The organism is Acinetobacter rudis, assembly GCF_000829675.1.
Taxonomy (GTDB): domain Bacteria; phylum Pseudomonadota; class Gammaproteobacteria; order Pseudomonadales; family Moraxellaceae; genus Acinetobacter; species Acinetobacter rudis.
Genome location: NZ_BBRX01000028.1, coordinates 1 through 57,671 on the forward strand (window position 1 = coordinate 1; position 57,671 = coordinate 57,671).

At 40.9% G+C, this 57,671-nt stretch carries 53 protein-coding genes, 4 tRNA genes, 1 other RNA gene and 1 riboswitch (1 of these 59 running past the window's edge); of the genes, 31 read left to right on the top strand and 27 right to left on the bottom strand.

The genetic code is table 11. The features are described 5' to 3' along the window. The 7 genes from lpdA to sdhC form a co-directional block, all read right to left on the bottom strand. Positions 1 to 1,352: dihydrolipoyl dehydrogenase (lpdA, locus tag Aru01_RS08150; protein ID WP_042111274.1), on the bottom strand; the 1,352-nt coding region annotated here is incomplete at its 3' end. Between the two features lie 63 nt (positions 1,353 to 1,415). Further along, positions 1,416 to 2,609: a 2-oxoglutarate dehydrogenase complex dihydrolipoyllysine-residue succinyltransferase gene (gene odhB / locus Aru01_RS08155; protein WP_016655269.1), complete on the bottom strand. Its 1,194-nt coding sequence runs from the start codon at positions 2,607 to 2,609 to the stop codon at positions 1,416 to 1,418. Then, the gene (locus Aru01_RS08160) at positions 2,609 to 5,449 is read right to left on the bottom strand and encodes a 2-oxoglutarate dehydrogenase E1 component (RefSeq protein ID WP_040331075.1); all 2,841 of its coding nucleotides are present in this window, start codon (positions 5,447 to 5,449) and stop codon (positions 2,609 to 2,611) included. Before Aru01_RS08160 ends, odhB begins: the two co-directional genes overlap by 1 nt. A 561-nt stretch (positions 5,450 to 6,010) precedes the next feature. Continuing rightward, positions 6,011 to 6,721 (bottom strand): succinate dehydrogenase iron-sulfur subunit, encoded by a 711-nt coding sequence (locus tag Aru01_RS08165; RefSeq protein ID WP_016655267.1) that lies wholly within the window; start codon positions 6,719 to 6,721, stop codon positions 6,011 to 6,013. Positions 6,722 to 6,735: 14 nt separating this feature from the next. Further along, positions 6,736 to 8,571, bottom strand: a complete 1,836-nt coding sequence (gene sdhA, locus Aru01_RS08170) for a succinate dehydrogenase flavoprotein subunit (RefSeq protein WP_016655266.1) — start codon at positions 8,569 to 8,571, stop codon at positions 6,736 to 6,738. A gap of 12 nt (positions 8,572 to 8,583) precedes the next feature. Beyond that, positions 8,584 to 8,949: a succinate dehydrogenase, hydrophobic membrane anchor protein gene (gene sdhD, locus Aru01_RS08175; protein ID WP_016655265.1), complete on the bottom strand. Its 366-nt coding sequence runs from the start codon at positions 8,947 to 8,949 to the stop codon at positions 8,584 to 8,586. Next, complete coding sequence (gene sdhC, locus Aru01_RS08180; RefSeq protein ID WP_155757929.1) at positions 8,949 to 9,350, bottom strand: succinate dehydrogenase, cytochrome b556 subunit; 402 nt, start codon at positions 9,348 to 9,350, stop codon at positions 8,949 to 8,951. Before sdhC ends, sdhD begins: the two co-directional genes overlap by 1 nt. A gap of 969 nt (positions 9,351 to 10,319) precedes the next feature. Between sdhC and gltA the strand changes: the two genes are divergently transcribed. From gltA to Aru01_RS08195, 3 genes are all read left to right on the top strand, one after another. Then, a complete protein-coding gene (gene gltA, locus Aru01_RS08185; RefSeq protein ID WP_016655263.1) occupies positions 10,320 to 11,594 on the top strand; it encodes a citrate synthase in 1,275 nt (424 codons plus the stop codon). Positions 11,595 to 11,952: 358 nt separating this feature from the next. Beyond that, the gene (locus Aru01_RS08190; protein WP_016655262.1) at positions 11,953 to 12,456 is read left to right on the top strand and encodes a hypothetical protein; all 504 of its coding nucleotides are present in this window, start codon (positions 11,953 to 11,955) and stop codon (positions 12,454 to 12,456) included. Between the two features lie 373 nt (positions 12,457 to 12,829). Continuing rightward, positions 12,830 to 14,455, top strand: a complete 1,626-nt coding sequence (locus Aru01_RS08195) for an NAD+ synthase (RefSeq protein WP_016655261.1) — start codon at positions 12,830 to 12,832, stop codon at positions 14,453 to 14,455. Positions 14,456 to 14,575: 120 nt separating this feature from the next. On the opposite strand, the gene Aru01_RS08200 is transcribed toward Aru01_RS08195, so the two are convergent. The 5 genes from Aru01_RS08200 to coaD all read right to left on the bottom strand — a co-directional run bounded on the left by Aru01_RS08200 (position 14,576) and on the right by coaD (position 16,212). After that, positions 14,576 to 14,652 (bottom strand) — tRNA-Met (locus tag Aru01_RS08200). 271 nt (positions 14,653 to 14,923) lie between these two features. Beyond that, positions 14,924 to 15,000: transfer RNA gene (locus Aru01_RS08205), tRNA-Met, on the bottom strand. Positions 15,001 to 15,063: 63 nt separating this feature from the next. Then, positions 15,064 to 15,427, bottom strand: an RNA gene (gene rnpB, locus Aru01_RS08210) — RNase P RNA component class A. A gap of 25 nt (positions 15,428 to 15,452) precedes the next feature. Continuing rightward, positions 15,453 to 15,719 (bottom strand): YfhL family 4Fe-4S dicluster ferredoxin, encoded by a 267-nt coding sequence (locus tag Aru01_RS08215; RefSeq protein ID WP_040331052.1) that lies wholly within the window; start codon positions 15,717 to 15,719, stop codon positions 15,453 to 15,455. Position 15,720: 1 nt separating this feature from the next. Next, positions 15,721 to 16,212, bottom strand: coding sequence for a pantetheine-phosphate adenylyltransferase (coaD, locus tag Aru01_RS08220; RefSeq protein ID WP_016655259.1), 492 nt, complete (start codon positions 16,210 to 16,212; stop codon positions 15,721 to 15,723). Between the two features lie 139 nt (positions 16,213 to 16,351). Here coaD and smpB point away from each other — a divergent pair, with 139 nt between their 5' ends. After that, the gene (smpB, locus tag Aru01_RS08225) at positions 16,352 to 16,828 is read left to right on the top strand and encodes an SsrA-binding protein SmpB (protein WP_016655258.1); all 477 of its coding nucleotides are present in this window, start codon (positions 16,352 to 16,354) and stop codon (positions 16,826 to 16,828) included. 67 nt (positions 16,829 to 16,895) lie between these two features. On the opposite strand, the gene pgeF is transcribed toward smpB, so the two are convergent. Then, positions 16,896 to 17,636: a peptidoglycan editing factor PgeF gene (gene pgeF / locus Aru01_RS08230; protein ID WP_016655257.1), complete on the bottom strand. Its 741-nt coding sequence runs from the start codon at positions 17,634 to 17,636 to the stop codon at positions 16,896 to 16,898. A 38-nt stretch (positions 17,637 to 17,674) separates the two neighbouring features. Further along, positions 17,675 to 18,727 carry a 23S rRNA pseudouridine(1911/1915/1917) synthase RluD gene (gene rluD / locus Aru01_RS08235; RefSeq protein WP_016655256.1) on the bottom strand — a complete coding sequence of 351 codons (1,053 nt, stop codon included), beginning with the start codon at positions 18,725 to 18,727 and terminating at the stop codon, positions 17,675 to 17,677. A 71-nt stretch (positions 18,728 to 18,798) separates the two neighbouring features. Between rluD and Aru01_RS08240 the strand changes: the two genes are divergently transcribed. Then, complete coding sequence (locus Aru01_RS08240; RefSeq protein WP_016655255.1) at positions 18,799 to 19,776, top strand: outer membrane protein assembly factor BamD; 978 nt, start codon at positions 18,799 to 18,801, stop codon at positions 19,774 to 19,776. Between the two features lie 159 nt (positions 19,777 to 19,935). Then, on the top strand, positions 19,936 to 21,858 hold the full coding sequence (locus Aru01_RS08245; RefSeq protein ID WP_016655254.1) for a DNA primase: 1,923 nt from the start codon (positions 19,936 to 19,938) through the stop codon (positions 21,856 to 21,858). A gap of 7 nt (positions 21,859 to 21,865) precedes the next feature. Here Aru01_RS08245 and hemA read toward each other — a convergent pair whose 3' ends face one another. Then, on the bottom strand, positions 21,866 to 23,167 hold the full coding sequence (gene hemA, locus Aru01_RS08250) for a glutamyl-tRNA reductase (protein ID WP_016655253.1): 1,302 nt from the start codon (positions 23,165 to 23,167) through the stop codon (positions 21,866 to 21,868). 109 nt (positions 23,168 to 23,276) lie between these two features. On the opposite strand from hemA, the gene Aru01_RS08255 reads away from it, so the two are divergent. The 10 genes from Aru01_RS08255 (at position 23,277) to ribB (ending at position 30,305) form a co-directional block, all read left to right on the top strand. After that, positions 23,277 to 24,959: a tetratricopeptide repeat protein gene (locus Aru01_RS08255; RefSeq protein ID WP_016655252.1), complete on the top strand. Its 1,683-nt coding sequence runs from the start codon at positions 23,277 to 23,279 to the stop codon at positions 24,957 to 24,959. Positions 24,960 to 24,967: 8 nt separating this feature from the next. Next, entirely contained in the window at positions 24,968 to 25,558 is a 591-nt protein-coding gene (lolB, locus tag Aru01_RS08260) for a lipoprotein insertase outer membrane protein LolB (protein WP_040331074.1), read from the top strand. Between the two features lie 37 nt (positions 25,559 to 25,595). Further along, positions 25,596 to 26,432 carry a 4-(cytidine 5'-diphospho)-2-C-methyl-D-erythritol kinase gene (gene ispE / locus Aru01_RS08265; protein WP_016655250.1) on the top strand — a complete coding sequence of 279 codons (837 nt, stop codon included), beginning with the start codon at positions 25,596 to 25,598 and terminating at the stop codon, positions 26,430 to 26,432. Next, positions 26,431 to 26,505, top strand: a tRNA-Gln gene (locus Aru01_RS08270). The genes ispE and Aru01_RS08270 overlap by 2 nt, the downstream gene beginning before the upstream one ends. Before the next feature lie 89 nt (positions 26,506 to 26,594). Then, positions 26,595 to 26,669, top strand: a tRNA-Gln gene (locus Aru01_RS08275). Between the two features lie 35 nt (positions 26,670 to 26,704). After that, on the top strand, positions 26,705 to 27,658 hold the full coding sequence (locus tag Aru01_RS08280; RefSeq protein ID WP_016655249.1) for a ribose-phosphate pyrophosphokinase: 954 nt from the start codon (positions 26,705 to 26,707) through the stop codon (positions 27,656 to 27,658). 96 nt (positions 27,659 to 27,754) lie between these two features. Further along, on the top strand, positions 27,755 to 28,051 hold the full coding sequence (gene rplY, locus Aru01_RS08285; protein WP_016655248.1) for a 50S ribosomal protein L25: 297 nt from the start codon (positions 27,755 to 27,757) through the stop codon (positions 28,049 to 28,051). Positions 28,052 to 28,074: 23 nt separating this feature from the next. Further along, positions 28,075 to 28,653, top strand: a complete 579-nt coding sequence (pth, locus tag Aru01_RS08290; RefSeq protein WP_016655247.1) for an aminoacyl-tRNA hydrolase — start codon at positions 28,075 to 28,077, stop codon at positions 28,651 to 28,653. 152 nt (positions 28,654 to 28,805) lie between these two features. Continuing rightward, positions 28,806 to 29,186 carry an aspartate 1-decarboxylase gene (gene panD / locus Aru01_RS08295; RefSeq protein WP_016655246.1) on the top strand — a complete coding sequence of 127 codons (381 nt, stop codon included), beginning with the start codon at positions 28,806 to 28,808 and terminating at the stop codon, positions 29,184 to 29,186. 199 nt (positions 29,187 to 29,385) lie between these two features. Further along, positions 29,386 to 29,547, top strand: a riboswitch (FMN riboswitch). 98 nt (positions 29,548 to 29,645) lie between these two features. Then, entirely contained in the window at positions 29,646 to 30,305 is a 660-nt protein-coding gene (ribB, locus tag Aru01_RS08300; protein ID WP_016655245.1) for a 3,4-dihydroxy-2-butanone-4-phosphate synthase, read from the top strand. A 75-nt stretch (positions 30,306 to 30,380) separates the two neighbouring features. Here ribB and Aru01_RS08305 read toward each other — a convergent pair whose 3' ends face one another. Beyond that, the gene (locus Aru01_RS08305) at positions 30,381 to 30,884 is read right to left on the bottom strand and encodes an HPP family protein (RefSeq protein WP_040331073.1); all 504 of its coding nucleotides are present in this window, start codon (positions 30,882 to 30,884) and stop codon (positions 30,381 to 30,383) included. Positions 30,885 to 30,977: 93 nt separating this feature from the next. Here Aru01_RS08305 and Aru01_RS08310 point away from each other — a divergent pair, with 93 nt between their 5' ends. Next, positions 30,978 to 31,538 (top strand): TetR/AcrR family transcriptional regulator, encoded by a 561-nt coding sequence (locus Aru01_RS08310; protein ID WP_016655243.1) that lies wholly within the window; start codon positions 30,978 to 30,980, stop codon positions 31,536 to 31,538. Between the two features lie 122 nt (positions 31,539 to 31,660). Here the strand turns inward: Aru01_RS08310 and Aru01_RS08315 are convergent, their stop codons facing one another. After that, positions 31,661 to 32,278 carry a LysE family translocator gene (locus Aru01_RS08315; RefSeq protein ID WP_016655242.1) on the bottom strand — a complete coding sequence of 206 codons (618 nt, stop codon included), beginning with the start codon at positions 32,276 to 32,278 and terminating at the stop codon, positions 31,661 to 31,663. A gap of 41 nt (positions 32,279 to 32,319) precedes the next feature. After that, positions 32,320 to 32,811: a DUF1289 domain-containing protein gene (locus Aru01_RS08320; protein WP_016655241.1), complete on the bottom strand. Its 492-nt coding sequence runs from the start codon at positions 32,809 to 32,811 to the stop codon at positions 32,320 to 32,322. Between the two features lie 111 nt (positions 32,812 to 32,922). On the opposite strand from Aru01_RS08320, the gene trhO reads away from it, so the two are divergent. Further along, a complete protein-coding gene (trhO, locus tag Aru01_RS08325; RefSeq protein WP_016655240.1) occupies positions 32,923 to 33,855 on the top strand; it encodes an oxygen-dependent tRNA uridine(34) hydroxylase TrhO in 933 nt (310 codons plus the stop codon). 85 nt (positions 33,856 to 33,940) lie between these two features. On the opposite strand, the gene Aru01_RS08330 is transcribed toward trhO, so the two are convergent. Both Aru01_RS08330 and Aru01_RS08335 read right to left on the bottom strand, forming a co-directional pair. Further along, entirely contained in the window at positions 33,941 to 34,465 is a 525-nt protein-coding gene (locus Aru01_RS08330) for a YecA/YgfB family protein (protein ID WP_040331072.1), read from the bottom strand. A 203-nt stretch (positions 34,466 to 34,668) separates the two neighbouring features. Next, complete coding sequence (locus Aru01_RS08335; protein WP_016655238.1) at positions 34,669 to 34,866, bottom strand: PA3496 family putative envelope integrity protein; 198 nt, start codon at positions 34,864 to 34,866, stop codon at positions 34,669 to 34,671. A gap of 307 nt (positions 34,867 to 35,173) precedes the next feature. Here Aru01_RS08335 and rpoD point away from each other — a divergent pair, with 307 nt between their 5' ends. From rpoD to Aru01_RS08365, 6 genes are all read left to right on the top strand, one after another. Continuing rightward, a complete protein-coding gene (gene rpoD / locus Aru01_RS08340; protein WP_228128724.1) occupies positions 35,174 to 37,114 on the top strand; it encodes an RNA polymerase sigma factor RpoD in 1,941 nt (646 codons plus the stop codon). Positions 37,115 to 37,249: 135 nt separating this feature from the next. Continuing rightward, positions 37,250 to 37,537 carry a YbeD family protein gene (locus tag Aru01_RS08345; protein ID WP_016655236.1) on the top strand — a complete coding sequence of 96 codons (288 nt, stop codon included), beginning with the start codon at positions 37,250 to 37,252 and terminating at the stop codon, positions 37,535 to 37,537. A gap of 141 nt (positions 37,538 to 37,678) precedes the next feature. Further along, the gene (gene lipB, locus Aru01_RS08350) at positions 37,679 to 38,335 is read left to right on the top strand and encodes a lipoyl(octanoyl) transferase LipB (RefSeq protein ID WP_016655235.1); all 657 of its coding nucleotides are present in this window, start codon (positions 37,679 to 37,681) and stop codon (positions 38,333 to 38,335) included. A gap of 131 nt (positions 38,336 to 38,466) precedes the next feature. Next, the gene (locus Aru01_RS08355) at positions 38,467 to 38,946 is read left to right on the top strand and encodes a hypothetical protein (RefSeq protein ID WP_370736883.1); all 480 of its coding nucleotides are present in this window, start codon (positions 38,467 to 38,469) and stop codon (positions 38,944 to 38,946) included. 1 nt (position 38,947) lies between these two features. Beyond that, a complete protein-coding gene (locus Aru01_RS08360) occupies positions 38,948 to 40,132 on the top strand; it encodes an iron-containing alcohol dehydrogenase (protein WP_016655233.1) in 1,185 nt (394 codons plus the stop codon). A gap of 262 nt (positions 40,133 to 40,394) precedes the next feature. Beyond that, on the top strand, positions 40,395 to 41,780 hold the full coding sequence (locus Aru01_RS08365; protein WP_155757928.1) for an APC family permease: 1,386 nt from the start codon (positions 40,395 to 40,397) through the stop codon (positions 41,778 to 41,780). A gap of 90 nt (positions 41,781 to 41,870) precedes the next feature. On the opposite strand, the gene Aru01_RS08370 is transcribed toward Aru01_RS08365, so the two are convergent. Beyond that, positions 41,871 to 42,428 carry a flavodoxin family protein gene (locus tag Aru01_RS08370; RefSeq protein WP_016655231.1) on the bottom strand — a complete coding sequence of 186 codons (558 nt, stop codon included), beginning with the start codon at positions 42,426 to 42,428 and terminating at the stop codon, positions 41,871 to 41,873. Positions 42,429 to 42,552: 124 nt separating this feature from the next. Between Aru01_RS08370 and Aru01_RS08375 the strand changes: the two genes are divergently transcribed. Further along, positions 42,553 to 42,939 (top strand): winged helix-turn-helix transcriptional regulator, encoded by a 387-nt coding sequence (locus Aru01_RS08375; RefSeq protein WP_016655230.1) that lies wholly within the window; start codon positions 42,553 to 42,555, stop codon positions 42,937 to 42,939. 57 nt (positions 42,940 to 42,996) lie between these two features. Here Aru01_RS08375 and Aru01_RS08380 read toward each other — a convergent pair whose 3' ends face one another. The 6 genes from Aru01_RS08380 to rplU all read right to left on the bottom strand — a co-directional run bounded on the left by Aru01_RS08380 (position 42,997) and on the right by rplU (position 48,249). Next, positions 42,997 to 43,476 carry a tRNA (cytidine(34)-2'-O)-methyltransferase gene (locus Aru01_RS08380; RefSeq protein ID WP_016655229.1) on the bottom strand — a complete coding sequence of 160 codons (480 nt, stop codon included), beginning with the start codon at positions 43,474 to 43,476 and terminating at the stop codon, positions 42,997 to 42,999. A 20-nt stretch (positions 43,477 to 43,496) separates the two neighbouring features. Beyond that, complete coding sequence (cysG, locus tag Aru01_RS08385) at positions 43,497 to 44,885, bottom strand: siroheme synthase CysG (protein ID WP_016655228.1); 1,389 nt, start codon at positions 44,883 to 44,885, stop codon at positions 43,497 to 43,499. Between the two features lie 45 nt (positions 44,886 to 44,930). Continuing rightward, positions 44,931 to 46,202 carry a serine--tRNA ligase gene (gene serS, locus Aru01_RS08390; RefSeq protein ID WP_016655227.1) on the bottom strand — a complete coding sequence of 424 codons (1,272 nt, stop codon included), beginning with the start codon at positions 46,200 to 46,202 and terminating at the stop codon, positions 44,931 to 44,933. Positions 46,203 to 46,724: 522 nt separating this feature from the next. Further along, positions 46,725 to 47,423: an outer membrane lipoprotein periplasmic chaperone LolA gene (lolA, locus tag Aru01_RS08395; protein ID WP_016655226.1), complete on the bottom strand. Its 699-nt coding sequence runs from the start codon at positions 47,421 to 47,423 to the stop codon at positions 46,725 to 46,727. 238 nt (positions 47,424 to 47,661) lie between these two features. Beyond that, on the bottom strand, positions 47,662 to 47,919 hold the full coding sequence (rpmA, locus tag Aru01_RS08400) for a 50S ribosomal protein L27 (RefSeq protein ID WP_016655225.1): 258 nt from the start codon (positions 47,917 to 47,919) through the stop codon (positions 47,662 to 47,664). An 18-nt stretch (positions 47,920 to 47,937) separates the two neighbouring features. Continuing rightward, positions 47,938 to 48,249: a 50S ribosomal protein L21 gene (rplU, locus tag Aru01_RS08405; protein WP_016655224.1), complete on the bottom strand. Its 312-nt coding sequence runs from the start codon at positions 48,247 to 48,249 to the stop codon at positions 47,938 to 47,940. A 421-nt stretch (positions 48,250 to 48,670) separates the two neighbouring features. Between rplU and sdsA the strand changes: the two genes are divergently transcribed. From sdsA to adeK, 6 genes are all read left to right on the top strand, one after another. Next, a complete protein-coding gene (gene sdsA / locus Aru01_RS08410; protein ID WP_016655223.1) occupies positions 48,671 to 49,648 on the top strand; it encodes an All-trans-nonaprenyl-diphosphate synthase in 978 nt (325 codons plus the stop codon). Positions 49,649 to 49,669: 21 nt separating this feature from the next. Beyond that, positions 49,670 to 51,712 carry a site-specific recombinase gene (locus Aru01_RS08415; RefSeq protein WP_016655222.1) on the top strand — a complete coding sequence of 681 codons (2,043 nt, stop codon included), beginning with the start codon at positions 49,670 to 49,672 and terminating at the stop codon, positions 51,710 to 51,712. A gap of 226 nt (positions 51,713 to 51,938) precedes the next feature. Further along, entirely contained in the window at positions 51,939 to 52,505 is a 567-nt protein-coding gene (locus Aru01_RS08420; protein ID WP_228128723.1) for a phosphatase PAP2 family protein, read from the top strand. A 13-nt stretch (positions 52,506 to 52,518) separates the two neighbouring features. Next, positions 52,519 to 53,781, top strand: coding sequence for an efflux RND transporter periplasmic adaptor subunit (locus Aru01_RS08425; protein WP_016655220.1), 1,263 nt, complete (start codon positions 52,519 to 52,521; stop codon positions 53,779 to 53,781). Positions 53,782 to 53,793: 12 nt separating this feature from the next. Continuing rightward, positions 53,794 to 56,973, top strand: coding sequence for an efflux RND transporter permease subunit (locus tag Aru01_RS08430; RefSeq protein WP_016655219.1), 3,180 nt, complete (start codon positions 53,794 to 53,796; stop codon positions 56,971 to 56,973). Beyond that, positions 56,973 to 57,671, top strand: the 5' end (the start) of a protein-coding gene (gene adeK, locus Aru01_RS08435; RefSeq protein ID WP_016655218.1) for a multidrug efflux RND transporter AdeIJK outer membrane channel subunit AdeK. 759 nt of this gene lie beyond the right edge of the window; only the first 699 of its 1,458 coding nucleotides appear in the window; the start codon lies at positions 56,973 to 56,975; its stop codon lies off the right edge, out of view. Before Aru01_RS08430 ends, adeK begins: the two co-directional genes overlap by 1 nt.

Sequence of the window (57,671 nt, forward strand, 5' to 3'; positions counted from 1 at the left end):
GGGTGACCAAAAGTCATCAATTGAAGATCTTCAACAGAAGATACGAACTCAAGTGCGATCATACCTTGGTGTACGATATCAGACGCGCCTGGTCCAATAACGTGCATGCCCAAGAGACGGTCAGTTTTTGCATCAGCAACAAACTTCACGAAACCAGCAGCTTCACCAGCAGCAAGTGCACGGCCATTTACAGCAAACGGGAATTGACCTGTTTTAACTTCATGACCTTTCGCTTTCGCTTCTTCTTCGTTGAGACCAACCCAAGCAGCTTCAGGATGCGTATAGATCACAGAAATGATTGTGTCATAGTTCACTTGTGCAGCATGACCGTGAATACGTTCAACAGCCATTACACCTTCTTCCATTGCTTTATGAGCAAGCATTGGACCACGAACCAAGTCACCAATCGCATATACGCCATCAATTGATGTAGCGCATTGATCGTTTACTTCAACAAAACCGCGTTCAGTCAATTTAATGCCAGAATCTTCAGCCAATAGACCTTCTGCATAAGGCTTACGGCCTACACATACGATCAACTTGTCAAATGCTTGTTGTTTATCTTCACCAGCTTGGTTGAAAGATACAATGACTTCAGCACCTTGAACTTCAGCTTTAGCAACTTTAGCACCAATACGGATGTCTAAACCTTGCTTAGTCAGAATCTTTTGATATTCTTTCGCCAAAGCTTTGTCAGCCATAGGCAAGAAGCTATCAGTAGCTTCAAAAATAACAACTTCTGAACCTAAACGACGCCATACTGAACCGAGTTCAAGACCGATTACACCTGCACCAATCACACCTAAACGTTTAGGTACTTCAGCGAACTCAAGTGCACCCGTTGAATCAACAATAAAGTTTTCATCTACAGGAGCAACTGGGATGTTTACAGGAACAGAACCAGAAGCCAAGATTACATATTTAGGCTCAAGAACTTGAACTTCACCTTCAAACGGTGTGAATTCAACTTTTTTACCTGCAAGTAATTTACCTGAACCTTGTAACCACTCGATGCCATTACCTTTAAGTAATTGCGCAACACCGCCAGTAAGTTGATCTACAACTTTGTCTTTACGAGCAAGTAGTTTTTGCAAATCTAAAGATACGCTGTCAACAGCAATACCATGATCTTCTAGACCATGTTGAGTGTCTTCATAACGATGAGAAGAATCAAGTAATGCTTTAGAAGGGATACAACCTACGTTTAAGCACGTACCGCCTAAAGATGGTTTACCTTTATGGATACGTTTTTCGATACAAGCAACTTTAAAACCAAGTTGTGCAGCACGAATAGCAGCTTCATAACCGCCTGGACCACCGCCAATAACAACAAGATCAAACTGTTGTGACATTTTTATCTCCATGCACTCAGATGAAGGATCGCTTCACCTGAGTGTAGAATCAATTGGGAAGTATTAAAGATCAAGAATCAATTTAGCTGGCTCTTCTAACAATTCTTTGATTGTTACAAGGAAACCTACAGCTTCTTTACCATCGATCAAACGGTGATCATAAGAAAGCGCTAAATACATCATTGGTAAGATTTCAACTTGACCATTTACTGCCATAGGGCGTTCTTGGATTTTGTGCATACCCAAGATTGCAGTTTGAGGCGGGTTCAAAATTGGTGTAGAAAGCAATGAACCGAAAGTACCACCATTAGTAATAGTGAAAGTACCACCAGTCATTTCTTCGATAGACAATTTACCTTCACGTGCTTTAGCAGCATAAGCGCCAATGCCGTTTTCAACTTCAGCATAGTTCATGCGGTCTGTATCACGTAATACAGGAACAACTAGACCACGATCTGAAGATACAGCAACACCGATGTCATAGAAACCGTGATATACGATATCGTCGCCATCAATAGATGCGTTTACTGCTGGGTAGCGTTTAAGCGCTTCGGTACAAGCTTTAACAAAGAAAGACATGAAACCAAGACGAGCGCCATGGCGTTTTTCAAACATGTCTTTGTATTGCTTACGCATTTCCATAACAGGCTTCATGTTTACTTCGTTAAACGTTGTAAGCATAGCTGTAGTTTGAGAAGCAGCAAGTAGACGTTCAGCAACACGCTTACGTAAACGAGTCATTGGAACGCGTTTTTCAATACGTTCACCAACAGCAACGCTTAATGGAGTTGCAGCTGGTTTAGTTTGATGATTTGACACGTCTTCTTTAGTGATACGACCACCACGGCCTGTACCAGCAACGTCTGCAGCATTGATACCAGTTTCAGACAATGCTTTACGCACAGCTGGAGATTGGTCTTGTACAGGTTGAGCACGTTCAACAACAGGTGCAGCACCTGCTTGAGCTTGTGCAGCAGACTGTTCTACTTGAGCTTGCGCAGGAGCAGCAGCGCTTACAGCACCTTCTTCAAACTGTGCAATTACTTCAGCAGACAATACAGTGTCGCCTTCGTTTTTAACGATTGCAACAAGGCTACCATCAGCAGGAGCAACAACTTCTAAAACAACTTTATCGGTTTCAATATCACAAATGACTTCGTCACGAGCGACAGCTTCACCCACTTGTTTGTGCCAAGTCGCGATTGTGCCATCAGCAACTGATTCTGGGAACACCGGTGCTTTGATTTCGGTTGCCATTACTTTGTTTCTCCTGATTGATCAGCTACGATCGCTAAAGCGTCATTCACGAGCTGAGCTTGTTGTTTTGCATGCAAATATGCTGAGCCACATGCAGGTGCAGCTGATGCTTCACGTCCTGCATAACTAATGCGAATTTGTTTACCAGATTTGATGATATCGTCATATAAACGAGGAGCGATGAATAACCAAGCACCTTGGTTTTTCGGTTCTTCTTGCGCCCACACCAATTCTGACACATTTGGATAAGCTGCGAGAACTTCAGCCAAACGTTTTTCTGGGTAAGGATACAATTGTTCAACACGAACAATAGCAATATTGTTTAAACCTTGTTCACGACGTTTTTCAAGTAGGTCGTAATAAACTTTACCACCACAAAGAACAAGACGTGTAACATCTGATTTGTTGATTTGATCAACTTCATCAATCACAGTTTGGAATGTACCAGTCGCAAGCTCATCTAAGTTTGAAACAGCTAACTTATGACGAAGTAAAGACTTAGGAGACATTACAATCATTGGCTTACGAATTGGACGTACTGCTTGACGACGCAATGCATGGAAAATCTGAGCAGGTGTAGTCGGCGTGATCACTTGCATGTTTTCTTCTGCGCAAAGCTGTAAGAAACGCTCTAGACGTGCAGATGAATGCTCTGGACCTTGACCTTCGAAACCGTGTGGTAACAACATGGTTAAACCACAAACACGTTCCCACTTCGTTTCACCAGATGCGATGAACTGGTCAATAACCACTTGAGCACAGTTTACGAAGTCACCAAACTGAGCTTCCCAAACGATTAAGCTTTTCGGCAATGTAGTCGCATAACCATATTCAAATGCCAATACTGCTTCTTCTGAAAGCAATGAGTCATAGATTGCAACACGTGGTTGGTTTTCTTTAACGTGACATAAAGGAATATAGACAGAACCATCTACTTGGTTGTGCAATTTAGCGTGACGATGTGAGAATGTACCACGACCAACGTCTTCACCAGTTAAACGAACTAAATAACCATCGTCTAACAAAGTTGCATAAGCTAAAGTTTCAGCTGCACCCCAGTTTAATGGAACTTCACCAGTTTGCATCTTCAAGCGATCATCAATCACTTTAGATACTTGGCGTTGCATCACAAAACCTTCAGGTAATTTACGCATGCCCTCACCGAGCTCTTTTAAGCGCTCAATTGGGAATGTCGTATCCCAAACATCAGTGTAGTCATGACCCAAATACGGGCTCCAATCGACATACATTTTTTTGTTTGGTTCAAGTACCAAAGCGTTAGCAACATGATTACCCGCTTCTAGGTCTGCACGATAGTCTTCGATCATTTGATCTGCAGTTGCACGATCAAGTACTTTTTCTTGTACCAATTGATCAGCATACAATGTACGTGTTGTCGCTTTTTTATTGATGATTTGATACATCATTGGCTGAGTTGCAGCTGGCTCATCCGCTTCGTTATGACCACGACGACGGTAGCAGAACAAGTCAATGACAACGTCTTTACGGAAAGTATGACGGAAATCATGTGCCAATTGAGCGATATAAACAACTGCTTCAGGGTCATCACCATTGACATGGAAAATCGGCGCCTGAATCATTTTTGCGATATCAGTACAGTATTCTGTAGAACGTGCATCACGTGGATCAGAAGTCGTGAAACCAACTTGGTTATTCACAACGATGTGCACAGTACCACCTACGGTATAACCGCGGGTTTGTGACATTTGGAAGGTTTCTTGGTTTACACCTTGACCTGCAAATGCAGCATCACCATGTACAATTACAGGTAATACGTCATCACCACCAATGTCTTTACGACGTACTTGGCGAGCACGAACAGAACCTTCAACCACTGGTCCAACGATCTCTAAGTGAGATGGGTTAAACGCTAGTGCTAAGTGAACCTCACCACCTGGTGTCATTACGTTTGAAGAGAAACCTTGGTGGTATTTAACGTCACCAGAGCCTTTTTTATGTAGTGCTTTACCTTCAAACTCACCGAATAGGTCAGCTGGGTTTTTACCCATGATGTTGACGAGAAGGTTGAGACGACCACGGTGTGGCATACCAATCACAACTTCTTTACAGCCAACTTTACCTGCACGTTGAATGATTTCGTTAACCATTGGAATAAAAGACTCACCGCCTTCTACACCAAAACGTTTAGCACCAACGTATTTATTGCCGAGGTATTTTTCTAAACCTTCAGCAGCAGTTAAACGCTCTAAGAAATGTTTTTTCTGATCAGCGCTAAAACCATATACACCACGATCGTTCTCAAGGCGCTGTTGGATCCAACGTTTTTCTTTAGTGTCCACGATGTGCATATATTCCACACCGACAGAACCACAATACGTTGCTTCCATCGCATTGACCATTTCAGATAAAGTTGCTTCTGATTTGCCAAGTGCTAAATTACCTGTATTGAAAACCGTATCTAGATCAGATTTGGTCAACCCATGTGTAGCAAGATCTAAATCAGGAACATCTTCACGTTTAGCCAAACCTAGAGGATCAAGGTTTGCTTTTTGATGGCCACGATTACGATACGCTGCGATCAATTGCAAAACTGCGATTTGACGACGTTCATGCTCAGTGCTGACTTCACTCTGCACCACGGGTTGAACGCGATTGGAGTTGCGACCTAATAATAGAAATTGTTCACGGATATTTCCGTGTGGCTGGTCGCCTTTAGGGAATTTATCAAAATATTGACGCCAATCCTCGCCCACCGAGGTTGGTGAAGACAGGTATTGCTCGTAAAGCTCTTCTATATACGCTGCACTATCAGCGGAAAGTTCAGTGTCAAGACGCAATGCGTCAGCAACTTCTTGCATTTGTGGACCCATTTCCTTTTGCAAAAATATTACAGGTTGCTTGTTAAGCAATCCCATGATTGACAATGCCAAATTGATCATATGACATTCACCCTTTTGGCGATAAACACCCAGGGCGATAGTGCACATCTAAATATCAGACGTGCGCAATGAATCATAACGCCTCCATTGGCATCATCACTCACTTTATACTCGACAATGTCGAGCAATTTTTTTTGCAAATTGGCTTAGAAAAAACAATTGAATGATTATTTTTTCTAAAACAGCTCACACGATTATTTACCCATTTGATCAAATCTTCATGTATCAAACGGCAAAAAATTGCATTTTAAAGTACCGCACTTTTTACCTCATGCAGACTTGCTAAATGCTAACATGAACTCAACAGCCTATTGATTTTATTGACACATACCACCTATAAATTTACTAAATACAGACATTGCATAAGTAACATACATATGATGTCCCATTATTAAATTTCAACCCCAATAAACTTAGTTAACGTTTTTTTGCACAAAAAAAAGGCGCACATTGCTTGAACGTGCGCCTCTTGATGTTAAATCAACCTACTTGGTCGAGTAACATACTACGAATGTGACCAATTGCCTTAGTTGGGTTTAAACCTTTAGGACAAACTGATACACAGTTCATAATGCCTTTACAGCGGAATAATGAGAATGGATCGTCCATACGGTTCAAACGATCTTGAGTCGCGGTATCACGAGAGTCAATGATAAAGCGATAAGCATTCAATAGTGCTGAAGGACCTAAGAATTTATCAGGGTTCCACCAGAACGATGGGCATGAAGTTGAACAACATGCACAAAGAATACACTCATACAAACCATTTAAGTGTTCACGCTCTTCTGGAGATTGTAAACGCTCTTTAGCTGGTGCAGGTTGATTGTTAATTAAGAATGGCTGAATCTTGTCGTACTGATCGTAGAACTGATTCATATCAACAACCAAATCCTTAATCACTGGCAAACCAGGTAATGGACGGATGATGATTTTCTCAGGCAAGTCATTTAAGTTTTCTAGACAAGCCAAACCATTTTTACCGTTAATGTTCACACCATCAGAACCACAGATCCCTTCACGGCAAGAACGACGGAAAGTCAATGATTCATCTTGAACTTTCAGCGCAAGCAAAGCATCAAGCAACATACGGTGCTTATCAGTGAGCTCAAGCTTGAAAGTTTGCATGTACGGTGCTTTGTCCTTATCAGGATCATAGCGGTAGATTTCGAATGTACGAGTACCTCTACTCATCTTGTTTCTCCCGATTAGAATGTACGTGGTGCAGGTGGAATTGGATCAACAGTCAATGGTTTGAAACGTACTGGCTTGTATTCAAGACGGTTGTCTATTGAATACCACAATGTATGTTTCATCCATTCATCATCACGACGTCCATAAGAATATGTCGGATGATCAGCTGGCAATTCATAATCCACAACTGTATGTGCACCGCGGCACTCTTTACGCGCAGCAGCAGAAATCAAGGTCGCTTTAGCAACTTCATATAAGTTTTCAACTTCTAGTGCTTCAACACGTGCTGTGTTAAATACTCTAGATTTGTCTTTCAAATGAATGTTACGTACGCGTGGCTCGATTGCAAGAATTTGCTTAACACCTTCGTCCAATAACGCTTGAGTACGGAATACACCAGCGTGATCTTGAACAATGTCACGAATCGCATCAGCAACGTCTTGAGCGTTTTCACCAGATGTAGAATCATCTAGCAAACGAATACGCTTCAAAGTTGCTTCTAATACGTTTGTAGGAAGTGGTTGATATTCATCACCGTGGTGTTTAGTCACATAATCAATAATGTGCTCACCAGCAGCTTTACCAAATACAACCAAGTCAAGGAGTGAGTTTGTACCTAAACGGTTTGCACCATGAACAGATACACAAGAACACTCACCAATCGCATAGAAACCTTTAACAGGTTGTGTATAGTTTTCCGTACCTGGTACAGGAAGAACAACTTGACCATGCATGTTGGTTGGAATACCACCCATTTGATAATGGATTGTTGGTACAACAGGAATCGCTTCTTTTGTAATATCAACGTTGGCAAATTTCTTACCAATTTCAAATACAGAAGGAAGACGCTTCATGATGGTGTCAGCACCTAAGTGAGTCATATCGAGAAGGATATAATCACCTTTAGGACCACAACCGCGACCTTCTTTGATTTCTTGGTCCATTGAACGTGATACGAAGTCACGTGGTGCCAAATCTTTCAAAGTTGGTGCATAACGTTCCATGAACGGTTCGCCATCTTTGTTACGTAAGATCGCACCTTCACCACGACAACCTTCAGTCAACAATACACCCGCACCTGCCACACCAGTAGGGTGGAACTGCCAGAACTCCATATCTTGCAATGGAATACCCGCACGTGCAGCCATACCTAGACCATCACCAGTGTTGATGTAGGCATTTGTTGATGCACGGTAAACACGACCAGCACCACCAGTAGCGAATAAAGTTGCTTTCGCTTGGAATACAGCAATATTACCCGTTTCTTGGTCAATTGCAGTTACACCAAGAACTTCACCATCTTCGTTACGAATTAGGTCAAGTGCAATCCACTCAACATAGAATTGAGTACCCATTTTCACGTTGCTTTGATATAGCGTATGCAAAAGTGCATGACCAGTACGGTCAGCTGCTGCACAAGCACGTGGAACTGGTTTATCACCATAGTTAGCTGAGTGACCACCGAAAGGACGCTGATAGATTGTACCATCTGCGTTACGGTCAAACGGCATACCTAGATGCTCTAATTCATAAACAACTTTTGGCGCTTCACGGCACATAAATTCGATTGCATCTTGGTCACCTAACCAGTCAGAACCTTTTACTGTGTCATAGAAGTGATAATGCCAGTTGTCTTCTTGCATATTACCCAAAGATGCACCGATACCGCCTTGAGCAGCAACTGTGTGCGAACGTGTTGGGAATACTTTAGTGAGTACTGCAACTTTCAAACCCGCTTGAGCAAGCTGGTAAGAAGCACGCATACCTGAACCACCACCACCGACGATAACAGCATCGAAAGTGAGGTTTTGAATATTTGAATAATCTTCTTTAGGGGTTATCGCGCCCATGATCTTTTCCTATCAGTTCGCCCAAAAAATCTGGATAGCCCAGATGGCATACGCAAACACTGCAATAATGACAGCCGAAGTCAACACCAAACGTAAACCTGATGCTGAAGGACCCATTTGACGAGTTGTTACGTAGTCAGTAAATACCTGCCACATACCAATCCATGCGTGTGCGATAAGTGATAAGACTGCCAACAATGAAAGTACTTTCATTGGTAAAGTCATCATAAAGCCAGACCATTGTTCATAGTTAAAACCACCATTACAGATGATCCAACCCAAAACAACTACTGTATATACTGAAAGTACAACAGCACTTACGCGCTGAATATACCAATCACGAGAACCTGACCCTGTTAATCCTGTAGCACTTTTCATTAGAACATAATCCATACAAAGGCCGCGACAATACCAACCGCAGACAAGATTAATGAAATTGTAGCTGCAATACGACCACTTTGAAGTTCTTCTGCAACTCCAAGGTCTGCTAACAAGTGCTTGATACCATTAACAAAATGGTAAATCAAACCAGCCACAAAAACCCAAACGACAAAGCGTACAATGAGATTTCCAAATACGACAGTTTTAACGTACTCAAATCCATCTGGTGAAGATAACGACTTATCTAAAATCCATAGTAATACTGGAACTAATAAGAATACGATTACACCTGAGAGGCGGTGTAGAATTGATGCAATAGCCACGGGTGAGCGTAAGTTTACCGCTAACACTTGACCCATGGACAAATTGACAGGTCTGTTGCTTTTCACAGCGGGCATCCTGTAAGTAAAAACTCCGACTGGAGTTTGTTAGAATTAATTCGAAGGAAAGCTGGCATCGTCAGGCAAGCAAATGCCTAATCTTTTAAAACGACACTGAATTATAAAGCGTCAGTAGTTAAATTTCAAACTATCTCGTTGCCAAGCCTTGTAAAATATCGACAAATAAGAATCATTTACAATTACAACTTCACCCTTCGACTTCGATATTTTGAACAATTGTACTGTAAAGCAATTGGAAAACGTGCTGATTCATCTCAAATAAATTTAATAATGTTCTCGCCACAATTTTTACATTTTAAAAACATATTAAACTAAAGAATAAATTTTACACGCCAAGACGCTAAACCAACCAACTTTTCTCAATGAGATTTATTTTAAAAATAAAAAATATAAGCAGCAGTAGCTGCGCACTCCCCCTCTTTTTCGAATCTGTGCTCTAAGATTTTTTTGTTGTTTTACGCTGTTGATTTATACAAATAAAAAAAAATTAAGCTAAGTTTGTCGATTAGTTCACAGCTCAATTGTGCTATTTTTAGCCAAAGAATTTTAAAAATGAAAAAAAATATTTCAGCATTTATATCTTTTCATCACCACCTTAAAAACCTTTGATTTCGGCTGAAACACCCTGCCTTTTGTCGTTTCAAACTTTTGTTTTTTTTAAAGGGCTCAAAATTCAACCCATTTTTCTTTTGAAAAAATTTTTTTATTCATCGCGTCGCCAATAATTTTCTGCACCAACTTTGTAATTTGACTTATTATATCGTGTCGTCGCTATAGCAAGATATTTAGACCAGCATAAAATGCATGCTGAAATATGTGTAATGCGCAGATATTTATCCCTAAGTATAATTGACAAACTTGCAGCGACTACTTAGCTTATAGCAACTTTTAGATCCATCTGATTCAACAACAAAATTGAACATTTTGAATTAGATACAATATCCACCAGGACAGGAGATATGTTGAATGTCTGAAGCAACTGGCAAAAAAGCCGTACTCGAGCTTGATGGCAAAAAAATTGAATTACCAATTTACAGCGGCACATTGGGCCCAGATGTAGTTGACGTTAAAGACGTATTGGCCTCTGGCCATTTCACTTTTGATCCTGGCTTTATGGCTACTGCTTCATGTGAGTCAAAGATCACTTTTATTGACGGTGACAAAGGTATCCTTTTACACCGTGGTTATCCAATTGATCAACTTGCAACTCAAGCGTCTTACCTTGAGACTTGCTACCTCTTGTTAAATGGTGAACTTCCTACTGCTACTCAAAAAGCAGACTTTGAAGTTAAAGTAAGCCAACACACAATGGTTCATGACCAAGTAAGCCGTTTCTACAATGGTTTCCGTCGTGATGCTCATCCAATGGCTATAATGGTTGGTGTAGTAGGTGCATTATCTGCGTTCTATCACAACAATCTTGACATTGAAGATGTTAATCACCGTGAAATCACAGCGATTCGCTTAGTTGCTAAAATTCCTACGCTTGCTGCGTGGAGCTACAAATATACTGTTGGCCAACCATTCGTATACCCACGCAATGACTTGAGCTATGCAGAAAACTTCCTTTACATGATGTTTGCTACACCAGCTGATCGTGATTACAAAGTTAATCCAGTGCTTGCTAAAGCAATGGATCGTATTTTCACATTACATGCTGACCATGAGCAAAACGCATCAACTTCAACTGTACGTCTAGCTGGTTCTACTGGTGCTAACCCGTATGCGTGTATCGCTGCTGGTATTTCTGCACTTTGGGGTCCTGCTCACGGTGGTGCAAACGAAGCTGTACTTAAAATGCTTGATGAAATTGGCAGCGTTGAAAATGTTGCTGAGTTCATGGAAAAAGTTAAACGTAAAGAAGTTAAACTCATGGGCTTCGGTCACCGTGTTTATAAAAACTTCGACCCACGTGCTAAAGTCATGAAACAAACTTGTGACGAAGTTTTAGCTGCACTGGGTATCAACGATCCTCAATTGCAACTTGCAATGGAGCTTGAGCGTATTGCATTAAGCGATCCGTACTTCGTTGAACGTAAACTTTATCCAAACGTAGACTTCTACTCAGGTATCATCCTTAAAGCGATTGGTATCCCAACAGAAATGTTTACTGTAATCTTCGCTCTTGCACGTACAGTAGGTTGGATCAGCCACTGGTTAGAAATGCACAGCGGTCCTTATAAGATCGGTCGTCCTCGTCAGCTTTACACTGGTGAGACTCAACGCGACATCAAACGCTAAGTTTTTAGACTCAGTGTTGAAAAAGCCACCTCTGGGTGGCTTTTTTTTATCATATTGACTTGATCTAATTCAAAATAAGCAGCAATAACTCCATTTTGAAAAAAAATATAAATAAATACAAATCGAGCTATTTTTAATGATTTCAAATATTAAAAAAACTTAAATTACAGCTGACATCATTGATAGTTTACTCATAATTAAAAATTAATGTGTAGAGCACCAACAATCCACCCTGATAAAACCAATTAAAGAAGGAAAAATTGATGAATGACAAATCGCAAAAGCTAAGCTCTATTTTAAATTTAACTGGCTTGTCATATGCTAGGTGACGATATAATTTTTTTAAATCTATAATCATATGCTTAAACATCGTCTATTTTTTTCTTTAATCATTTACTTAATCCCTTTATTAAAATTAGATTTTTTTATTTGCCGAAAACTTACAGTCGGAGAAATTAAGTTATGTAATTTGGTATTTGGCGATCTTATAAATTATGATTCAGTGCAAGTCATGAACCAATGTTTTCTACCCTGGCAGCCAGCAGGTATTATTATGGCGCCTTGTGGTGCAATACATTTACACCCAAATGATTATCGTGATGACTTCTCTGTGCAATCCTTATCAGAACGTGCAATCTTCATTCATGAGATGGCGCATATTTACCAATACCAGCAAAACATAAATGTATTGCGCCGAGGCATGATATTACAGATTGCATATTATTTAAGTTTTAAATGCTACAACCCCTATCGTTACCAACTTAAATTAAATAAAAATTATTTTTGCTATAATATTGAGCAGCAAGGAAACATCGCGAGCGATATCTACCTTGGAAAGATTAAAAACATCATAAAAAAATAGATAAAAGACTTTTCCATAATCAAGTGTTTAAAAAACAATACTGTTAAAAAAAATTACATAAAAAATAAATATTTATTTTTATTTTTTTTGTACTTTATTTACCAGATGGTAAATATGTTTTTTTACTCACCAACAAATAGCATTATAAAAGTGAATAATCTTCATTCAGTGCTAGCTTCTTAATAAATTTTAGTTAAAATACTGAGTGTTTCTCATTTTTGCATTGCAAAAAAGGTATATTTAATAATCAGTTATTGGTTATTAAACCCCATGATTTGGCTGTATTATTTTAGCATGTGCATCTGCCTCATAACTAAAGCTATAAAATCAAGCAGTTGTGCCCTTAATCCACAAGGTATAGGATTTTACTTAAATGAAAAGTTTTAAAATTGCCCTTGCACAATTCTCCCCGGCCATTGGCAATATAGACTCAAATGTTCAAAAGATGATTAATCTGGCGAATGATGCTAAAAAACAAAATGCAGATCTGGTTATATTTCCAGAACTCTCAATGATTGGATATCCTTCCGAAGATTTATTATTGCGCCCAAGTTTAAGCAAACGTACTGCTCAAGCATTTAAACAATTAAGTCAAGTTAAAGATATCGTCATGGTTTTTGGTTTCGTTAATTTGAATGACCAAGGCCAACGTTATAATTCTGCTGCCGTCATGAAAAACGGCGAGATCCTCGGTATATATAACAAACAAAATCTACCGAACTATGGTCTATTCGATGAAAAACGTTATTTTGATACAGGTAATCAATATCTCGTTTTTGAGTACTTAGAACACAAGTTTGGCGTACTTATTTGTGAAGACCTCTGGACCGCATCAACTGTTCATCAACTTGCACTACTCAATGTTGATACAGTTCTCGTGTTAAATGCTTCACCTTATGAAGTAGGTAAACCTTTACACCGCATTCAAACCATCCAAAATCTGACTCAACAACTTAAACTTAATGTTGTTTATTGTAATCAGGTCGGTGGACAAGACGATATTGTGTTCGATGGCACCAGTTTTGTGATCAATGCTCAAGGTGAAATGACTTATCGCGCACCAAGTTTCCAAGAATGTTTACAAGTCATAGACTACGATCATGAGCAAAAATCATATCGCAGTATTGAACCTGCAGCGACACTTGATACCATGGCTGAGATTTATCAAAGCTTAGTTATGGCAACTCGTGATTATGTACAAAACTCAGGTTTCCCAGGGGTACTCATTGGGCTATCTGGTGGTATCGACTCAGCTCTGACACTTGCCATTGCTGTTGATGCACTTGGTGCAGATAAAGTACAAGCACTGATGATGCCATATACTTATACAGCGCAAATCAGTGTTGAAGATGCCAGTGAGCAAGCTAAAAATCTAGGTGTTGCTTTCGGTATTGCTGAAATTAACCCGATTGTAAACAGCTTCATGCAGACCCTGTACCCGTTCTTCGGTAACAGCTCTACAGATACAACTGAGGAAAACCTACAGGCACGCTCACGTGGCACGCTCCTTATGGGACTTTCTAATAAGTTTGGTAACTTAGTCCTCTCTACAGGAAATAAATCAGAACTTGCTGTTGGCTACTGTACTCTATATGGCGATATGGTAGGTGGTTTTGCTGTCCTCAAAGATATTTATAAGAGTATCGTCTTTGAACTCGCCAAATATCGTAACAGCATTAGCGAGACACCTGTTATTCCTGAACGTGTAATCACTCGTCCACCATCGGCAGAACTTCGTCCTGATCAAAAAGATCAAGACTCATTACCGGCCTATGACGTTCTAGATGCGATTCTTTACGCGTATATCGAAGAAGACTTAAGTCAAGATGACATTATCGCGAAAGGCTACGATAAAGCGACTGTAGAGCGTGTTATTCAACTGGTTGACCGCAACGAGTATAAACGTCGCCAAGGTGCAATTGGACCACGAATCACTTCTCGTGCTTTTGGTCGTGAGCGTCGTTATCCGATCGTTAATGGTTGGAAACCTGGAATCTAATTTAGCTTTTCGCAATATCTATACCCAAGCACATGCTTGGGTATTTTTTTATATTAATATATAACTCAATTTAATTTACACATAAAAAAAGACCACGTTTGAGAACGTGGTCTATAAAAATGGTGGCTATGACGGGACTTGAACCTGTGACCCCCGCATTATGAGTGCGGTGCTCTAACCAACTGAGCTACATAGCCAAAAACTGTGAGCGCATTATCTAAAGATCCAAGCCTATCGTCAAGTGCTGTTTTTATCTTATGATTATTGTTTATACAAATACTCTTTATTTGATTGTTTTTTAACTTATTTAGCTATTTTTCACGCCAAATTTACCCTTGAGTTCATCCGTTGCTCCATTCAATGTACTCAGGTTATTTTTACATACCATAATTTACCTACAGCAAAAAATGAGTAGCTTTATTTTTCAGACAAAAAAAAGACCACGTTTGAGAACGTGGTCTATAAAAATGGTGGCTATGACGGGACTTGAACCTGTGACCCCCGCATTATGAGTGCGGTGCTCTAACCAACTGAGCTACATAGCCAAAAACTTGTGCGCGCATTATCTAGCGTAAAACAAGATAGGTCAAGCACTTATTTCAAAAATTTTAAGAAGTGAGCCGATAAGCCGGGTTCTGTCGAGAACGATCATTCCTCTAGGCGTACAATTACTCATACGCTCCAGCAACCTACCCGAATCCAGTACGGGCCGTACCTCAGGATTCCTATTTGGTCTTGCTTCAGGTGGGGTTTACCTTGCCATGAACTGTTACCAGACATGCGGTGCGCTCTTACCGCACCCTTTCACCCTTACCACAATGTCGAAACATTATGGCGGTCTGCTCTCTGCTGCACTTGCCGTCGGCTCACGCCGCCCAGACGTTATCTGGCACCTTGCCCTGCGAAGCCCGGACTTTCCTCCCCCGTTTCGGTCACGAAGACTTAGACGGCAGCGATCGTTTGGCTCACTTCAGGGCTGGCATATTAACAAAGTTTGTTATGAATTACTTGTGTTTTTTTGAGCAATCAGTTTTTTATATTTTTCCAGTAGCTGTTCTTGGCTTTCCGCATGATTAGGGTCAAGTGGAATACAGTCTACAGGACAAAATAACTGACACTGTGGTTCATCGAAATGTCCCACACACTCAGTACACAAGTTTGGATGAATCTCATAGATCAGTTCACCCATGTAAATTGCCTCATTTGGGCAAACAGGTTCGCAAACATCACAATTGATGCATTCATCCGTAATATATAAAGACACCTTACCAACCTTTCCGATGTTTATTTTCAAATGCCTCGACCACGACAGGAGGTACGAAGCGAGTCACATCTCCTTTCAACCGCGCAATTTCACGCACCAGCGTAGAGGAGATAAATGAGTATTGCTCAGATGGCGTCAAAAAGACAGCTTCAAATTTTGGATCCAATTGGCGATTCATATTGGCGAGTTGGAATTCATATTCGAAATCTGAAATTGCTCGAAGGCCGCGTAATACTGCAGTGGCCTTTTGTTCTTGAAAAAAATCGACCAATAAGCCATCAAAGCCCACAAGCTCGACATTAGGCAAGTGTTTTAAAGATTGTTGAGCCAATTCAACCCGTTCTTCTAGGGTAAAAATAGGATTTTTATGGTGACCAATGGCAATTGCGATAACAACCTCGTCGAACATTCTTGCTGCACGACTCACTAAATCGACATGACCATTGGTGATAGGATCAAAAGTCCCAGGATAAATAACGCGAGTTTTACCCATCTAAAAAGCACTCTGACTAATTTGAAACCCTATTCTAACAAAAAGTTATTTATTGGCGAATCTTTAGCTGCATTTTGAAAGCACTTCACCTCTGCTGCGCTTTAAGGCAAAATAGAACTATTCTTGGAAATGTAGTCTTATGTCAAAAAATATTGTCGTAAAAAAGAATAATTCTGGCACCATTGCACAAAACAAACGTGCACGCCACGATTATTTTATTGAGGAAAAGTTTGAAGCTGGGCTTTCATTGCAAGGCTGGGAAGTTAAATCACTTCGTGCAGGTCGTATGACCATCACTGAAAGCTATATCCTATTTAAAAATAATGAAGCCTTTTTATTTGGTGCGCAAATTCAACCTTTACTTTCGGCATCAACCCATGTTGTTCCTGAAGCGACACGTACCCGTAAACTTTTGCTCTCACGGCGTGAAATTGAAAAGCTTATGGGTGCTGTCAACCAAAAGGGTTACTCATGCGTACCTTTAGCCTGTTATTGGAAAGGACATTTAGTTAAACTGGAAATTGCGTTGGTAAAAGGTAAACAACTGCATGATAAACGTGCAACTGAAAAAGACCGAGATTGGCAACGTGATAAAGCGCGTATTTTTCATAAATAATACAGCGAATAAAAAAAACCTCGAAATCATTCGAGGTTTTTTCTTTTAAAGCTTTTCTTTTGTAAAATTAGGCAATAAAAACAAAACTAGCCATTCGTCCTGTTTTTGGCTGACGCCGATAAGAGTAATAGTCCTGCACTTGAGTATATGTGCATTGATCCCCTCCCAATATCAATTCCACGCCTTGCTGCACCAAGATATAACGCGCAATCGCATAAAGGTCAGCATAGTACTTACCATCTTGTTGCCCAGCTTGAAAAGCACTCACTACAGCAGGATATTTTTCACAAAATGTATTACGCACTTCAGCACCAACCTCAAAACATGGTTGACTAATCGCAGCCCCTAACCATGCCCAAGTAGCTGAGCTCTGCATTTGGTGACATGTCTGCTCAATCACGCCCTCTGCCAAACCACGCCATCCTGCATGTAAGTTGGCGACCTCAGTCCCAGTAGCATTACCCAACACCACAGGTAAACAGTCTGCCGTCATAATCATCAAGCCTTGTCCAGATTGTGATGTTAACAAGGCATCACCTTCTAAAGCTTCCATTTCGGCATGCTGATCAATCTGATGGCAAATCGTACTGTGTGTTTGATTCAACCAATGCAAACGTTGTGCTCCATATTGAGCCAACTCATCAAGCAAAAACATTCGATGCTGTTGTACTCGTTGCGGGTCATCCCCCACATGCAAGGCTAAGTTAAACCCTTGCAGTTCAGGATGATGACTTGCTAAAGCACGCTGATGTTGAATTTGAGTTTGCCCGACATAAACACCCTGCGGTAAACCTGAAACAAATTGCATGTGATTTATCCTTTTGCTGGTGATTGCCTAAAGATTACTTAGTAAGCCTTATTTTCTTTGCGTAAAATCTCAACCAATTCAGCAAAATCTTCAGACCACGGCGCTTCAAAAATCATTTCTTCTTTGCTACGTGGATGAATAAGACCTAATTTTGAAGCATGTAATGCCTGACGTTTAAATTGGCGTAGGAATAACGTGAATATTTCAGATGCACCAGCAGGAACACGTACACGGCTCACATAAACTGGATCACCCAATAAAGGGAAACCAATATAGTTAAAATGCACACGGATTTGATGAGTACGGCCTGTTTCTAGCTGTGCTTGAATCCGTGTGAAGTTTTGGAAACGTTCCTTGACGTTATAGTGGGTGATTGCATCACGACCACCAGGTAGTACTGCCATTTTTATACGATCTACAGGATGACGTTTAATCGGCTCATCAATCGTTCCACCTGCAATGACATTGCCATAAACTACAAGATCATAAAGGCGATAAACTGTTTTTTTAGCCAACTGTTTAGAGAGTGAAAATTGAGCTTCTAAAGTTTTCGCTACAACCAATAGACCACTGGTGTCTTTGTCGATACGGTGCACAAGACCTGCACGTGATAGCTCTGCAGATTTAGGGTAATGGTACAAAATCGCATTGACCAATGTCCCATTAGGATTCCCAGCTCCTGGATGTACAACCATACCTACAGGTTTATTGATGACCATTATATCGTCATCTTCATAAATGATATCTAAAGGAATATTCTCAGGTTGCGCCGATGATTGAACCTCAAGCTCAACCTCTAAACTGAGCTGCTCATTGCCTTCACAACGATATTTGGGTTTAACGACTTGACCATTGACTAATAAATGGCCGTCTTTCATCCACTGTTTTAATTTCTCACGGGAAAATTCATTCCAAACGGCAGCAGCAACTTGATCAATGCGTTGCCCTAGATAAGATTCATCTAATTGAAATTGCAACGACAAACGTGTTGCAGTTGACGTTGAATTATGGTTATCTGCATCCTCAGAATCTTCAAGTAAGTTGAAATCGTTTTCTGAGAAATTAGAATTAGAAGATTGTGCTGAAGTCATTTGCTCATTGGGATAAAAGTGGTTTAATAGCGCAATTGTAGCCTATTGCCCCCATCAAAAGAGGATTTTTTATGTCTCTACCTCGTTATAAAATTACAATACTCGCTATTTCAGTCAGTTTGGCTACGACATTGGTGGGCTGTAGTAGCAATCCAAGCAAAAAAGAAGTGGTTGATACTGGTCCTCAAACGAGTGAACAAGCTTATTTTGTTAAAGCACAAAAAGCCTTAGATCGTAAGCAATATAGTGAAGCTGCAAAATCGTTAGAAGCGATTGATACCTACTTCCCTACTGGCCAATATGCACAACAAGCGCAATTGGAGCTGATCTATACCAAATTCCAGCAAAAAGATTATGAGGGTACTTTGGCCCTAGCGGATCGTTTCATTCAAATGAATCCACAGCATCCAGGCGCAGAATACGCTTACTATGTGCGTGGGGTAGCCAACATGGAACAAAACTATGATGGCTTGATTCGCTATACATCTTTACGCCAATCACATCGTGATGTTAGCTACCTAAAAGTGGCTTACCAGAACTTTGTCGATTTTATCCGTCGTTATCCAAGTAGCCAATATGCAGTCGATGCTGCACAGCGTATGAAGTTTATTGGCCAAGAAATGGCTGAAAGTGAAATGAATGCTGCGCGCTTCAACCTAAAGCGCCAAGCATGGCTTGCTGCACTTGAACGCTCACAATGGGTCGTAGAACACTATCCACAAACACCTCAAGTTCCAGAAGCATTGGCGACAATTGTCTATGCTTATAATAAGCTTGGTGATAAAGATAGTGCTCAACAATATGTTGAAATACTTAAACTCAACTACCCTAACCTTGTTAAAGCCAATGGTGACGTCAATCTGCGTGCTGCACGTCGTGAAGGCAGCTGGATTAACCGTGCGACACTCGGTCTATTTGGTCGTGAAGCAGCAACTACTGCTGAAGAAAATGCTCAGCAAACAGCAACACCAGAGCAAAGCGATGATGCAGTACAACGTAGCTGGCTCAATCGTTTAAGTTTTGGCACCTTAGATAAAGCTGAAAAATAAGTCATATGGTCTGACTTCATGGTCAGTCCTGCTATTAATGATGATTAAAAGACGAGTTACTGCTCGTCTTTTTTATGCTTCGATATTTTTATTGAGCGGAGTAAGTTACACTGCACATCGGCAATTTTTTATTTTTATACAAGATCTGGCTTCTCGTTTATGGCAATTCCTCAACATACCATTGATCAAATTCTGGATCGTACCGATATTGTCGAGCTTATCGGTCAACGGGTTAAACTTAAAAAAACTGGCCGTACTTATTCGGGCTGTTGCCCATTTCATCAAGAAAAAACCCCTTCTTTTCACGTTTATCGAGATAAACAGTATTATCACTGCTTTGGTTGCCAAGCCAATGGCAATGCGATTCGCTTCCTCATGGACATTGACCAACGTAACTTTGTTGAGGTCATGAAGGAATTATCCAGTCAAACGGGGATTGAACTGCCACAAGAGCAGCATGACAACAAAAGGCTATCTTATACTCGAGAAAAAGTTGTAGCCAAAACTACGCCAGCGCCGAGTCCTGTATCTACAACATTGACGGAGCCAACAGCCAATACCGATCAAGCTAGCGCGCCAATAGAAACACCACCTCTTGATTTTGCTATAGATCCCTTTGAACAATTTCAACCTCAGTATGCAGATCCTGAACATGATGTGTTCTTTGATATATCACCAGAGCAACATGTTGAAGCAGATGGTAATCTCTATGACTTACTCGAAAATATTGCTAATTTCTATCAGCAGCAATTGCCTTTAAGCAAATCAGCACAACGTTATTTTAAAAAACGTGGTTTAAGCAACGAAACAATTCAATACTGGCGTTTAGGTTATGCACCTGATGACTGGCAACATTTACAGCATGCTTTTCCTCAAGATATCCAAGGCCTCAAATTACTTGGATTAATTCGAACCAGTGATAATGGCCGTGATTTTGACTTACTTCGCGATCGAGTCATTTTTCCCATTCGAGACAGTAAAGGACGTGTCGTCGGTTTTGGTGGCCGTGCACTCAATGATGAAATTAAACCCAAATACATCAACTCCCCTGATTCTGAGGTGTTTCATAAAAACCGTTTACTTTATGGTCTCTATGAAGGACGTAAACAAAAAGCCCATGACTGGTTAATGGTTGAGGGTTATATGGATGTCATCGCACTACAACAATCAGGTGTATATGGTGCAGTCGCGACACTCGGAACAGCCAGTAATGAAGAACATCTCAATATTTTATTTAAGCAAAATAATCAACTGACTATTGCCTTTGATGGCGATGCTGCGGGGCAAAAAGCAGCTCGACGTACTTTAGAAATCGCTTTACCTTTATTAAGTGATGGTCGTGAACTTAAGTTCTTTGTTTTACCAGATCAACATGATCCAGACTCATTGATGCGACAAGAAGGCTTTGAAACCTTTAACCGTCTTTGGCAACAGTCTCCACTACTGTCTGACTTTATTTTTGCTTTGCTCAGTCAACAGCATCAGATCACCACGCCAGAAGGGAAAAGCCAAGTCATGGCTGAACTCAATCAATTGACTGAGCTGCTGCCTAAACATGGTTCATATCGCTATCTACTCAAGCAGTTCTTTAAAGAAAAATTAGGCTTCAATAAGAAGTGGCAACCTCAAGTCAGTTTAGATGCCTCGCTGTCATTTAATATACGCACCAAAGATGAGGATTTTGCCACTGCGATTTTGATCCACTATCCGTATTTGTATAGCCATTTCGAAACGCTTCGCGCGATCATCCAACCCGATCAACTCTTAGCCCAAGTTCTCACGACTATTGATCGAGTATTTGAACAGCTTCCCGATGACCAAGAGCAAGCCAGTTATTTTATTTTAGGTGCATGCAGTGCTTATCATTATGAACTCAATGAGATCTTGCAACGTACTCATATTCATATGCTCATACAGGCACCAGAAATGGCAGACCAGCAAGCCAAAGAGTATGCACTGGCATTACAAGAAAAGTATCTAAAGCTTAAGTTAAAGTCGCCATCATCACTGCGCGAATCAAGACATTTACGTCAACAACTCAATGAGTTAACCAAGCAAATTAGTCTCAAGTTGATTCAGTAGTATTCAATTATTTGCCGTTTTCTTGGTCAAGTTTAGACTTACGTCGATTTTCTAAAATCTCAGGCAAGCTTTCTCGTAGCCATTCCATATGGCTTGGGTCTTCATGTTGAGCGGCTTGACGTAATAAAATTGAGGTTGGATGTAGCAGTTTTTGCGTCAGACGATGGGCAAAAGCCTGTAATACCTGTTCAGGATCGGCATCAGACTTTAGACTCTCCAATGCGTGTTTTAATTCTTGTTGCTCAAGCATTTCTGCTTGTTCACGATAGTGGCATATCAAATCAGCAGCAGCGTCAACTTTTTGTTGAATCACTAGCTTAGAAACTAATTGATTGACCATCACTTCTGCTTCAACAGCCGCTTGGCGACGTTGTGCAAGGTTTTCATCTATTACGCTTTGTAAGTCATCAACACCGTAAAGATAAACACCATCTAGACTTTCAATTTTTGAATCAATATCACGGGGTACAGCCAGATCAACCATTAACATTTGTTCATAACGACGTTTTTTTAGTGCTGCTTTTACATCTGAAAAAGCAATAACTTGATGCAAACTGCCTGTACAGCTAGAAATCACATCGGCACGATGTAAGTTTTGTGCCAATTGATCAAAAGGAATAATTTCAACACTGACACGATGAGCGATTTCTTGAGCAAGTTTTTCAGCACGCTCACGACCACGGTTACAAATTAAAATTTTGGCCACACCCATTTCAGCCAAATGCTTCGCCACCAAGCTGTTCATTTCCCCTGCTGCAACCACCATCACGGTGAGTGTAGAAGCTTCAGAAAAAACTTGTAATGCCAACTGCGCCACTGCGTATCCCATAGAGACCGCATGACTTCCGACTGCTGTCTCTGAACGCACACGTTTTGCGGCATAGAAAGCATATTCAAAAATTTGATTGAGTTGTTGCGACACCACACCAACATCTTTGGCACAAGATAAGGCGGTTTTAACCTGACCCAAAATTTGAGGTTCACCTAACATGAGTGAATCAAGGCCACTCGATACACGCATTAAATGACTAACTGCTTCAGTATTTTCGTAACAATACACATGATTAGATAATTGTTTTACTTCAATCTGATTTGACTCCGCCAACCAATTTAATAAAATGTCTGCATGATCTGCCATCGCATAGATTTCTGTGCGGTTACAGGTAGACACCACCACCATGTCATGTAACTCATGGTGATGACTTTGCTGTGAAAGCAATTGATTTAAGCGTTCTGGGTTAAACGCGACTCGCTCGCGTAACTCAACAGAAGCAGTTTGGTGATTGACGCCTAATGCAAAGAAAGACATATCAGATCATCATTTCACAAAAATTATGCTATTGTGCATCATTGGTGTCATAAATAAATATTACTTGGATCAAATTAAATTGCGTTATTTCAGCAGCCGATTCAACAACATGGCAATAAAGCGTTATTCTACCACACTCTTACTGGTAGGAGGCATGACCTCGGCTGCTCATTCACGAGCTACCGAGCAAATTTATCATATTCAATCAAATAATGATGCAATATTACAAAGTATGGTGGCAGAATTTGCTTTGGCAAATGGAGATATTCCCACTGCATTACACAATTATACGGTATTAGCTATCCGAGGCAACTCAACCAGTATTAAACAACGTGCATTAAATATCGCGATCGAACAAGAAAATTTACAGTCTGCTCTAGATATTGCACGTCATTGGGTCGTTCAAGAACCCAAAGATGTACCTGCTAAATTTTATTTGGCCCATATTGCCCTCAAAGCGCATGAGTATGAATTAGCAGCACAAACACTCAACAGTATTTTAACGATAGACCCGAATGCGGATCTGGAAAAAATTCTTGCGGGAATCATGCCAGACTCAGAAGTCGATCGTAATAACCTACTCAATACTTTAAAAGCCAGTCAAAAAAAGGATAACCCATCTATTTTGGTTTTGATTGCAGGTCTAGAGGCACAAAATGGTCATTTAGAACAGGCTCTGCAAAGTGTTAATAAGGCACTGCGTAAACGTCCTAAAGTGACGAGCTTTATTTTATTTAAAGCGAATCTGCTTACTGCCCTTGGCGATCAAGATGAAACAGAACAATGGTATGCAAAAAGTAGTCGCAAAAATAGTCGCAATCTAGAAGTACGTTTAGCTGAAGTGCGTTTTCTCATTAAACGTGAAAAACCAGAAGAAGCCTTAGATAAATTACAAAAAATTATTTTGATTTGGCCTGACTCAGACGAAGCTTTGTTTATTGCAGGTTTGACCGCTATCGATCTAAAAGACTATGAACTTGCAGAAAAATATTTAATCGAATTGCGTGATTCGGATCAGTACCAAAACGAAGCCTACTACTATCTAGCGATTAATGCTGAACGTAAGCAACAACTTGAAACAGCTAAAGCCTATTATCGTTTAGTCGATGGCAATCTTTATACCGTTTCTCGTCGCAACTTAATTTCGATCTATGCCCATCAAGAAAGACTCAATGATGCATTACGCTTTCTCACCCAAGAACGGGTGAATTATCCACAGCATGCTAACTTTTTATATTTGGCTCAAGCAGAAATATTAAAAAAAATGGGCCATAAGCAGGCTGCCTTAAGCTTACTCAGTGAAGCTGTTGAGAACTTGCCTGATGACCCTGAAATTCTTTATGCACAAATTTTATTACTTGATCCATTTGAGGATCGCAAACACTTAGATCAGGCATTGAAAAAACTGCTTGAACTCGAACCGAATAGTCCAACTTATCTCAATGCTTATGCTTATACGTTGGCCTTACAAAATAGACGCCTAGATGAAGCGCGCTCATATGCAGAACGTGCACTCAACAATGCACCTGAACAAGCCTCAATTTTAGATACCTTAGGCTATATCACCTTTTTACAAAATGATTTTGATACCGCCGCTAAAGTATTGGCTCAAGCTTATAAACTCAATCCAAGTTTAAATATTGGTATTCGCTACGCAAAATCGTTATACATGCAGGGTTCGTTGGGCGAGTTTAATGTCGTTTTACAACAACTCAATGAAAACTATAAACATGATCCACAATTAGCGCAGTTAGATTTATTAGTGTTACCCCACAAACAAAAAAAGAGTTAAATTTAATGATGTTTCAAGCACAAGTGAAATACCTTGCGGCCGCATGTGTAGCACTTAGCCTGCTCAGTGGTTGTCAAACTGTAGGCAAAAAACCAGCCATCAACACTGCGCCACTCGAAGCTGGTCAAGATCCAACTAAGCAATTTAGTTTAGAAGGGAAAATTGGTGTTAAAACACCAAAGCAAAGTGGCAGCGCCTTCTATACTTGGCAACAAGACCAAGATCAATTTAGCATTCAGCTCAATGGCATCTTAGGGATTGGAAAAACCATCATTGAAGGCCAGCCAGGTCAGGTCACTTTAGACAGCAGTAAAACTGGACTGATCAGTGCAACTACACCAGAAGAATTATTGGAACGGGCTACAGGTTGGATAGCACCTATTACCTATATTATTGATTGGGTAAGAGCTCAACCCGCAACAAACGAAGCCGAACTTGAACGTGATGAACAGCAACGTTTAATTAAAATTAACGAAGCTGATTGGAATGTTGACCTCAGTTATGCAGATCAAGACACCTTGCCGAACAAACTGATTATGCGACAAACTTATCAAAGTGGCGAAGAAATCAAAATCACCCTGTTGATTCAAAAGCGCTAAAAAGTCATTTTCCTTTGTAATGAAGAAGTAATTCAACATGATACGTGTGCCGGCTCCAGCCAAACTCAATTTATTTTTGCATATTACTGGCCGTCGTGCTGATGGATATCACCTACTACAAAGTATCTTCCAACTGATTGATCTTTGTGATTGGTTACAATTTCACCCCCGCGATGACCAAAAAATCACGCTGAGTGGACTCGACCATGTCAATTCACAAGATAACTTGGTGTACAAAGCAGCGGTAAAAATCCAGCCATTTGCACAAAATTTCTGCGGCGTTGACATTGCGATTGAAAAAAATATTCCCATGGGTGCAGGTCTAGGTGGTGGATCTTCTGATGCAGCAACTACCTTGATTGTGCTCAATCAACTTTGGCAATGTCGTCTAAATTTACAACAACTTGCGGCACTTGGGCTCGAACTCGGTGCCGATGTGCCGTTTTTTATTCATGGTCAAAATGCATGGGCAGAAGGTCTAGGCGAACAACTTAAATACATCGATTTAGTTCAGAAAAAATACATTGTGCTAAAACCTGATTGTTTTATCAGCACTCAAATGCTTTTTTCACAAAAAACGTTGACAAGAAACTCGAAGCCTACTACATTTTGCGCCTATCAGTTAACGCCTTCTACTTTCGGCAATAACTTTGAGCCAGTGGCAAGAAGTTTATATCCTGAAGTAGATGAAGCAATGCGATATCTCGACCAGTTCGGAGTTGCAAAGCTTACAGGTACAGGTGCTTGTGTTTTTACTGAAGTCAATGCAGAAATGAATATTGACGAGATTATAGCAAACTCGCCTTGTACTGCGTACTTGGTCAATAGTTTAACAGAGTCTCCGATGTTGAGTTTCAAGTTGATTGGAAATTAGGGGCGTCGCCAAGTGGTAAGGCAGCGGGTTTTGATCTCGCCATCCGTTGGTTCGAATCCAGCCGCCCCTGCCAATTCAAAAAAGACAGTTCAGGTTTCACTATTTTGCATGCCATTTTCGGCTTGACAAAAATTTTGAAAACCAGTAAAGTTCTGCCGCATTAGGGGCGTCGCCAAGTGGTAAGGCAGCGGGTTTTGATCTCGCCATCCGTTGGTTCGAATCCAGCCGCCCCTGCCATCTCTTTCATATATACCAACCGCCAAGGGTGCTTCATGCCCAATCTTGTCGTTTTTAGTGGAACTGCTCATCCACAATTCGCCCAAAAAGTCGTAAGCCATTTGCATATTCCTTTAGGTGCTGCATCTGTAGGTCATTTCTCTGATGGCGAAATCGCTGTCGAAATTACTGAAAACGTACGTGGTAAAGACGTATTTGTTGTTCAGCCTACTTGTGCTCCTACCAATGATAACCTTATGGAAATCTTGGTTATGGCAGATGCCTTGCGTCGTGCGAGTGCCGGTCGTATCACGGCTGTAATTCCTTACTTTGGTTATGCTCGTCAAGATCGTCGTCCACGTTCAACTCGTGTACCGATCACAGCAAAAGTTGTAGCAGATATGTTGACCACTGTCGGTATCGACCGTGTTGTCATGATTGACCTACATGCTGACCAAATCCAAGGTTTCTTCGATATCCCTGTTGACAACATTTATGGTACGCCTGCGTTATTGGCTGACCTACGTCAGCAACAACATGACAACTTGATGGTGGTATCACCTGACGTTGGTGGTGTTGTTCGTGCACGTGCTGTTGCTAAACAAATGGGTGATATTGATCTTGCAATTATCGATAAACGTCGTCAAAAAGCTAATGAAGCGCAAGTTATGCACTTGATTGGTGATGTGAAAGGACGTGATTGTGTCATCGTTGATGATATGGTCGATACTGCAGGTACACTTTGTAAAGCTGCTGATGCGCTCAAACAATTTGGCGCTCGTCGTGTTGTTGCTTATGCAACTCACCCAGTTTTATCTGGTAAAGCACTCGATAATTTACGTAATTCTGTAATTGATGAACTTGTTGTCACTGACACTATTCCTCTTTCTGCAGAAGCACAAGAGCATCCAAAAATTCGTCAAGTTTCTGTTGCAAGTATGGTTGCAGAAACGATTCGTCGTATTAATAACGAAGAATCAATTAGCGCAATGTTTGATAGTTATCTCTAACAGCGTTAAATCTTTAAGCCCTGATCTCAAATCAGGGCTTTATCACACTAAACTGGTCGAAGGTTTAGTCTAATTAAACTCAATGAGGATTTGCTCATGGCAAACTTTACATTAAACGCTCAAGCACGTGCTGAAGATCTACAAGGGAAAGGTTCGAGCCGCCGCCTACGTCTTCAAGCGCAAGTTCCAGCAATCATCTATGGTGGTGATGCTGAACCTGTAACTATTACTTTAGAACTTCGTGAGCTTGTTAAAGCTCTAGAAAGCAATGCTTTCTTTGAAGAAGTAATCGAAATCAAAATCGGTGACAAAGTAGAAAACGTTAAAATCCAAGCGATGCAACGTCACCCTGCTAAAAACACACCAATGCACGCTGACTTCAAACGTGCTTAAGTGTTAAGAAAGGCGTCAAATTCGTGTCGAATATTTCGCTAATCGTCGGTTTGGGCAACCCTGGAAAGGAGTATGCCCAAACTCGTCACAATGCCGGATTTTGGTTTGTTGAGCAAATCGCAGACCGTTACAACATTCCCCTCAAAGTAGATACAAAATTCCATGGCCTAAGTGGGCGTGGTAATGTCGAAGGCCACGATGTGCGCCTCCTCCTCCCAAGCACTTTTATGAACCGTTCTGGTCAAAGTGTTGTTCCTTTTGCTAAGTTTTATCAGATTGCCCCTGAATCAATTTTAATTGCTCATGACGAACTGGATATGAATCCAGGTGTTATTCGCTTAAAATCTGGTGGTGGTCATGGTGGACACAATGGCTTAAAGGATATCGTGCCTCATATCGGCGCAAACTTTCAACGCTTAAGAATTGGTATTGGTCATCCTGGCGCCAAAGAATTGGTTTCTGGGCATGTACTCAGTAAAGCCCCTAGTAGTGAACAAAATTTAATGGATGATGCCATTCATCATGCATTATCTCGTTTATCATTACTGCTAGACGGCCAAATCCAACAAGCCATGAACCAAATTAATGCTTATAAGCCTTAAATTGCCTTGCAACTGTTTAGTCTGACGCTTAAGACTTGTTATTAGATAAACTTAAGCGCAAACTGCTGCGGTTCGAACTACAATCAATTTCGGATACGACAATAACACTCGGCATTTGACTCAAACTCAAGTCTAATCAGGAGACGCAAACCGTGCTATCTCGTTTATTAAAATGCAAAATCCATCGCGCAGTCGTTAGTCATGCAGAACTACATTATGAAGGTTCATGTGCAATTGATGGCACGCTTATGGATCTTGCTGGCATTCGTGAATATGAAGAAATTCATGTATGGAATGTAACCAATGGCAAACGTTTTACTACTTATGCGATTCGCGGTGAAAACGACTCAGGCATCATTTCTGTAAATGGTGGTGCTGCGCATCAAGCAGAAGTCGGTGATCTAGTGATTATTGCAACTTTTGGTGATTTTACTGAACTGGAAGCAGAACAGCATAAGCCACGTTTAGTGTATGCAAATCCAGACAATACAGTTAACCACACAGCAAATTGCATTCCTGTGCAAGTCGCGTAAAACATATTTTAAATGTTCATATGCCTCGGATATTTTTTCTTTAAGACTTCAAATTAAAGTAAATTTTCGAGCTAAAGTCCGATGCTATATCGGACTTTTTCATTTCATTAGCATATTTTCTCCAATATATTTGGCTATTAATTATACATTACTGACTCACCAGCCCTCGCCTTCTATATTTATCCGCGTATACTAAATGCATCGCTTCAGGGCGGGGTGTAATTCCCCACCGGTGGTATTTTAAATACTCTCTATTCAAGATGATGATTTAATCAGCCCACGAGCCGATCAGCATGTGCTGATCAGCAGATTTGGTAAAAAGCCAAAGCCGACGGTATAGTCCGGATGAAAGAAGACGAGATCGTAAGTCGCCTTTTCAAAGAAAGGTTACTGCTGCGAACCTGTTTCCATCAAGTCCTGAAATGTTCCCACGTACTATGAAATTACGAGAGCGTTTCAATGTCTAGTTTAATCCAATCTGAAATTTTCTTTGCAGCCCTTAATCCTGCAGAACAACGTATGCAACAAGCCCTTCAAGATTTACGTCAAGGTAAACCTGTCGTCGTTATGGATGACTTTGACCGTGAAAATGAAGCCGATCTGATTGTTGCGGCTGAAACCTTAAATGTTGAAACCATGGCACGTATGATTCGTGATGGTTCAGGCATTGTTTGTCTATGTCTTACAGAGGAAACAGCTGACCACCTAGAACTTCCACCAATGGTCAGTGATAACTCAAGTCAATTCCGTACTGCATTTACAGTCACGATCGAAGCTGCCCAAGGCGTTACCACAGGTGTTTCAGCACAAGATCGAGTAACAACGATTCAAGCGGCTGTACGTGATGGTGCTGTTGCAAGCGATCTCAACCGCCCTGGACATATTTTCCCATTGCGCTCACGTGAAGGTGGTGTATTGACTCGTCGCGGTCATACCGAATCTTCTGTAGATTTAGCGCGTATGGCAGGTCTTAAACCAGCGGGTGTACTCTGCGAACTCACCAACCCTGATGGCTCAATGTCAGCAGGTATTCAAGTGTTGTCTTATGCACAGACTCATCAACTTACTGTCATCAGTGTTGAAGAAATCGTGCAATACCGTTTAGCACACAATATCTAATCAGATAAATCTAACAAAGCATTTGAGCCTAGGGAGATCACTGCCTAGGCTCAATTTATTTAAGCCAAGGCGTGCTTAATTTAATCGAGTTGGCCACTTCTGTTTTGAGAACACATTATTTACCACATAAGCAATCAGCACCAAAATGACGGCACCAAGCAGCACAGGGAAAAATAAAAAGTGCCAAGAATAATCCATTTGATGTGCAGTTAATAAAATCACCAAAGGATTTGCCCCAGCAGGTGGATGCACGCAGGCAAAATATTGCATTACAGCAATCGCAACCCCAACAGCAAGCGCAATTGCCCAAACACTTGTACCCAATAGTTTTAGGGCAATTAAGCCCACTGCTGCAGAAAGTAAATGTCCTAAGATCACGTTACGAGGCTGTGCTAAAGGTGATTGGGAAACCGCATAAAGCAATACGCAACTTGCACCAAAAGGGGCCATAATCAAAGGTTGTTTTGACCACTGACTCAGCAGCAGTAAAACTAAAATACTTAGACTCGCACCCACTAACGCACGCAAGATCTCTGCATTGCTGGGTCTAACTTTTGGCTTAAGATGAAAAATTGACACGTATAGCCCCCGATACTTGCTTGATTCAGCATATTTAATTAGAATGAGAAAAATAGTACAGATCTGTACTAATTGCAACATGGATTTTAACTTATGTCTAAATCAGCTCAAAAAATATTGCATACTGCAGAACAACTGTTTAATCAGCACAGTTTTGTCTCTGTTGGAGTGGATTTAATTCGCGACCAGTCAGGTTGTTCAAAAACAACGCTTTATACTTACTATCAAAATAAACAACAGTTAATTCTTGCCGTACTCAAACAGCGTGACCAACAATTTCAAAAGCGTTTACTCGAGGCTGTTGGCCAACACACCGGTCAACACGCCTTAGATGCGATCTATCAATGGCATCTCAATTGGTTTCAAACAGATCAATTTAAGGGCTGTCTTTTTGTCAGAGCAGTTGCCGAATCAACTGCCGAAGAACAAGAGATTCAAATGCTTGCACAAGCACATAAAGACTGGTTAAGACAATTCATCTTAAAACAATGCCAAGAACTGGTGTATGCAGACGAAATCGCGTTACTTTACTTTAATCAACTTGAAGGCCTGATCAGCCGATTTTTAGTCGATGGCTTTGATGAAAGCATTGCATTACAAAGCAAAAAACAACTCGATTTTTTTATAACGGCTTTGCAAAACATGAAAAGCTAAGGCGACACAAACATTAAGTTCTAGGCGCTATTCACATGACATAGATACAAAAAGTGCTGAATTAAATTTTCAGCACTGGCCGTATCAATATTGAAATGAAAGTTCGTGATATATTTTGATTCTTAATTACCAAATATCGTCATATATATGCTGTAAAATGCAACTAACAATAATATTGCACCACAAGCCCCCAATAACTTGTGATACCAACGCGACTTCGATAATCGGTTGAAAGCTAAATACACCACTGTCAGTGTAGAGAAGTCGAGAATAATCCAAGTGATGGTTAAGATCATTAGACTTAAATCGATATCACTGCTGACCTGAATAAATTGTGGGAAAAAAGCAGCAAAGAAAATAATATCTTTAGGGTTAGAAATCGCGACTAAAAAACCTTGTTTAAAGCCACCACTTAAAGCACGAGAAGGCTGCAACTCACCTTCTGCTGTTGTTGATAGTGCTTCTTGAATAATTTGATAACCCAAATAAGCAATATAGACACAGCCCAATATTTTCACTATGGCAAACCACTGTGGATCAATCTTTAAAAAACCTTTTAAGATTAATACAGAGATTGCAATCAAGATCAAAGAAGCGAGATTGGTCCCGACAATGGTCTGTAAAGCCTTGCGATAGCCCCCTGTTAACCCAGCACTTGCCACAAGCAACATCACTGGGCCAGGCGTGGCAATCATGACCACTACAGCCAATATATACAGCAATAATTCACTAAAATTCATCCACGTCCTACAACTTGATTACTATGAACATTTATATTGGCTTAGAGTAACTCTTCTTCTCCCCAGTGCAATAGATTTTGCTTAATCGCATCTGCTCGAAGCCATGCAAAATCATAACTCGCTGTCGCTAAAGCCAATATCCGTTGTTCAAATAACTGCCAAGTGGCTTTTACCTGCGTAGACTGAAGACCTAAACCACTTTCATCTGCAAAATTCTTATTTTTTTCACAGAGCTTTAATGCTTGATACAATAATCGGCCTTTACTTGCCGTAGCTAATACACGTACACGTTTACTTTGAATAAAGCGCTCCACTTGTTGCATATCAGCCAGCGCCAACATCGGGACTAAAATCTGATCCAACTGCGCATCCAAACGTGCCCAAACTGCCATTCGCTCTGCTTCACCATAGCCATTCCATTGAATGACTTCATGGCTAAATCGTCGACATCCACGGCACACGCTATCCCCAAATACCGTTGAACAACGTCCCGCACAAGGTGTTAAGGTTGGTATACGTCGCTGATTACTCACAAATTCCCCTTTTCAATTCCATAATATCTTTAAGAGATTCTCGCTTCTAAAACAAATTCGCGTTAGAATATGCGCCAAATTTTACCTATCTTAATACATTTGGAGTACTCCATGAACGCTACTGTAGAACAGCTTGCACCTGTAGAACAGCAGACGAGCACTACTTGGGTTGTTGCCGCGCTTTATCAATTTAAAGAAGTCGAAAATGCTGCTGAATTACAACAGCAACTTCTTGCGCTGGTAAAAACCATTAACCTGTGCGGTACTCTAATTGTTGCAGATGAAGGAATCAATGGGACTGTGGCTGGCGATCGTGCAGCCATTGATACTATCCATCAATTTTTGTTGGATCAAGGCTTTAGCACTATGGAATACAAAGAGTCTCTAAGTAGTGATAAACCATTTCGTAAAATGAAAATCAAACTCAAAAAAGAAATCGTTACTCTTGGTGTTGAAGTTAAACCTCGTGATCTAGTTGGTCACTATCTTGATCCTAAGCAATGGAATGAACTCATTGCGCGTGATGATGTCATCTTGATCGATACACGTAACGATTATGAATACAAAGCAGGAACTTTTAAAGGTGCGATCGATCCGAAAACTGAAAGTTTTCGTGAATTCCCTGAATATGTAAAACAAAACCTTGAACAGCACAAAGATAAAAAAGTAGCGATGTTCTGTACAGGTGGGATTCGCTGTGAAAAATCAACCTCTCTTCTTCTTCAAGAAGGCTTTAATGAAGTTTATCACCTAAAAGGCGGTATTTTAAAATACCTAGAAGAGACACCTACAGAAGAAAGTTTATGGGAAGGTGAATGTTTTGTATTTGACGGCCGTACAGCTGTGACGCACGGTGTTGAAGAAGGTGTAAATAGTAAATGTCATGCGTGTGGTTGGCCGCTTAGCCCTGAAGAAGTTGCACTACCTAGTTATGAACATGGTGTATCTTGTGTCTATTGCATCGAAAAAACGACTGATAAGCAAAAAAGTGGTTTCCGTATGCGCCAATCACAAATTGCAGCAGCAAAACGTAAACGTCTCTAATACGTTGACAAGATTTTAAAGTTAAAAAAACCGCAGTTCATGAACTGCGGTTTTTTTGATTAACACAACTTATTGGGTGTTGATCTTATTCTGGGCTGTGATACATCAAATAAATTTCGTTTAAATTTTCAGGAATTTCTTCAGCGATTTCATCCATCAACTGACCATTACGGCGGAAAGATTCCATTTGAGGATCTTCTTCGTCGATACCGCTAAACACCATCATTGGAAGTGTTAAATCAACCAACTGCTCTTCAAACTCAGGTGTAAACCATGCATCTTCGTTTAAGAACATCGCGTCAACAAAGCCAACGCTCCAATCCCCTAAACTTGATTCAACTGAAGCTTCTTCAATTTCAAAAGGAAAATCAATTCCTTCTTCATTGGCTAAATTTTGACGTAATTCTGCAAGCCAAAGTTTAACTTGCTCAATCACTGACTTAGGAACTTTATTCTGATTATTATCAAAAAGTTCATCTAACCAGCGATCAAATTGCGGACCAACAGCAATGGCAGACAAAAAACCATGAGTAGCAGCAAAATCTAGACCATACTCATTTTGGTCACCATCGAGATAATCACTTAGTACGTCTAAATCCAAGACACTCATTTCAATTCCAGCGTAGTTTTCAATAAGTGGATAGCATAACATTTTCATTGCTAACTGTAATCATCACAAAGATGACAATTAGCAGGCGAATGCAAGAAGTTGTAGATACTTCATACAAAACGATCAAATCTTGATGCTCTATTGATTCTAATAGCTCTTGCTTAGCATCATTTTTAATTGATTGCACATGAAAACATCACGCTTTATTCGTCTTCATCTTCGTCATCAAAATCGTAATCATAATCTTTTAATTCACGATCTAGTCGACGTTGTGCAAGTAACTCATCAATTAGTCTACGTTTTTCCAATGATTCTTTAGCACTTAGCTTACCAGTTGACTCATCAAAGCTTACATCATCGTCGCCAAAATTATCATCTAATTCAAAATCGGTTGAAGACACAAGTACTACCTCGGTTAAAAAAATTAAATGGGCCTAGCCGCTATTTATATTTGTTAAATATACTTGTCAAGGATTATTTTGAAATTTGATAAATAACTAGCACATTCTTCTTTATTTGGCTTTTTTTTAAGGTAGGAACTGTGTCATGATGCAACACTTACACAATTCGATTCAAAACAATGAATAATTTTAGTGTTGGACTTGAAATCACCGAACATGGCCCCAACCTATCGAACAACAAATGTTAAATCCAAATAGATTCATAACATGTTAGCGTACTAAATTATCATGATTAATTTTAACTAAATTGTGCTATCATGCACGGTTTTCGACTGCCACAGATTCAACAAAGAGTAAGCAAAAGATGAGCGATATGCATTCCCCTACTTCACAGGTAGCGGCTCTGATTAGCCGAGGCAAAGAACAAGGTTACTTAACCTACGCTGAGGTTAACGATCATCTTCCAGACTCCATCACTGAAAGCGAACAGATTGAAGACATTATTCAAATGCTTCAAGACGTTGGTATTCCTGTACATGAGCGTGCGCCTGAATCTGACGACACCATGTTCGAAGGCAATACCGAAGGTACTGATGAAGTTGCAGAGGAAGAAGCTGCTGCCGTATTGGCTTCCGTTGAAAATGAACCTGGTCGTACTACAGACCCTGTACGTATGTATATGCGTGAAATGGGTACGGTTGAACTCCTTACACGCGAAGGCGAAATCAGCATCGCAAAACGTATCGAAGAAGGTATTCGAGATGTTTTGCATTCTATCGCCTACTGGCCAAATGCCGTTGAAGTGGTATTGACCGAATATAAAGAATACCAAAATGGTGAACGTCGTTTAGCCGATATTCTTTCTGGCTACCTTGATCCTGAAACCAATGAAGAAATCCCTGAAGTCATCGTTGAAGAAGAAGAGATCGACGAAGACCGCAGCACTGCGAGCAAACCGACCAAAGACGTCAAACTAGATGACGACGAGGAAGAGGAAGAAGAAAGCGATTCAGAAGACGAAGCTGAATCAGGTCCAGATCCTGAAATTGCCCGTGTACGTTTTGAAGAACTTGAAAATGCGTGGAATCAAGCGAAGCAAGTGATTGCACAACATGGCCGTAATAGCGATGTTGCCAATGAAGCAATGCAATCTCTAGCCACCATCTTTATGATGTTTAAGTTTACTCCACGTCTTTTTGATACCATTTCAGAAATGATTCGCGGTACTCACGAACAAATCCGTACATCTGAACGTGAAGTGATGCGTTATGCAGTACGTCGTGGTCGTATGGATCGTACTCAATTCCGTACCTCGTTCCCGACTCAAGAATCAAATCCAGCATGGTTAGACGAACAAATCGCTAAAGCTTCTCCAGAAGTCAAAGCCCATTTAGAAAAAGTTCGTCCAGATATCTTAGCGTTCCAACAAAAGATCGCAGATATTGAAAATGACTTAAGTCTTAACGTAAAAGAAATCAAAGAGATTTCTAAGCGTATGGCAATCGGTGAAGCGAAAGCTCGTCGTGCTAAAAAAGAAATGATTGAAGCAAACTTACGTTTGGTAATTTCTATTGCGAAAAAATATACCAACCGTGGTTTGCAATTCCTCGACTTAATTCAAGAAGGTAACATCGGCTTGATGAAAGCTGTTGATAAGTTTGAATATCGTCGTGGTTATAAGTTCTCTACTTATGCAACTTGGTGGATTCGTCAGGCGATTACTCGTTCGATCGCGGACCAAGCACGTACAATTCGTATTCCAGTACACATGATTGAGACGATCAACAAAATCAACCGTGTATCACGTCAGTTACTGCAAGAAATGGGTCGCGAACCAACACCTGAAGAACTGGGCGAACGTCTAGAAATGGACGAAGTTAAAGTTCGTAAGGTCTTGAAGATTGCTAAAGAACCGATTTCAATGGAAACACCAATTGGTGATGACGAAGATTCGCACTTGGGTGATTTTATTGAAGATAGCAACATCACCTCTCCAGTTGATGCCGCTACATCTGAAGGTCTTAAAGAAGCAACACGTGAAGTTTTAGAAAACTTAACAGAACGTGAAGCTAAAGTACTGAAAATGCGCTTTGGTATCGACATGCCAACCGACCATACTTTAGAAGAAGTGGGCAAACAGTTTGACGTTACACGTGAACGTATTCGTCAGATTGAAGCAAAAGCATTACGTAAATTACGTCACCCTTCACGCTCTGAACACCTACGTTCATTCCTTGAAAATGACTAATCACTGATGCTGGATGGATCATTAGACTGCTAAGTGCTCGGCACTTGTATTTATCTGATTCACCCCCATTTTGATATTAAGTTTATAAAACGCCTGCTTAAGCAGGCGTTTTTCATACATTATGAGAGCAAGACTATGATCGACCGTACTCCATCTCGCGAATTGCGTGAAGACCTTTGGGTATTTCCTATGGACTACCCGATTAAATTGATTGGCGATGCTGGCCAAGAACTACGCGTAGCTGTGGTTGAAATTTTAATCAAACATTTTCCAAGCTTTGATGAAACTTCGCTGACTGTACAACCGTCTAGAACGGGTAAATACCATTCACTGACTGCACAGTTACGTTTTGATGAATTAGAACAAGTACATGCCCTCTACGCAGATTTGGCAGCTTGCCCACTAATTAAAACAGCACTGTAAACCCTAAAAGTGACTTTACGCTTTTATCCTACACCCCTATGTGCAAACAAAGGGGTGTACTATTATTTATCAGTTGACTCTCCATTCAACCTTTGTTGATTTATAATCAAATTCAGCATCACTTTGGAATAATCAATACAAATGAATGACTTTGCAAAACCTATTCTCAACATCAAACAGTATCGCGATCTGACTGACTACGCTCAGTTCTTTGTACAAATGAAAAGCTATACAGAACAGCGCGATCAAAATAGCCCAGATGAAATATGGTTATTGCAACATTCAGCGGTACTCACCCAGGGGCAAGCCGGTAAACCTGAACACATCTTGATCCCCTCTGATCTACCTGTTGTCCAAAGTGACCGTGGCGGTCAAGTGACTTGGCACGGCCCAGGCCAATTGGTCATTTATTTTTTGTTCGATCTCAATCGATTAGGCTGGAATGTACGTGCACTAGTCAGTTTTGCTGAACAACTGATGATTGATTTACTCAAGAAATATCAAATCGAAGCCTATGCCAAAGCAGATGCACCTGGTGTCTATGTCAATGAAAATAAAATTGGCTCGCTTGGTTTTAAAATTCGCCGTGGTCGTAGTTATCATGGACTTGCATTAAATATCGACTGTGATTTAAATGGCTTCCATACCATTAATCCTTGTGGTTATGCGGGGCTAGAAATGGTAAGAATTTGTGATCTTGTACAAAACTATCCAAGCTATACACAATTGTGCCAAGATGTCGTAGAGTATTTCAAACAACAAGATTTTTTTAGTCAAGTGAATTTAACAGACCTTTAAGACACTATCTTTTTTCATTAGACCCGTCTAGAGTAATTACTCTAAATCATAAGTACGATTAAACAAGGGACAGTAGCGTGATTTTTTCCAAACCGATAAAACCCACACTTGAAACCGCCTATGTCAAACTCATGATGGACGTCATTGGTCGTGGTTTAGTTATGGCCAGCCAAGTAGACACTGAAATCCAACATGAAATTGCACAATTCCCAGTCGGCTTTTGTCTATCCATGAATGTTTTCCCTAAGGGACCTGCTTTTGTGCTTGAAGTGAATCCACAAAAACAGCTGACATTGGTTAAACAACTCGACAAAAAGCCAGATCTCACGATCACTTTCAAGCATTTGCATCACGCTTTTCTGGTGTTCTCATTTCAAGAAAGTACGGCAAGATCTTTTGCCAATGATCGTATGATTGCAGACGGTGATGTAAGTCATGCCATACGTTTGGTACGCTGCCTCAACAAAATGGAGGCCTTAATTTTGCCTAAACTTGTCGCTGAACTCGCAGTGAAAGAATACCCACAACAACTGAGCTTTAAAGAAAAAATAAATAGCGCAGCAAATATTTATCTCAAAGTTGCCCAATCATATTTCAAAGGAGGTGTCTGACATGACCAAATCTTATTATGAGTTTTTTTGCCCAGTTAAAGTTATCGCAGGTCATGCAGCGCTTGAGCACATTCCTTTTGAGCTTGCGATCTTAGGTTCTAAGCGACCAATGATCATCACGGACAAAGGCGTGCGTAGTAATCAACTCCTTGCACCACTTGAAACTGCTTTTGCAGCAAGTGATATTGAATTGGCATGTATTTTTGATGATGTACCACCAGATTCAAGTTTAGAAACAGTCGCAACAGCAGCTGCTGCCTATCGCGAACACCAATGTGATGCGATTATTGCTGTCGGTGGTGGCTCTGTGATTGATACCTCAAAAGCAACCAATATCTTGGTCTCTGAAGGTGGTGATGACTTACTGAAATACTCAGGAGCCCACAACTTAACTCGACCACTCAAACCTTTTTTTGTGATTCCAACAACATCAGGTACAGGTTCAGAAACAACGATGGTTGCTGTGGTTTCTGATCATCAACGTAATATTAAACTTCCTTTTGCATCGCAATACCTTATGCCGCATGCTGCCATTTTAGATCCACGCATGACGCAAACACTGCCACCTCATTTAACAGCAATGACAGCGATGGATGCATTAACGCATGCTGTTGAATCCTATACTTGCCTAGCAGCTAACCCAATGAGCGATGCTTATGCAACAGCTGCGATCAAGAAAATTGCAAAGAATTTGTTTACTGTTCTTGAGTCGCCTAATGATGTGCAAGGACGTTTAGAGTTAGCTCAAGCCTCTACCATGGCTGGTGTAGCATTTTCCAACTCTATGGTTGGATTAGTGCACTCACTTGGACATGCGCTTGGTGCAGTTGCACACTTACCGCACGGACTTTGTATGAACCTCTTTTTGCCTTATGTACTTCAGTACAACAAAGAGGTCAATCATGACAAAATCGCAGACCTCCTCCTCCCCTTAGCTGGTGCGGACATTTATGCACAAACCCCTGCGGATGCACGTGCTGACAAGGCGATTGATGTGATTTTAACCATGCGCGATCGTGTCTATGACTTGACTAAATTACCACGCACATTGAGTGAAACAGGCCGTATAAACCAAGATCAACTTGATGAAGTTGCTGAAAAAGCACTCAACGATGGTTCTATTATATTCAATCCAAAAGAAACCAACTTACAAGATCTTAAAATGATTTTAGAAAAAGCTTGGTAATTTTAAAAAAATCAGCCAATATACCCCCAGTTCAAGCCTGATGTTTTTTCAAACATCGGGCTTTTACATTGTAACTTCAGAAAGGCGTGGATTTTTTTAATTGGCATAATTTCTGCAAAAAATCCAACAAAGGCGCTAGCAGATAAAATCAAATTAGATTAGATTAGCGCGCTTTGTTTATTCTTAGGGGGGGATCGTTCGTCTCAAACGGTCCTTAATCATTAAGACTGATCCTTGATCAACGACTATGAGGATTCCGCCGTTGACAAATATTCCTGGGACTCCACCTGCTGCTAAACTCAAAAAAAATCTCGTGCTATGGCACATTATCATTATTGGTTTAGCGTATATTCAGCCACTAACTTTATTTGATACTTTCGGTCTTGTATCAGATGGAAGTCAAGGCCATGTTCCAACCTCATATATTTTTGCTCTATTTGCCATACTACTTACCTCCATTAGTTATGGGCACATGATTAAGCGTTATCCATCGTCTGGTTCTGCTTATACCTATGCTCAAAAATCTATTCATCCCAATGTTGGATTTATGGTGGGCTGGTCGTCGTGGTTAGATTATTTACTCTCGCCATTGGTCAACATTATATTGGCAGATATTTATCTACGCGCCCTATATCCAGAAGTAAATAACTGGATCTGGGTCATTGCCTTAACGACAATAATGACAGTCATTAACTTATTTGGCTCTCGTTTTGTTGCACGCTTTAACAGCACCATCGTTGTTATTCAACTGGGTGTAATATTCTATTTTGTTTACCAAGTCTATGTATTGCTCACCCAAGGTGTTTACGCTGACGGCACGCTTAACCCAGACAAAGCTGCATTATGGAGTATGGCTCCATTTTGGAATGAAATGACTTCGGTCGCTGCCTTAATTGGTGGTGCGACGATTTTATGCTTCTCATTTACTGGTTTTGATGCACTGTCTTCACTTGCAGAAGAAACCAAAGATGCAGAAAAAACGCTTCCACGTGCAATTTTTGCCACGGCACTTATTGCAGGGATTATCTTTATCGTAAGTACTTACTTTATCCAGTTGTACTTCCCGAGTAATCCAAATATTTATTTCAACCCACTCGATGAATCACAGCCTGTTATGGTTGCAGCGATTGGTAGTATTGCTTTTAAAACCATGGTGCTCTACTTCGCTGTAGTTGCGGTTATGGCTTCAGGTATTTCTGCACATGCAGGTGTATCACGCTTGATGTATGTTATGGGTCGTGACGGTGTCATTAACAAAAAGATCTTTGGTCATATTAGTCCAAAGCTTCATACACCAACCTATAACATTTTAATCGTGGGTGTAGTTGCCTTAACTGCTGGTTTCTTAAGCCTTGAGCATATTGTTAACCTAATCAGTTTTGGTGCTTTGACAGCCTTTAGTTTTGTCAACTTCTCAGTGATATCACGTTATGCACTGCGAGATGGTCGAAATAAAACACCTGCCGATATCTTTAAGTATATCGTCATACCGACGCTTGGTTTTGCTAGTGTTTTCTTAATGTGGCTTGAGATTGATGAATCTGCATTAAAAATTGGCTTAATCTGGGCTGCAATTGGTGTTGGCTATCTGGCCTACAAAACACGTGGTTTCCGTTATCCTGCACCGCAGCATAATGAACACGAGTAATCTCACACTCTTCTCAAAAAAATAGGCTGTTAACAAACAGCCTATTTTTTTTGCTTCGTTATTTTAACCGACTTATTTTTGATGGATATCTTAATGCACTGTAAACTTATCTGTGATCAGTTTTACCCGTCGTGCATAAGCTTTCGCAGTCTCTAAGTCACCACTGGCTATTTCTTCAATAGATGCATCAGCAGGAGACTGCACGAGTAAACCCACCGAACCACCTAGGTTATTGATATCACTACGCTGTGCTGCTTTTGTGTTTGACGGAGCTAAACCTAAACTCACCCAAATTCCACCATGCTGTGATGCCAAGGTTTGAAAATTAATCAGTGTCACTTGTTTATCACCATTCAAACTAGCACTGTTAGTAAAACCTGCAAATATTTTGTCTTGCCACGCTCGACTAAACCACATTTTAGAACTTTGATCAGCAAACTTTTTAAACTGCCACGGCATACTGCCCATATAAGTCGGAGCACCAAAGACAATTGCATCCGCATCTTCAAGTTGCTGCCAAGCCTGCTCATCAATCTCACCTTGTTGATCAATCTCGATCAACTGTGCCTGAATTTCTTGAGCAAATGTTTCAGCAACAACACGGGTATGACCATAACCAGAATAATATACAACGGCGACTTTAGACATCTTGTTCTCTCTAATCAATTGAATAATTCATATAGTATATTTTAGAAACTAGATGTCAATTAGTTACCAAATGGTAACTGGTCATGATATGCTGTTCACATAACCATCATTCGGTGTGCTTCTCATGGAAAAAGCCTTAGCTTTCAATATTTACCATCCCAATTGTCCCTCTAGATTATTTTTTAGTAATCTTGCTGACAAGTGGGTGTTATTTATCGTAGATACACTACAAACTCAGCCTACTCATTTTAATGCGCTAAAGAAAATTATCGCTGGAATCTCGCCAAAGGTACTCTCACAAAAACTTAAAATGTTAGAACGAGATGGTTTTATCCAACGTGAGCTTCTCGATACACGCCCTATCAAAGTCATGTACTCTCTCACTCCACTTGGCCATGAACTGGCTCAAAGTGCTTTAGCATTTAAACTCTGGGCAGAGCGCAATATGCAACATGTGCTTGATGCACAGCAAAAGTATGATGCAGCAGAACAACTCACAGCAAAAATATAAAAAAAAGCAACGACAAATCGTTGCTTTCATTTAGCTTAGAACAAGATCTAGAGCAGCTTAAATAAGATCTTTAAAGCCCTGTTGACGCCATGCCTCATACACAATCACCGCTGTCGCATTCGACAGATTTAAACTGCGTGAATTCGGCGCCATCGGTAAGCGAATCCAGTTTTCGACAGGAAACATCATCCGCACTTGCTCAGGTAAACCACGTGTTTCAGGCCCAAGCAATAATGCCACAGGTCGATTCAACTCACTTTGATGGGGTAAAGCCGAGCCTTTGGTGGTCATTGGATAAATTGCATCGACGCTAATTCCCTGCTTTGCTAGCGCAGTCAGACAATCTTCAATCGTTTCCCAGATTTGCATACGTGCCCATTCATGGTAATCCAAACCAGCACGTTTAAGTTTTTTATCATCCAACTCAAAACCTAATGGCTTAACCAGATGGAGTTGAGCACCAGTATTGGCACATAGGCGAATGATATTTCCAGTATTACTTGGAATCTCTGGTTCGTATAAAACAACGTGAATCACTGTGCTTCTCTATTTTAACTTTAGACAATCGCTTGAGATTGCCAATTCAGTTTTTCATGTAATGACACCACTTCACCAATAATGGTCAAAGTCGGTGCCTGTATTTGATGTTCAGTTACTTTATCTGCAATATCAGCTAAAGTTCCGACAACGACTTTTTGTTCAGCTGTTGTACCTTTAGAAATCAGTGCAACTGGCATATTCGGACGCTGACCATGCTCAATTAAACGCTGACAAATTGTTTCAAGCCCAACAATTCCCATATAAAGCACCAAAGTCTGATGTTCATAGACCAATTCAGTCCATGGCAACTCAGGTGAACCTGCTTTTAAATGCCCAGTTAAAAACCGTACACTTTGTGCATAATCACGATGTGTCAAAGGAATTCCAGCATAAGCAGCACAGCCCGATGCAGCGGTTATACCCGGTACGACTTGAAAAGTAATACCTGCTGCAAACAACTCCTCGATCTCTTCACCACCGCGACCAAAGATAAAAGGATCACCGCCTTTTAGACGGCACACCCGTTTACCCTGTCCAGCATATTTTACCAATAAGGCATTAATACTGTCTTGGTCCAAGGTATGCTGTGCACGTGCCTTACCGACGTAAACTTTTTCAGCATCACGGCGGCACAAATCTAAAATTTGCTGAGAGACCAAACGATCGTAAATCACCACATCCGCTTGTTGCATTAAACGCAACGCTTTGAGTGTCAATAATTCAGGATCACCAGGACCTGCTCCAACCAAATACACCTCCCCTTTTGGCATTTTCCACGTGCTTAAAGCTTGCTGTATATAGGCTTCGGCCTGTTGATTTTGTTGTTGTAATACCCAGTCTTTAAAAGGACTTGCATAGAGCTCTTCCCAGAACACACGGCGCTCGTCAGGGTTCGGAATCTGTGCCTTCACACGATTACGCCACACACCTGAAAATTCAGCCAAACGGCCAAACTGATGTGGAATCAGACTTTCGAGTTGGGTTCTGAGTTGTCGACTTAAAACAGGTGAAGTGCCGTTACTTGCAATAGAAACTACAATAGGTGAGCGATCAACAATTGCAGGCATCATAAAGCGACAGTTCGGAATATCATCAACACTATTGACTAACACATTTAAGGCTTCACAGCGCTCAAAGACCTGTTGATTGACTTTTGCTTGATCTGTAGCAGCGATCACTAAACGATAGTGCGCCAAGGCTAAATCATCAGCGTACTGCTGCTGAATATATTTCCCCTGAGTCTGCTCAACCAATTGAAGTAAATCAGCAGTAATCTCAAGGGAGACGACATCAATCACAGCGCCAGCTCTTGCCAGCAACTGTGCTTTACGTAAAGCAATCTGCCCCCCACCAACAAGCAAACAAGGCTGCTGATGTAGTTTTAATGAAATTGGAAAAATATCCACGGTACAACACAACCTTTTAGCAAAAAACAGGGGGCAATGGAGAAGTTAATCAATAAACTCAGCATTACGCATATATGGGCGTAAAACTTCAGGAATTTCGATTGAACCATCTTCACGTTGATAGTTTTCCATCACCGCCAATAAAGTACGACCTACAGCCAAACCAGAACCATTAAGCGTATGCACAAATTCGGTTTTCTTTTGGTCAACACGGAAACGCGCCTTCATACGACGTGCTTGGAAATCGCCCATGTTTGAGCATGAAGAGATTTCACGATAAGTATTTTGGCTTGGAACCCAAACTTCTAAATCATAAGTTTTGGTCGCACCAAAGCCCATATCACCACCACAGAGGATGATTTTGCGATATGGCAGGCCAAGCAATTGTAAAATGCGTTCTGCGTGTCCTGTTAACTCTTCTAAAGCTTGCATTGAGTTTTCAGGTTTTACAATTTGCACCATTTCAACTTTATCAAACTGGTGCTGACGAATTAGACCACGTGTATCGCGACCATAAGAACCTGCTTCACTACGGAAACATGGTGTATGTGCTGTATACTTCAGTGGTAAGCGCTCTGTATCAATGATTTCGTCACGAACAAAGTTAGTTACAGGAACTTCAGCCGTTGGGATCAAATAATATTCTTTCTCACCCTGCAACTTAAACAAATCTTCTTCAAACTTGGGTAACTGCCCTGTTCCACGCAAAGAGTCAGCATTGACCAAATATGGAACATAGGCTTCTGTGTAGCCATGTTGTTCAGTATGAGTATCCAACATAAACTGAGTCAAAGCACGTTGCAGCTTTGCCAATGGACCTTTCAATACGCTAAAGCGTGAGCCAGTCAACTTCGTAGCAGTTTCAAACTCAAGTCCGCCCATCCATTCACCGAGATCGGTATGGTCTTTGATGTCAAAATCAAACTGGCGTGGCGTACCCCAAGTTAAAATTTCAACGTTATCACTTTCATCTTTACCTGCTGGTACTGACTCATCTGGCAAGTTTGGAATACTCAGTGATTTCGCTTCGAGTTCAGCCTGAAGCTCATTCAGTCCAACTTCAGCGGCTTTAATCTCATCACCGATTGCTGACATACGTGCCATCAACTCAGAAGCATCCCCACCGGATTTTTTAATAAGACCAACTTGTTTAGCACCAGCATTACGCTCTGCTTGTAAAGATTCAGTCTTAGACTGAATTTCCTTACGACGTACCTCTAATGCTGCCCATTCAGCTGCATCTAGTTGTACACCACGTTTAGCCAAAGCTGCGTTTACAGCCTCAATATTATTTCTGAGTAATTTTGGGTCAATCATAATCAATCTATTTGAAAATAAAGCTCAACATAGTGTAAGCGCTTCACTATAAAAAATATAGTGATCTGATCATAACTCATTGAGTTAGCGATTAGGTTTCGCCTAGTTTTTCACTTAACTATGATCAATATCATGCATTAAAACCTAAATTCTGCCCGATAACTCAAGTTCAATCCGTAAGACACTGCACTCAAAAACAAAAAGCCAAAGCAAATGATTTCGAGAGCATATCGTGCTAAGCCCTAGAGTACTATGAAGAAACTCTGCTGAATAAAGCAGAAAATATGAAAAAGATTAGATTTCAACCACCATCGCAGCGGAAGTTAGACCGTTATGTACTATAAATTTGCAAGCTTTCCTCCCTTTAAAAAAAGGGAGGCATTTATTTGAGGATGTAATTGATTAAAACAATCGTGAGTATAATCAGCAAGCTGTGTGCTATTTCACTCTTAAAACATGCAACAAGTTCTCTTTAACTGATTGCTACTCAAACGTTTTCAATACAGCAAAGCAGTACTGAAATTATTGATCAATAATATCTGTACCCTTTGGCGGTGTGAAATTAAACACTGAAGCTGGAATCGTAGCATTGAGTTTCACATTATTAAAACGCACAGTCGTGGTTTGACCCAAAGAATCTTGCAAAATCATCAGTGCAGGTGTTTTATTTTCACCAAAACTAATCGTTAGATTTTGAAATGCCCCTTCGGTATTTTTAGGATATAAAGTGTAATACGTTTTAGTTTGGTCTGGTTGAGTCACACGATAAGCACGCATGATCTGGTCAACATTACCTGACAACAGCAGCGCTGGAGTATTGGCAACTTGTGCATCTAGGCTTTGACGTACAGCTTGTTGTAAGTCTGGATCATAAATCCATACTGTTTTACCTGTAGTCACAATGGTTTGCTTAGCTGGACTAAAGGTTTGCCAATAGAACTTACCAGGACGTTCAACTTTCATCTCACCTTTAAAGGTTTGATTCATATGCTGTGCAGATAATCCTTTCTTTTGTGGTGTACGACTAGCTCCAGCAGTTACTTTGGTACTTTGTTCAAAATTTGCGGTAAAGCTTTTTACACCTGTTAATTGGCGAACCAAATTCTGTGTTGCTTGTTGTTCTGAGGCTGCAGTCGCTGCAAATGCAACGCTACTCATGACTGGTGCAAGGAACGCCGTACCCAATACAGCCACAGATAATGTTTTAGCCAGCATTTTCATAAGTCTTCACCTAAATTCATTTATATTGATCTGCTATTTACCACACAGATGATCAATGCAAACGCTATCTTAAACCATTTTTTAAAGCTAATAATCTGGAATATAAGAAGTTTTGTATTGTTATATACCTTTAATGTTTAAATTTCTTCATCTTCGTGAAGAAAATCACGCTATTTCCCCTTCCGTTTAGACATAAAAAAACCCACTAAACAGTGGGTTTTTCCTGATCTAAAGAAACTTATACAGCTTCAACAGATACATAGCGACGGCCAAATTGACCTTTCACTTCAAACTTGATTACGCCGTCAGCAGTTGCAAATAAAGTATGGTCACGGCCCATACCTACGTTTGCACCAGCGTGGAACTCAGTACCACGTTGACGAACGATAATGTTACCAGCAGTCACAGCTTGACCACCGTACATTTTAACACCTAGCATTTTTGGGTTTGAATCACGACCGTTACGTGTCGAACCACCGGCTTTCTTGTGAGCCATGTCTCTTACTCCTCGTAATTAGCCTGCGATACCAGTAATTTTCAACTCAGTGAACCATTGACGGTGACCTTGTTGTTTACGGTAATGTTTACGACGACGCATTTTGATGATGCGGATTTTGTCGTGACGACCATGGCTAACCACTTCTGCAGTTACTTTCGCGCCAGCTACAACTGGAGCACCGATTTGAATGCTGTCACCATTTACAAGCATCAACACATCATCAAAAGTGATTGTTGAACCAGTTTCAGCTTTCAATAACTCAACTTTGAGAGTTTCACCCTCAACAACACGGTGCTGTTTACCACCGCTTTGGATTACTGCGTACATAATGTACTCCAAACTAACCCGTGTCGTCGTGCCGATAAAGGAATATATCGATCTTAAAACGAACGCCACTGGGGCATAAGGGTGCATATTTTAAGAGATTTCAAAACAAACAACAAGCAAATTTAATAAATAGTTTATCAAAGAACTAAGCGATTGATTTTAATGCAACTATCAATGTTAATTTTAACAAAGTTAAGCCATTCAATGGCATCATGTGTTAAAAATGAAATAGATTTTTAAAACAATTCCGTTACCATATTAAAACTTTGGGGGATTGTAGCCGTGTAAATCAAATTTATGCCCTACATCGCTAAAACTTGATGTTTACATTGATTCAATGTATCAATGTGCAACATATTCGTTTAGCACAAACAACTTTTTAACTATATTTACATCTAATACTCATAGAGGATGGTTTTACATGACTATCGACTTTAAACAAGATATTCTCGCGCCTGTAGCTACAGATTTTGCCGAAATGGATCAGCTTATCAATGAGGGAATTAGTTCTAAAGTTGCTTTAGTCATGTCTGTCAGTAAACACGTGGTAGAAGCAGGTGGCAAACGTATGCGCCCGATTATGTGTTTGCTCGCTGCCCACGCTTGTGGGGAAACAGACCTTAAGCGTTCACAAATGCTTGCTGCAATTATTGAAATGCTTCATACCGCAACTCTCGTTCATGATGATGTTGTCGATGAGTCAGGTTTACGACGTGGCAAACCCACTGCAAATGCTACTTGGAACAATCAAACTGCCGTTTTAGTAGGTGATTTTTTAATTTCACGTGCATTTGATCTATTGGTCGACTTAGACAATATGACCTTATTGAAAGATTTTTCAACAGGTACATGCGAAATTGCCGAAGGTGAAGTACTACAATTACAAGCACAGCATCAACCAGATACAGATGAAAATACCTATTTAAGTATTATTCATGGTAAAACATCTCGACTATTTGAATTGGCCACAGAAGGTGCTGCGATCTTAGCGGGTACACCACAGTATCGTGAACCACTTCGTCGCTTCGCAGGTCATTTCGGTAATGCCTTTCAAATTATTGATGACATCTTAGACTACACTTCTGATGCTGAAACATTGGGCAAAAACATTGGTGATGATCTCATGGAAGGTAAACCGACCTTACCACTGATCGCTGCGCTGAAAAATACGCAGGGTGAGCAACATGACATCATTCGCCGTAGTATCTCTACAGGAGGTACTTCAGAACTTGAACAAGTGATTGATATTGTTCATCGCTCTGGTGCTTTAGACTATTGTCGTAGCCGCGCGCAACAAGAAACAGATTTAGCGCTACAAGCATTACAAGCTTTACCTGAAAGTCCATATCGTCAAGCCTTAGGTAATTTGGCCAATATGGCGCTATTCCGAATTCAATAAAATGAGCAGACTTTCTTGCCTATGCATATTCACTTTAATGACCTAATTTTGAGCATGCAGGAACAGTTAGAGAACCCCTCTACTGTTCCTGATGAAAACTTATTGATTAAATTGGTGCAGCGAATCCGCCCAATTAATTGCAACGACAACAAAGAAATTCAAGAAAAAATCCAGGCACTTATTCAAGCCTTATTACGCCAGCCTGTTGCAACCTATACTTTACAAAGCTATCTACTCAATCTCATCAATCGCTATAAACAAACCAGTTTGTATGCTGACAGTGGCATTTTATCTTTAGATGGTTTTTGGAACCAATTGAGTCAACGTATTGGTGCGCATTTTTTACCCCTACTCAATGATGAAAGCCAGTTGCAAGATCTGCTGGCCAAAGTCTTTTATGACCGACATGACCGATTTTGGCTGGAAAATATTTCTGATCAAAGCTGGATTCAACTCTTTCGGCTGTTTCCGCTCTCACAGCAAACTCGCCCAGCCAGTAACAGTATTAAGCATGAAATTATTAAAGCCATCACTGTACTGTCTTATCGTATTAGTGGTATCGGCTTATATCCTGAGTTTATTAATGCTCAGCCTGAATTATCTGACTATGAATCACCTTTTTTAGTACAAAACCGTGAAATTGTAGAATTCATCGAATCCTATAAACGGGCACATCGTGAACAGGATCAACATCTGGCTATCCGTTTTCCAGATGCTTCTCAAGCGCTGGTAATGTTGGAACAGTGCCACGATGTTGTTTCTAAGATTCGCCGTGCAACCAAACGTATTGGGGTCAGTATTAGTCTGACCTATTTGTTGTCTTTACTTGAGCAATGTCTACATCGCACAGAGCAGTTACTCAATATTTTGACTGAAGAAGATGACATCCGCTACATTGCCATCGGTGAGTTATTAACTGATGTGGTAGAAGCTCACTCAAGTGAACACAGTGTACGTGCCCTTTTGGCAAGCAATAGCGAATTGATCTCTTTACAGGTGACTGAAAATGCCAGTAAAACCGGCGAACACTATGTAAGTACAGACAAAAAAGGCTTTTTCGCCATGTACCGCTCAGCTGCTGGTGCTGGTATGATCATTGCCACCATGGCCACGCTGAAGATTTTAGCTTCTCGTCTAACATTGGCACCAATGATGCAGGCATTTTTGTACAGTATGAATTACGCCTTTGGTTTTATGTTGATTCATGTTTTACATTTTACCGTTGCCACCAAGCAGCCAGCCATGACTGCCGCTGCTCTTGCAGCCACAGTACAGCATCGCAAAGGCTCTAAAACAGCACAATTGGCTGAACTTGCTGGACTCATTGTCAATATTATTCGAACACAGTTCATCGCTATTTTAGGTAATATCTCGATTGCGATACCCACTGCGGCATTAATTACCTTTTTCTGGCAATACGCCTTAGATGAACCTCTACTCAAACACGCAAAAGCAGATGCCCTGCTCCATAGTCTCAACCCGTTTACTTCCTTGGCGATTCCACATGCTGCGATTGCAGGTGTTTGTTTATTTCTATCCGGCTTGATTGCAGGTTACTTTGACAACCTTGCAATCTATAGAAAAATTGGACCTCGACTAAAAGCACATCAACGTTTTGCGCGACTCATGGGGCAAGCACGACTCGACCGTTTTGCTGACTACGTACAGCGTAACTTAGGTGCACTCGCCGGTAACTTCTTATTCGGTATTATGTTAGGCAGTATGGGGACTTTAGGCTTTATTTTAGGCTTACCTTTAGATATCAGACACATTGCCTTTGCTTCTGCAAACTTTATACAAGGCTTGCTGTGCATTAGTGGTACACCTGATATCGGCCTCATCATTGTTTCCTTCCTCGGTGTACTTCTCATCGGTCTGACTAACTTATTTGTGAGTTTCAGCCTCACTGTCGTCGTAGCATTAAGAGCAAGACGAGTGCGTTTTGAACAGTGGAAACCCTTGGCTAAACTGGTTTATACCCACTTTTTCACACGACCAATGGACTTTTTCTGGCCACCTAAAACCCCAGTTGATGTAGAAAGCAACACTAAAAACACACCGTAGATAACGATTTAACAACACATAAAAAAACTATTTATGTGCAACAAAATTTAAGCAAAATTATTGATATTAATTCGTATTTGTAACGCTTGAAAAAAAGTGTACCGACAAGTACACTTTAGCGATTAAATTAATCCCTACGAAATCGGTTAATTTTATTTAGGTCAAACAGATGCCTTATTCCTACGCCATAATAAGCGGTATTGGGTTCATCATAAGTTGTCTCTGGATGCTTAACCCGAGCATCCAAAATTATGATCAACTTGCAGTTGTATGGGCGAGTTTACATCGCACTACCTTTTTGGATGAAATTGCAGTAACTTTATCCATACTAGGGGGATCAGCAACAGTACTTCTTATTTGCGGCATATATTGTGTAAGGTTATTACGCTCTAAAAGCTACGATCAGGTGGCTTTTATTTGTTTGGCTGTTTTTGGCAGTGGCGCTATTGGCTGGATGCTTAAGTATCTCATTCAACGTCCGCGACCAGACGCAGCTGAAGCATTGGTTCAAAGCTATGGTGCCTCTTTTCCTAGTGCACATAGTATTTACTCGATCGTAATTGCCTATGTTTTACTGTTTATATTTCAGAAACAAACACATAGTAAAGTCATTATGATGATGATTGGTTTATGGCCAATCTGCATGGGGTTATCGCGAGTTTATCTTGGCGTTCACTATCCAACTGATGTTCTTGCCGGATGGAGTATCGGTTTAATGTGGATTGCATTATTGCAATGCGCATTTAACAAGTTTGTATACCTTAAAACAAATAACTTTTTAGATAAGATCTAAACGAGGTGGAATAATGATGTCAGCAAAGCTTTGGGCACCAACCCTTACTGCTTGTGCTTTAGCAACAAGTATTGCACTTGTGGGTTGTAGCAAAGATCCAAAGGATGCACAGCAAGCTGCTGCCGCACAGAAAATGCCACCGACTGAAGTAGGTGTCATTGTTGCTCAACCACAAAGTATTGAACAATCAGTTGAACTTTCAGGAAGAACTTCGGCATATCAAATTTCTGAAGTACGACCACAAACAAGCGGCGTAATTCTAAAGCGTTTATTTGCCGAAGGTAGCTTCGTTCGTGAAGGTCAACCTCTTTATCAAATTGACTCAAGTACTAACCGTGCAACTTTGGACAACGCTAGAGCGACTTTAGTTCGTCAACAAGCGAACCTCAATGCACTACGTGTTAAAGCCAATCGTTACAGTCAGCTGACTGGTATTAACGCGGTTTCAAAGCAAGAATATGATGATATTGTTGCACAAGTTAAATTGGCCGAAGCAGATGTTGCCGCTTCACAAGCCATCGTGCGTAATGCACAAATTGACTTAGGGTATGCAACTGTTCGCGCACCAATTTCTGGTCAATCTAACCGCTCTAGTGTAACTGCTGGTGCTTTAGTAACTGCAAATCAAGCCAATGCTTTGGTCACGATTCAACAGCTTGATCCGATTTATGTCGACATCAACCAATCAAGCGCTGAATTGCTTCGCCTTAGACAACAGTTAAGTCAAGGCAGCATTGACCGTAGTAACAACACCAAAGTTCGTTTACGTCTTGAAGATGGAAGTACTTACCCGATCGAGGGCAATCTACAGTTCTCTGATGCAAGTGTAAACCCAGATACAGGCACAATCACTTTACGTGCAGTGTTCCCTAATCCAAATCACCTGTTACTTCCAGGTATGTTTGCCAATGCACAAATTGTTCAAGGCGTCATTCCAAATGCTTACTTGGTTCCACAGCAAGCCGTAACACGTACGCCAACAGGCCAAGCACTGGCAATGGTTGTCAATGCGAAAGGTGTTGTTGAGCCTCGTCCTGTGACGACTTCTGGTGTAAATGGTCAGAACTGGATTGTGACTGCTGGATTGACTGCTGGTGATAAAGTCATTGTTGATGGTATTGCGAAGGTTAAACCAGAACAACAAGTTGTTGCCAAACCATATCAACCTAAAGCTGCAGCACCTCAACAAGCTGCGCCAGCGACCAAACCAGCTGCTCCTGCTCAACCTGCTGAGCAAAAGCAGCCTGCTGAGCAAAAAGCTGCGTCACAAGCATAAGGGGGAGTTTGAATGGCTCACTTTTTTATTCATCGCCCCATTTTTGCGTGGGTGATTGCATTGGTGATCATGTTGGCAGGTGTACTTACCCTGACCAAGATGCCGATTGCACAGTATCCGACCATTGCACCACCTGTAGTTACGATTTCTGCAACCTATCCAGGTGCATCTGCTGCAACAGTTGAAAATACAGTTACCCAGATCATTGAACAACAAATGAATGGTCTGGATGGACTGCGTTATATCTCATCTAACAGTGCGAGTAATGGTCAGGCTTCAATCAACCTAAACTTCGCTCAAGGTATCGATCCAGATATTGCGCAAGTTCAAGTTCAGAACAAATTACAATCTGCAACTGCACTACTCCCACAAGACGTACAGCGTCAGGGTGTAAAAGTTACTAAGTCTGGTGCAAGTTTCTTGCAAGTTATTGCATTTCACTCACCAGATAACAGCCTTTCAGCTGCCGATATTAAAGACTATGTGAACGCCAACCTATCAGAACCTCTTAGCCGCGTAGCGGGTGTGGGTGAAGTTCAGGTATTTGGTGGTTCATATGCGATGCGTATTTGGCTTGACCCTGCAAAAATGACCAACTTAAAAGTAACTGCAAGTGATGTAGTTTCTGCTTTAAGCGCACAAAACGCGCAGGTTGCTGTTGGTCAATTGGGCGGTGCACCTTCTGTGCAAGGACAAATGCTAAACGCAACTGTCAATGCGCAAAGTATGTTGCAAACACCTGAGCAGTTCGGAAAGATCTTCTTGAAAAACACCGCATCGGGTGCTCAAGTTCTACTTTCTGATGTTGCACGTATTGAACTCGGTTCAGACAACTATCAGTTTGACTCGAAATTCAATGGTAAACCAGCTGGTGGTGTTGCGATTAAATTATCAACAGGTGCCAACGCACTTGAAACTGCTGATGCTGTTGAGGCACGTTTGGCTGAGTTACGTCGTAACTACCCTGCTGGCCTAGAAGACACATTAGCGTTTGATACCACGCCGTTTATTAAACTCTCGATTAAGAGTGTTGTAAAAACGCTGATTGAAGCGATCATCTTGGTATTTATCGTAATGTTCTTGTTCTTGCAGAACTGGCGCGCAACGATTATTCCAACGATGGCTGTACCTGTCGTAGTACTTGGTACATTCACCATCATTAATATGTTTGGCTTCTCCATCAATACATTAACCATGTTTGCCATGGTACTGGCCATCGGGCTCTTGGTGGATGATGCGATTGTTGTGGTTGAGAACGTCGAACGACTTATGGTCGATGAACATCTCGATCCTGTCACTGCAACTGAAAACTCAATGACGCAGATCTCAGGTGCTTTGATCGGTATTACCAGCGTACTGTCAGCGGTATTTATTCCAATGGCGTTCTTTGGTGGTACAACAGGCGTGATTTATCGTCAGTTCTCTGTCACATTAGTGACTGCCATGGTCTTATCTTTGGTTGTTGCATTAACCTTTACACCTGCACTTTGTGCAACCTTGCTCAAGCAACACGATCCAAACAAACCTAAAAGCAATAACATCTTTGCTCGATTCTTTGATTGGTTTAACCGTAGCTTTGATAAAACTGCTGAAAAATACCAAAACGGTGTAGATCGTATGATTCACCACAAAGTATTTTCTGGTGTAGTCTATGCTGCTGTTATTGCTGTCATCGTCGTCATCTTTAAACTCATGCCATCTTCTTTCCTTCCAGAAGAAGACCAAGGTGTCGTATTTACATTGGTACAGTTACCTCCTAACGCAAGTATGGAACGTACAAGTAAAACGATTGATTCGATGACAAATTTCTTCTTAAAAAATGAAGAAAAAACTGTTCAATCTGTATTCTCTGTAACAGGCTTCTCATTCACTGGTGTCGGCCAAAATGCTGGTTTAGCATTTATTAAGTTACGAGACTGGGGTGAGCGTACTACACCTGAACAGCAAATTGATGCACTCATCAAGCGTGGTATGGCGTTAAATATGCTTGTGAAAGATGCAAGCTATATTATGCCAATCAAATTACCTGCAATGCCTGAACTTGGTGTGGCTTCTGGTTTTGATATTCAGCTTAAAGATGTTTCTGGCCAAGGCCATGAAAAACTTATGGCTGCGCGTAATATGATCTTAGGTATGGCAGCAAAAGACCCACGTCTTGCTGGTGTACGTCCAAACGGTCAAGAAGATACGCCACAATACCAAATCTACATTGATCAAGCACAAGCTGGAGCAATGGGTATTAGTTTGGCAGAAATCAATGCCACAATGAGTATGACTTGGGGTGGATACTACGTAAACGATTTCGTCGATCGTGGTCGTGTTAAAAAGGTTTATGTACAAGGTGAAGCCAATTCACGCATGATGCCTGAAGACCTCAACAAGTGGTATGTACGTAATAACAAAGGTGAAATGGTACCATTCTCAGCCTTTGCAACTGGCGAATGGACTTATGGTTCACCACGTCTAGAACGTTATAACGGCGTATCATCTGTGAACATTCAAGGTACTCCTGCACCGGGCGTCAGCTCTGGTGATGCGATGCAAGCAATGGAAGAAATCGTGTCTAAACTCCCATCAATGGGCTTAGCAGGTTTTGACCATGAATGGACTGGTTTGTCTTTAGAAGAACGTGAGTCTGGTGCTCAAGCACCTGCACTATTGCTTCTTTCATTATTGATTGTCTTCCTTTGTTTGGCGGCACTTTATGAAAGCTGGTCAATTCCGTTCTCAGTAATTTTGGTGGTACCGCTTGGTTTGGTGGGTGCTTTTGCATTGACCTATCTGGGTATGATCATCAAGCAAGATCCAAACTTATCATTTAACATTTACTTCCAGGTGGCATTGATTGCGGTCATTGGTCTCTCTGCCAAGAACGCGATCTTAATTGTTGAATTTGCCAAAGAGTTGCAAGAGAAAGGCGAAGATTTATTTGCAGCAACGCTACACGCTTCACGTATGCGTCTTCGTCCAATTATCATGACAACTTTAGCTTTTGGTTTTGGGGTACTCCCTCTTGCACTATCAACAGGTGCAGGTGCAGGTAGCCAGCACTCAGTAGGTTTTGGTGTACTTGGTGGGGTTATTAGTTCTACACTACTCGGTATCTTCTTTATTCCAGTGTTCTTTGTGTGGATCCGAAGTGTATTCAAATACAAACCCAAAACAATAACAAATCAGGAGCATTCATCGTGATGCAAAACATATGGTCTATTTCAGGTCGTAGCATTGCACTTTCTGCGCTCGCATTGTCTTTGGCAGCCTGCCAAAGCATGCGTGGCCCAGAGCCGGTCGCTCAAGTCACTATCCCTACAGGTTACGTCAACAGCAGTGCTGGCCAATCGATTGCGGAAAAGGGCTATAAAGACTTTTTTACTGATGCACGTCTATTGAAAGTAATTGATCTTTCTTTAGAAAATAACCGTGATTTACGTACTGCTGCACTGAATATTCAACGTGCTCAACAGCAATATCAAATCTCGGAAAATAATCAGCTACCTACAATTGGGGCAAGCGGTAGTGTGGTACGTCAAGTTTCACCTTCAGTTAACCCAAATAACCCCTACTCAACCTATCAGGTCGGTCTAGGTGTAACTGCGTATGAGCTTGATTTCTGGGGCCGCGTTCGTAGCTTAAAAGACAATGCATTAGACAACTTCTTAGCGACTCAAAGTTCACGTGATGCGACTCAAATCGCACTCGTTGGATCAGTAGCACAAGCTTGGTTAAGTTATTCTTTTGCCAATGAACAACTCCGTCTATCAGAGCAAACATTAAAAGCACAGTTAGATTCTTACAATCTCAACAAAAAGCGCTTTGATGTTGGTATTGACAGTGAAATCCCTGTTCGCCAAGCACAAGTTTCTGTAGAAACTGCGCGTAGCGATGTGGCA

Coding starts and splice junctions, on each gene's coding strand:
- odhB (WP_016655269.1), bottom strand. CDS start 2,609: ATGGCAACCGAAATCAAAGCACCGGTGTTCCCAGAATCAGTTGCTGAT.
- Aru01_RS08160 (WP_040331075.1), bottom strand. CDS start 5,449: ATGCAAGAAGTTGCTGACGCATTGCGTCTTGACACTGAACTTTCCGCT.
- Aru01_RS08165 (WP_016655267.1), bottom strand. CDS start 6,721: ATGAGTAGAGGTACTCGTACATTCGAAATCTACCGCTATGATCCTGAT.
- sdhA (WP_016655266.1), bottom strand. CDS start 8,571: ATGGGCGCGATAACCCCTAAAGAAGATTATTCAAATATTCAAAACCTC.
- sdhD (WP_016655265.1), bottom strand. CDS start 8,949: ATGAAAAGTGCTACAGGATTAACAGGGTCAGGTTCTCGTGATTGGTAT.
- sdhC (WP_155757929.1), bottom strand. CDS start 9,350: ATGCCCGCTGTGAAAAGCAACAGACCTGTCAATTTGTCCATGGGTCAA.
- gltA (WP_016655263.1), top strand. CDS start 10,320: ATGTCTGAAGCAACTGGCAAAAAAGCCGTACTCGAGCTTGATGGCAAA.
- Aru01_RS08190 (WP_016655262.1), top strand. CDS start 11,953: ATGCTTAAACATCGTCTATTTTTTTCTTTAATCATTTACTTAATCCCT.
- Aru01_RS08195 (WP_016655261.1), top strand. CDS start 12,830: ATGAAAAGTTTTAAAATTGCCCTTGCACAATTCTCCCCGGCCATTGGC.
- coaD (WP_016655259.1), bottom strand. CDS start 16,212: ATGGGTAAAACTCGCGTTATTTATCCTGGGACTTTTGATCCTATCACC.
- smpB (WP_016655258.1), top strand. CDS start 16,352: ATGTCAAAAAATATTGTCGTAAAAAAGAATAATTCTGGCACCATTGCA.
- pgeF (WP_016655257.1), bottom strand. CDS start 17,636: ATGCAATTTGTTTCAGGTTTACCGCAGGGTGTTTATGTCGGGCAAACT.
- rluD (WP_016655256.1), bottom strand. CDS start 18,727: ATGACTTCAGCACAATCTTCTAATTCTAATTTCTCAGAAAACGATTTC.
- Aru01_RS08240 (WP_016655255.1), top strand. CDS start 18,799: ATGTCTCTACCTCGTTATAAAATTACAATACTCGCTATTTCAGTCAGT.
- Aru01_RS08245 (WP_016655254.1), top strand. CDS start 19,936: ATGGCAATTCCTCAACATACCATTGATCAAATTCTGGATCGTACCGAT.
- hemA (WP_016655253.1), bottom strand. CDS start 23,167: ATGTCTTTCTTTGCATTAGGCGTCAATCACCAAACTGCTTCTGTTGAG.
- Aru01_RS08255 (WP_016655252.1), top strand. CDS start 23,277: ATGGCAATAAAGCGTTATTCTACCACACTCTTACTGGTAGGAGGCATG.
- lolB (WP_040331074.1), top strand. CDS start 24,968: ATGTTTCAAGCACAAGTGAAATACCTTGCGGCCGCATGTGTAGCACTT.
- ispE (WP_016655250.1), top strand. CDS start 25,596: ATGATACGTGTGCCGGCTCCAGCCAAACTCAATTTATTTTTGCATATT.
- Aru01_RS08280 (WP_016655249.1), top strand. CDS start 26,705: ATGCCCAATCTTGTCGTTTTTAGTGGAACTGCTCATCCACAATTCGCC.
- rplY (WP_016655248.1), top strand. CDS start 27,755: ATGGCAAACTTTACATTAAACGCTCAAGCACGTGCTGAAGATCTACAA.
- ribB (WP_016655245.1), top strand. CDS start 29,646: ATGTCTAGTTTAATCCAATCTGAAATTTTCTTTGCAGCCCTTAATCCT.
- Aru01_RS08310 (WP_016655243.1), top strand. CDS start 30,978: ATGTCTAAATCAGCTCAAAAAATATTGCATACTGCAGAACAACTGTTT.
- Aru01_RS08315 (WP_016655242.1), bottom strand. CDS start 32,278: ATGAATTTTAGTGAATTATTGCTGTATATATTGGCTGTAGTGGTCATG.
- trhO (WP_016655240.1), top strand. CDS start 32,923: ATGAACGCTACTGTAGAACAGCTTGCACCTGTAGAACAGCAGACGAGC.
- Aru01_RS08330 (WP_040331072.1), bottom strand. CDS start 34,465: ATGAGTGTCTTGGATTTAGACGTACTAAGTGATTATCTCGATGGTGAC.
- Aru01_RS08345 (WP_016655236.1), top strand. CDS start 37,250: ATGATCGACCGTACTCCATCTCGCGAATTGCGTGAAGACCTTTGGGTA.
- lipB (WP_016655235.1), top strand. CDS start 37,679: ATGAATGACTTTGCAAAACCTATTCTCAACATCAAACAGTATCGCGAT.
- Aru01_RS08355 (WP_370736883.1), top strand. CDS start 38,467: ATGATGGACGTCATTGGTCGTGGTTTAGTTATGGCCAGCCAAGTAGAC.
- Aru01_RS08360 (WP_016655233.1), top strand. CDS start 38,948: ATGACCAAATCTTATTATGAGTTTTTTTGCCCAGTTAAAGTTATCGCA.
- Aru01_RS08370 (WP_016655231.1), bottom strand. CDS start 42,428: ATGTCTAAAGTCGCCGTTGTATATTATTCTGGTTATGGTCATACCCGT.
- Aru01_RS08375 (WP_016655230.1), top strand. CDS start 42,553: ATGGAAAAAGCCTTAGCTTTCAATATTTACCATCCCAATTGTCCCTCT.
- serS (WP_016655227.1), bottom strand. CDS start 46,202: ATGATTGACCCAAAATTACTCAGAAATAATATTGAGGCTGTAAACGCA.
- lolA (WP_016655226.1), bottom strand. CDS start 47,423: ATGAAAATGCTGGCTAAAACATTATCTGTGGCTGTATTGGGTACGGCG.
- rpmA (WP_016655225.1), bottom strand. CDS start 47,919: ATGGCTCACAAGAAAGCCGGTGGTTCGACACGTAACGGTCGTGATTCA.
- rplU (WP_016655224.1), bottom strand. CDS start 48,249: ATGTACGCAGTAATCCAAAGCGGTGGTAAACAGCACCGTGTTGTTGAG.
- sdsA (WP_016655223.1), top strand. CDS start 48,671: ATGACTATCGACTTTAAACAAGATATTCTCGCGCCTGTAGCTACAGAT.
- Aru01_RS08415 (WP_016655222.1), top strand. CDS start 49,670: ATGCATATTCACTTTAATGACCTAATTTTGAGCATGCAGGAACAGTTA.
- Aru01_RS08420 (WP_228128723.1), top strand. CDS start 51,939: ATGCTTAACCCGAGCATCCAAAATTATGATCAACTTGCAGTTGTATGG.
- Aru01_RS08425 (WP_016655220.1), top strand. CDS start 52,519: ATGATGTCAGCAAAGCTTTGGGCACCAACCCTTACTGCTTGTGCTTTA.
- Aru01_RS08430 (WP_016655219.1), top strand. CDS start 53,794: ATGGCTCACTTTTTTATTCATCGCCCCATTTTTGCGTGGGTGATTGCA.